At 38.5% G+C, this 57,671-nt stretch carries 58 protein-coding genes and 1 tRNA gene (2 of these 59 only partly in view); 44 read left to right on the top strand and 15 right to left on the bottom strand.

The features are described 5' to 3' along the window. The 14 genes from araA to EFY79_RS04635 form a co-directional block, all read left to right on the top strand. A protein-coding gene (gene araA / locus EFY79_RS04700) for an L-arabinose isomerase (protein ID WP_123119526.1) crosses the window boundary here: on the top strand, positions 1-60 show its 3' portion. The gene continues 1,431 nt to the left of window position 1, outside the view; 60 of the gene's 1,491 nt are visible here — the last part of the coding sequence; its start codon lies off the left edge, out of view; the stop codon is at positions 58-60. Positions 61-121: 61 nt separating this feature from the next. After that, positions 122-1,840: a sodium:solute symporter family protein gene (locus tag EFY79_RS04695; protein WP_123119525.1), complete on the top strand. Its 1,719-nt coding sequence runs from the start codon at positions 122-124 to the stop codon at positions 1,838-1,840. Between the two features lie 13 nt (positions 1,841-1,853). Continuing rightward, positions 1,854-2,129: a hypothetical protein gene (locus EFY79_RS04690; protein ID WP_123119524.1), complete on the top strand. Its 276-nt coding sequence runs from the start codon at positions 1,854-1,856 to the stop codon at positions 2,127-2,129. A gap of 94 nt (positions 2,130-2,223) precedes the next feature. Then, positions 2,224-2,310, top strand: a tRNA-Ser gene (locus EFY79_RS04685). A gap of 258 nt (positions 2,311-2,568) precedes the next feature. Further along, the gene (locus EFY79_RS04680) at positions 2,569-3,105 is read left to right on the top strand and encodes a phage integrase SAM-like domain-containing protein (RefSeq protein WP_123119523.1); all 537 of its coding nucleotides are present in this window, start codon (positions 2,569-2,571) and stop codon (positions 3,103-3,105) included. Between the two features lie 179 nt (positions 3,106-3,284). Continuing rightward, the gene (locus tag EFY79_RS04675) at positions 3,285-3,590 is read left to right on the top strand and encodes a helix-turn-helix domain-containing protein (RefSeq protein WP_123119522.1); all 306 of its coding nucleotides are present in this window, start codon (positions 3,285-3,287) and stop codon (positions 3,588-3,590) included. A gap of 37 nt (positions 3,591-3,627) precedes the next feature. After that, entirely contained in the window at positions 3,628-4,467 is an 840-nt protein-coding gene (locus EFY79_RS04670; protein WP_123119521.1) for a CHC2 zinc finger domain-containing protein, read from the top strand. Positions 4,468-4,657: 190 nt separating this feature from the next. After that, positions 4,658-4,951, top strand: coding sequence for a plasmid mobilization protein (locus EFY79_RS04665; RefSeq protein WP_123119520.1), 294 nt, complete (start codon positions 4,658-4,660; stop codon positions 4,949-4,951). A gap of 61 nt (positions 4,952-5,012) precedes the next feature. Beyond that, the gene (locus EFY79_RS04660; protein WP_123119519.1) at positions 5,013-5,321 is read left to right on the top strand and encodes a relaxase/mobilization nuclease domain-containing protein; all 309 of its coding nucleotides are present in this window, start codon (positions 5,013-5,015) and stop codon (positions 5,319-5,321) included. Next, the gene (locus EFY79_RS04655) at positions 5,318-5,446 is read left to right on the top strand and encodes a relaxase/mobilization nuclease domain-containing protein (RefSeq protein WP_158605154.1); all 129 of its coding nucleotides are present in this window, start codon (positions 5,318-5,320) and stop codon (positions 5,444-5,446) included. Before EFY79_RS04660 ends, EFY79_RS04655 begins: the two co-directional genes overlap by 4 nt. Positions 5,447-5,460: 14 nt before the next feature. Continuing rightward, on the top strand, positions 5,461-5,967 hold the full coding sequence (locus EFY79_RS04650) for a hypothetical protein (RefSeq protein WP_123119517.1): 507 nt from the start codon (positions 5,461-5,463) through the stop codon (positions 5,965-5,967). Positions 5,968-5,978: 11 nt separating this feature from the next. Then, positions 5,979-6,524, top strand: a complete 546-nt coding sequence (locus EFY79_RS04645; RefSeq protein WP_123119516.1) for a hypothetical protein — start codon at positions 5,979-5,981, stop codon at positions 6,522-6,524. 122 nt (positions 6,525-6,646) lie between these two features. Then, the gene (locus EFY79_RS04640) at positions 6,647-7,747 is read left to right on the top strand and encodes a Fic family protein (RefSeq protein WP_123119515.1); all 1,101 of its coding nucleotides are present in this window, start codon (positions 6,647-6,649) and stop codon (positions 7,745-7,747) included. A 697-nt stretch (positions 7,748-8,444) separates the two neighbouring features. Then, the gene (locus EFY79_RS04635) at positions 8,445-10,325 is read left to right on the top strand and encodes a sensor histidine kinase (protein ID WP_148041854.1); all 1,881 of its coding nucleotides are present in this window, start codon (positions 8,445-8,447) and stop codon (positions 10,323-10,325) included. On the opposite strand, the gene EFY79_RS04630 is transcribed toward EFY79_RS04635, so the two are convergent. After that, a complete protein-coding gene (locus EFY79_RS04630) occupies positions 10,320-10,961 on the bottom strand; it encodes a response regulator transcription factor (RefSeq protein ID WP_123119513.1) in 642 nt (213 codons plus the stop codon). The genes EFY79_RS04635 and EFY79_RS04630 overlap by 6 nt on opposite strands. A gap of 347 nt (positions 10,962-11,308) precedes the next feature. Between EFY79_RS04630 and EFY79_RS04625 the strand changes: the two genes are divergently transcribed. From EFY79_RS04625 to EFY79_RS21375, 13 genes are all read left to right on the top strand, one after another. Beyond that, positions 11,309-12,778, top strand: coding sequence for a hypothetical protein (locus EFY79_RS04625; protein ID WP_148041853.1), 1,470 nt, complete (start codon positions 11,309-11,311; stop codon positions 12,776-12,778). Between the two features lie 64 nt (positions 12,779-12,842). Then, entirely contained in the window at positions 12,843-14,735 is a 1,893-nt protein-coding gene (locus tag EFY79_RS21380) for a hypothetical protein (protein ID WP_158605153.1), read from the top strand. 87 nt (positions 14,736-14,822) lie between these two features. Beyond that, positions 14,823-16,400: an amidohydrolase family protein gene (locus tag EFY79_RS04615; protein WP_123119511.1), complete on the top strand. Its 1,578-nt coding sequence runs from the start codon at positions 14,823-14,825 to the stop codon at positions 16,398-16,400. A gap of 236 nt (positions 16,401-16,636) precedes the next feature. Further along, entirely contained in the window at positions 16,637-17,245 is a 609-nt protein-coding gene (locus EFY79_RS04610; protein WP_123119510.1) for a toll/interleukin-1 receptor domain-containing protein, read from the top strand. Positions 17,246-17,247: 2 nt separating this feature from the next. Next, positions 17,248-19,194, top strand: coding sequence for a KGGVGR-motif variant AAA ATPase (locus EFY79_RS04605; protein ID WP_123119509.1), 1,947 nt, complete (start codon positions 17,248-17,250; stop codon positions 19,192-19,194). Between the two features lie 426 nt (positions 19,195-19,620). Continuing rightward, positions 19,621-19,806 carry a hypothetical protein gene (locus EFY79_RS21275; RefSeq protein ID WP_148041852.1) on the top strand — a complete coding sequence of 62 codons (186 nt, stop codon included), beginning with the start codon at positions 19,621-19,623 and terminating at the stop codon, positions 19,804-19,806. 454 nt (positions 19,807-20,260) lie between these two features. Then, positions 20,261-20,722 (top strand): hypothetical protein, encoded by a 462-nt coding sequence (locus EFY79_RS04590; RefSeq protein ID WP_148041851.1) that lies wholly within the window; start codon positions 20,261-20,263, stop codon positions 20,720-20,722. A 30-nt stretch (positions 20,723-20,752) separates the two neighbouring features. After that, positions 20,753-21,085: a hypothetical protein gene (locus EFY79_RS04585; RefSeq protein ID WP_123119505.1), complete on the top strand. Its 333-nt coding sequence runs from the start codon at positions 20,753-20,755 to the stop codon at positions 21,083-21,085. A gap of 491 nt (positions 21,086-21,576) precedes the next feature. Continuing rightward, positions 21,577-22,953, top strand: a complete 1,377-nt coding sequence (locus tag EFY79_RS04580) for a Gfo/Idh/MocA family protein (RefSeq protein WP_123119504.1) — start codon at positions 21,577-21,579, stop codon at positions 22,951-22,953. Positions 22,954-22,998: 45 nt separating this feature from the next. Beyond that, a complete protein-coding gene (locus EFY79_RS04575) occupies positions 22,999-24,075 on the top strand; it encodes a DUF6807 domain-containing protein (protein WP_123119503.1) in 1,077 nt (358 codons plus the stop codon). A gap of 83 nt (positions 24,076-24,158) precedes the next feature. Then, the gene (locus tag EFY79_RS04570) at positions 24,159-26,999 is read left to right on the top strand and encodes a family 16 glycoside hydrolase (RefSeq protein WP_158605152.1); all 2,841 of its coding nucleotides are present in this window, start codon (positions 24,159-24,161) and stop codon (positions 26,997-26,999) included. A gap of 77 nt (positions 27,000-27,076) precedes the next feature. Beyond that, a complete protein-coding gene (locus tag EFY79_RS04565) occupies positions 27,077-27,955 on the top strand; it encodes an alpha/beta hydrolase (protein ID WP_123119501.1) in 879 nt (292 codons plus the stop codon). Between the two features lie 63 nt (positions 27,956-28,018). Further along, positions 28,019-28,183 carry a hypothetical protein gene (locus tag EFY79_RS21375; protein WP_158605151.1) on the top strand — a complete coding sequence of 55 codons (165 nt, stop codon included), beginning with the start codon at positions 28,019-28,021 and terminating at the stop codon, positions 28,181-28,183. A gap of 158 nt (positions 28,184-28,341) precedes the next feature. Here the strand turns inward: EFY79_RS21375 and menA are convergent, their stop codons facing one another. The 5 genes from menA to kbl form a co-directional block, all read right to left on the bottom strand. Further along, positions 28,342-29,871 carry a 1,4-dihydroxy-2-naphthoate octaprenyltransferase gene (gene menA / locus EFY79_RS04555; RefSeq protein ID WP_158605150.1) on the bottom strand — a complete coding sequence of 510 codons (1,530 nt, stop codon included), beginning with the start codon at positions 29,869-29,871 and terminating at the stop codon, positions 28,342-28,344. A 201-nt stretch (positions 29,872-30,072) separates the two neighbouring features. Next, entirely contained in the window at positions 30,073-31,452 is a 1,380-nt protein-coding gene (locus EFY79_RS04550) for a LutB/LldF family L-lactate oxidation iron-sulfur protein (protein WP_123119498.1), read from the bottom strand. A 118-nt stretch (positions 31,453-31,570) separates the two neighbouring features. Continuing rightward, on the bottom strand, positions 31,571-31,816 hold the full coding sequence (locus tag EFY79_RS04545) for a DUF5615 family PIN-like protein (RefSeq protein ID WP_123119497.1): 246 nt from the start codon (positions 31,814-31,816) through the stop codon (positions 31,571-31,573). Beyond that, positions 31,813-32,040 (bottom strand): DUF433 domain-containing protein, encoded by a 228-nt coding sequence (locus EFY79_RS04540; protein ID WP_123119496.1) that lies wholly within the window; start codon positions 32,038-32,040, stop codon positions 31,813-31,815. Before EFY79_RS04540 ends, EFY79_RS04545 begins: the two co-directional genes overlap by 4 nt. Positions 32,041-32,121: 81 nt before the next feature. Next, entirely contained in the window at positions 32,122-33,309 is a 1,188-nt protein-coding gene (kbl, locus tag EFY79_RS04535) for a glycine C-acetyltransferase (protein ID WP_123119495.1), read from the bottom strand. A 145-nt stretch (positions 33,310-33,454) separates the two neighbouring features. Here kbl and EFY79_RS04530 point away from each other — a divergent pair, with 145 nt between their 5' ends. From EFY79_RS04530 to EFY79_RS04520, 3 genes are read left to right on the top strand one after another with little or no spacing between them, the layout of a single operon-like run. Beyond that, positions 33,455-33,940 carry an RNA polymerase sigma factor gene (locus EFY79_RS04530; RefSeq protein ID WP_123119494.1) on the top strand — a complete coding sequence of 162 codons (486 nt, stop codon included), beginning with the start codon at positions 33,455-33,457 and terminating at the stop codon, positions 33,938-33,940. 1 nt (position 33,941) lies between these two features. After that, on the top strand, positions 33,942-35,060 hold the full coding sequence (locus EFY79_RS04525; protein ID WP_123119493.1) for an anti-sigma factor family protein: 1,119 nt from the start codon (positions 33,942-33,944) through the stop codon (positions 35,058-35,060). A gap of 28 nt (positions 35,061-35,088) precedes the next feature. Further along, positions 35,089-35,958, top strand: a complete 870-nt coding sequence (locus EFY79_RS04520) for an outer membrane beta-barrel protein (RefSeq protein ID WP_158605149.1) — start codon at positions 35,089-35,091, stop codon at positions 35,956-35,958. Between the two features lie 118 nt (positions 35,959-36,076). Here the strand turns inward: EFY79_RS04520 and EFY79_RS04515 are convergent, their stop codons facing one another. The 6 genes from EFY79_RS04515 to EFY79_RS04490 all read right to left on the bottom strand — a co-directional run bounded on the left by EFY79_RS04515 (position 36,077) and on the right by EFY79_RS04490 (position 40,738). Beyond that, the gene (locus EFY79_RS04515; RefSeq protein ID WP_199727435.1) at positions 36,077-36,676 is read right to left on the bottom strand and encodes a Uma2 family endonuclease; all 600 of its coding nucleotides are present in this window, start codon (positions 36,674-36,676) and stop codon (positions 36,077-36,079) included. 17 nt (positions 36,677-36,693) lie between these two features. Then, positions 36,694-37,887 carry a carbamoyl phosphate synthase preATP-grasp domain-containing protein gene (locus EFY79_RS04510; RefSeq protein WP_123119491.1) on the bottom strand — a complete coding sequence of 398 codons (1,194 nt, stop codon included), beginning with the start codon at positions 37,885-37,887 and terminating at the stop codon, positions 36,694-36,696. Continuing rightward, positions 37,877-38,296 (bottom strand): DUF3368 domain-containing protein, encoded by a 420-nt coding sequence (locus EFY79_RS04505; protein WP_158605148.1) that lies wholly within the window; start codon positions 38,294-38,296, stop codon positions 37,877-37,879. Before EFY79_RS04505 ends, EFY79_RS04510 begins: the two co-directional genes overlap by 11 nt. Positions 38,297-38,363: 67 nt before the next feature. Continuing rightward, on the bottom strand, positions 38,364-38,591 hold the full coding sequence (locus EFY79_RS04500) for a UPF0175 family protein (protein ID WP_123119489.1): 228 nt from the start codon (positions 38,589-38,591) through the stop codon (positions 38,364-38,366). Positions 38,592-38,608: 17 nt separating this feature from the next. Next, positions 38,609-40,267, bottom strand: coding sequence for a carbamoyl-phosphate synthase large subunit (gene carB, locus EFY79_RS04495; protein WP_123119768.1), 1,659 nt, complete (start codon positions 40,265-40,267; stop codon positions 38,609-38,611). 186 nt (positions 40,268-40,453) lie between these two features. After that, a complete protein-coding gene (locus EFY79_RS04490) occupies positions 40,454-40,738 on the bottom strand; it encodes a hypothetical protein (protein ID WP_123119488.1) in 285 nt (94 codons plus the stop codon). A gap of 34 nt (positions 40,739-40,772) precedes the next feature. Between EFY79_RS04490 and EFY79_RS04485 the strand changes: the two genes are divergently transcribed. The 3 genes from EFY79_RS04485 to EFY79_RS04475 are packed head-to-tail and all read left to right on the top strand — an operon-like array spanning position 40,773 to position 43,285. Continuing rightward, positions 40,773-42,518: a M23 family metallopeptidase gene (locus tag EFY79_RS04485; protein ID WP_123119487.1), complete on the top strand. Its 1,746-nt coding sequence runs from the start codon at positions 40,773-40,775 to the stop codon at positions 42,516-42,518. A 9-nt stretch (positions 42,519-42,527) separates the two neighbouring features. Beyond that, positions 42,528-43,001, top strand: a complete 474-nt coding sequence (bcp, locus tag EFY79_RS04480; protein ID WP_199727434.1) for a thioredoxin-dependent thiol peroxidase — start codon at positions 42,528-42,530, stop codon at positions 42,999-43,001. Beyond that, entirely contained in the window at positions 42,998-43,285 is a 288-nt protein-coding gene (locus tag EFY79_RS04475; protein WP_123119485.1) for a DUF4157 domain-containing protein, read from the top strand. Before bcp ends, EFY79_RS04475 begins: the two co-directional genes overlap by 4 nt. A gap of 42 nt (positions 43,286-43,327) precedes the next feature. Here the strand turns inward: EFY79_RS04475 and EFY79_RS04470 are convergent, their stop codons facing one another. Beyond that, positions 43,328-44,071 (bottom strand): biotin--[acetyl-CoA-carboxylase] ligase, encoded by a 744-nt coding sequence (locus tag EFY79_RS04470; protein ID WP_123119484.1) that lies wholly within the window; start codon positions 44,069-44,071, stop codon positions 43,328-43,330. Between the two features lie 130 nt (positions 44,072-44,201). Between EFY79_RS04470 and rsfS the strand changes: the two genes are divergently transcribed. The 9 genes from rsfS to EFY79_RS04420 all read left to right on the top strand — a co-directional run bounded on the left by rsfS (position 44,202) and on the right by EFY79_RS04420 (position 52,445). After that, the gene (rsfS, locus tag EFY79_RS04465) at positions 44,202-44,600 is read left to right on the top strand and encodes a ribosome silencing factor (RefSeq protein WP_123119483.1); all 399 of its coding nucleotides are present in this window, start codon (positions 44,202-44,204) and stop codon (positions 44,598-44,600) included. 68 nt (positions 44,601-44,668) lie between these two features. After that, the gene (gene ftsH, locus EFY79_RS04460; protein WP_233577917.1) at positions 44,669-46,756 is read left to right on the top strand and encodes an ATP-dependent zinc metalloprotease FtsH; all 2,088 of its coding nucleotides are present in this window, start codon (positions 44,669-44,671) and stop codon (positions 46,754-46,756) included. A 2-nt stretch (positions 46,757-46,758) separates the two neighbouring features. After that, a complete protein-coding gene (locus tag EFY79_RS04455; protein WP_123119482.1) occupies positions 46,759-47,403 on the top strand; it encodes a LutC/YkgG family protein in 645 nt (214 codons plus the stop codon). Positions 47,404-47,517: 114 nt separating this feature from the next. Further along, positions 47,518-48,981: an iron-sulfur cluster repair di-iron protein gene (gene ric / locus EFY79_RS04445; RefSeq protein WP_158605147.1), complete on the top strand. Its 1,464-nt coding sequence runs from the start codon at positions 47,518-47,520 to the stop codon at positions 48,979-48,981. A 158-nt stretch (positions 48,982-49,139) separates the two neighbouring features. Further along, positions 49,140-49,589: a hypothetical protein gene (locus EFY79_RS04440; protein ID WP_123119481.1), complete on the top strand. Its 450-nt coding sequence runs from the start codon at positions 49,140-49,142 to the stop codon at positions 49,587-49,589. A 2-nt stretch (positions 49,590-49,591) separates the two neighbouring features. Further along, positions 49,592-50,398 carry a DUF2249 domain-containing protein gene (locus EFY79_RS04435; RefSeq protein WP_123119480.1) on the top strand — a complete coding sequence of 269 codons (807 nt, stop codon included), beginning with the start codon at positions 49,592-49,594 and terminating at the stop codon, positions 50,396-50,398. A gap of 1 nt (position 50,399) precedes the next feature. Beyond that, the gene (locus EFY79_RS04430) at positions 50,400-51,689 is read left to right on the top strand and encodes a cytochrome C oxidase subunit I (protein WP_123119479.1); all 1,290 of its coding nucleotides are present in this window, start codon (positions 50,400-50,402) and stop codon (positions 51,687-51,689) included. Continuing rightward, positions 51,686-52,009 carry a metal-sulfur cluster assembly factor gene (locus EFY79_RS04425; protein WP_123119478.1) on the top strand — a complete coding sequence of 108 codons (324 nt, stop codon included), beginning with the start codon at positions 51,686-51,688 and terminating at the stop codon, positions 52,007-52,009. The genes EFY79_RS04430 and EFY79_RS04425 overlap by 4 nt, the downstream gene beginning before the upstream one ends. A 4-nt stretch (positions 52,010-52,013) precedes the next feature. After that, entirely contained in the window at positions 52,014-52,445 is a 432-nt protein-coding gene (locus EFY79_RS04420; RefSeq protein ID WP_123119477.1) for an RrF2 family transcriptional regulator, read from the top strand. A 146-nt stretch (positions 52,446-52,591) separates the two neighbouring features. Here EFY79_RS04420 and EFY79_RS04415 read toward each other — a convergent pair whose 3' ends face one another. Both EFY79_RS04415 and uvrB read right to left on the bottom strand, forming a co-directional pair. Continuing rightward, positions 52,592-52,981: a hypothetical protein gene (locus EFY79_RS04415; RefSeq protein ID WP_123119476.1), complete on the bottom strand. Its 390-nt coding sequence runs from the start codon at positions 52,979-52,981 to the stop codon at positions 52,592-52,594. A gap of 295 nt (positions 52,982-53,276) precedes the next feature. Next, positions 53,277-55,313, bottom strand: a complete 2,037-nt coding sequence (gene uvrB / locus EFY79_RS04410) for an excinuclease ABC subunit UvrB (protein WP_123119475.1) — start codon at positions 55,311-55,313, stop codon at positions 53,277-53,279. Positions 55,314-55,709: 396 nt separating this feature from the next. On the opposite strand from uvrB, the gene EFY79_RS04405 reads away from it, so the two are divergent. Both EFY79_RS04405 and EFY79_RS04400 read left to right on the top strand, forming a co-directional pair. After that, a complete protein-coding gene (locus EFY79_RS04405) occupies positions 55,710-56,441 on the top strand; it encodes a GntR family transcriptional regulator (RefSeq protein WP_123119765.1) in 732 nt (243 codons plus the stop codon). A gap of 232 nt (positions 56,442-56,673) precedes the next feature. After that, positions 56,674-57,671 carry the 5' end (the start) of a GH92 family glycosyl hydrolase gene (locus tag EFY79_RS04400; protein ID WP_123119474.1) on the top strand. The gene runs 1,351 nt beyond the window's last position, so the window shows 998 of its 2,349 coding nt (coding positions 1-998); the start codon lies at positions 56,674-56,676; its stop codon lies beyond the right edge, outside the window.

The raw sequence follows: 57,671 nt of genomic DNA, 5'->3' as shown, positions 1-57,671 counted from the left end.
CAAACAAATATCCGTGATTTTAAAAATGAATTAAGATGGAATGACCTGGCAACAAGATAAAAATGAATAACAACTTCTAATCAGAATTCTCCAATTAGTAACAATAGATAAAATAATTACCATGGCTCATCTCTTCAAAGGATTTTTGCTTTCCGGCGGATTAATCTCGCTAAACTGGGCAGATTTGCTCATCATCATTATTTATTTCCTCATCGTTTTAGGAATCGGGTATTACCTGGTAAGATTCACCAAAACGGGAGATGATTTTTTTCTTGCAGGAAGAAAGATGACCATGTGGATTGCAGGACTTGCTTTTATTTCGGCTAACCTCGGTTCGCTGGAACTGATGGGCTGGGCCGCAGCGGCTTATCAATATGGAATTTTAGCGGCGCATTGGTATTGGATTGGCGCCATACCCGCGATGCTTTTCCTGGGCATCGTTATGATGCCGTTTTACTACATATCGAAAACACATTCCGTACCCGGATATTTAAAATTGCGTTTCGGTAAGAGTACTAGTATGTTATCTGCCATTTCTTTTGGTTTTATGACGGTGCTCATGAGTGGTGTAAATATGTTTGCGATGGCATTGGTAATGAAAGTGATTCTCGGCTGGGATTTAAACTTCAGCATTTGGGTATCTTCTATCACCGTAATGGTTTATGTGCTGTTGGGTGGTTTGCTTTCTGCCATCTTCAATGAAGTGTTGCAGTTTGTGCTCATCTGGGCAGGCGCCTTACTGGTGCCGATTCTTGGGTTGGTGGAAGTGGGCGGCTGGAAAGGCATGGTGAGCAGAATTCAGCATAATCTTCCCGGTGGCGATTACACGCACATGTGGAGCACTTTGGGGCATTTTAATGATAATCCGATGGGCATTCAATGGATCGGAATTGTGTTTGGTTTAGGGTTTATTATTTCATTTGGATATTGGACTACTGATTTTCTGGTTGTTCAACGCGTACTTTCTGCGAAGGATTTGCGGTCAGCAAAAATGGCTCCTATCATTGGTTCAGGATTTAAAATGCTGGTTCCGTTAATTGTGATTTTACCTGGCCTGATTGGTTTGGCTGTAATGCCTGGTTTGGTAGGACAGGCACAGGCGGCGGTAACAGGTGGAGCAAGCTATAATGAAATTTTGCCTTTGATGATGGCGCGATATTTAGGTCCGGGATTATTAGGGTTGGGAGTAACAGCGCTTATTGCCGGCTTTATGTCGGGCATGGCGGGCAATGTCACGGCCTTCTCAACGGTATGGACGTATGATATTTACAGGCCGCTTCATTTTAAGATTACTAAGAAAGAAGCTACTGACAAACATTATGTAAAAATGGGCCGGTGGGCTACTTTTGTTGGTGTTCTTATCAGCATTGGCACCGCATATTTGGTGGAAAATGCCGCCAGCATTATGGATTATGTGCAGGCTCTATTCAGCTTTTTCATTGCGCCGTTATTTGGTACGGTTATTTTGGGCATGTTGTGGAAAAGAACTACATCAGCAGGAGGCTTTTGGGGATTACTTGCGGGCACAGTTGCCTCAGTTGGCATGTGGGCGTGGGTAAGAATAGACCCACGAGCACTCGCCATCATCACAGGTTCGGCGGATGCAAAAGCGATGGCCGAAGATATGTATCGTGCGCTTTGGTCATGGATAATATGCGTACTGGTAACGGTATTTGTTAGCTTTGCTACGAAACCCAAGCCTGTCGGGGAATTAGTTGGATTAGTCAGAGGTTGTACCGACCTGCCCTCAGACGCGCATCTTCCTTTGATAAAACGCCCGATTTTCTGGGCAGGAGTCGTACTGGTGGCTTTTATTATTTTACAAATTATTTTCTGGTAAAAAATTATATTTTATGCATGAAGAAGAAGGTTTTTCAATATGGTTTTTTGTAGGGATAATGCTCGCCATTTATGGCCCTATTGTTTTAGTTGCCAACATCCCGGGGTTTTCTACAAGTCAAAACCCGCATGTGGTGCTGGAAGAATTGCACGCCGGCGTATGGTGGGGCATTTTATTGACAATACTTGGAGCACTCTTTCTTTATCTTCATTGGCCGGGGAAGGCACCTTCCGTCCTTGATGAGAAAGACAATAACATTCTTTCTGATGAAATGAAGGATAAAAATTAATGTGGTTTAGATTCCGGTCTGTCATAAGAGATGTATGGCGATGCGCGATTAAATCCTCATATTAATTTGTAGATTTGCACTCCTTTTTAAAAATGGAGACTTGTCCGAGTGGTTGAAGGAGCACGCCTGGAAAGTGTGTATACCTGCAAGGGTATCAAGGGTTCGAATCCCTTAGTCTCCGCTGAAATCAATAATTTAAGGTAAACAGAATTAAAGAACTCCCGTGAAACTCACTATTTATGGGGGTTTTTAATTTTAGGTGTACCTACTTTTACTCCATTTTACAGAATAGTTTGTGGAGTAATTCGTGGAGTAATACTTCTCTTAACTATTTACTCCACAGACTTTACATAAGCCTTTATCTATTAACATTTTATAAGGAAGCAACTCCTTTTTAGCAGTAAGCTAAAGGGTAATTTTATAACTATAAAAGTGCTTTATGGATAAGACTTTTGGGTTACTTTTCCACTTAAAAAAAGAAAACAAAAATTACGACGGTCAATTGACAGTTTACATGCGCATAACCGTTGATGGCACCTATTGCGAAATTAGTACCAAACGGAAATGTAGCTCGAATCACTGGAATGCAACTGCAGGAAGAATGAATGTTAAAAGCGATGACGCAAAGGCATTCAATTCTTATCTCGATACGCTTCAACAAAAGGTATTTGAATCGAAACGTAAGCTAATTGAAACAGACAAAGAACTTACTGCCGAAAATATTAAAAACGTGCTCCTCGGCAGGAATAAACAAAGCCCGCAGATGCTGCTTGAAGTGTTTAAATATCACAATGATCAGATAGCCGCGTTAGTCGGACAGGAATATGCACCCGGGACTTTAGACCGGTATCAAACTTCGCTAAGACACACGAAATCTTTTTTAGAATGGAGGTATAAATTGGAGGATATTGATATTTCTAAATTAAATTATGAATTCATTTCTGAATATGAGTTTTGGTTATTAAGGATTAACTAAATATTATCTAACTTAATACTATTTTACTTCGTTTAACAGTAAGCATTATGATTTAATATTTCATTTGTTAAAGGCGCCTTACCAACACCTAACAAGTATTAAGCCATGCAATGGTTTACTAATCAAGCTTACTGAATTCGTTTTTGGAATTTCAATTGTGAACAAGAAAATGTAGAAGTATGAATGAAACACCAATGCTGTTTCCAATAGCTCCATCTGAGTTTTGGAAGCAAATCAGAACTGTCATCGACGAAGTAGTTACTGAAAAACTAAGCCAACAAAATCTCTCCCCAACAAAATATCATCTCCCGGACAAAGCTTTACTAAAAGCATCCGATGTTTGTGAGATCTTCCAGGTTTCCAAGCCCACACTTTATGAATGGCTGAAGCAAAACAAACTCAAAAGTTTTAAGGTCAAATCAAGGCAATACTTTAATCGTGCAGATATTGATCATTTAATCAATCAAACCGATACTAACCGTTAAGGCTATCCGAAATTATTCTCTCCTAAAAACGTGTGTTATGAATTGTGCAGAAGCTAATCAAATAGATATGGTGGATTACCTGAATTCTATCGGGCATTCACCACAAAAAATGAACAGAAATGATTATTGGTATTTGTCTCCACTTCGTGATGAAAAACATCCGTCATTTAAAGTCAATAGAATTAAAAATGTATGGTATGATCACGGGATTGGTAAAGGCGGAAGTCTGCTAGATTTTGTGATGCAAATGCATCAATGTGATGTGGCAGAAGTTCTGCAAAAACTATCTTTTTTTCACCCGCAGAATATTGTCAAAAATAATCCTGAGAGATCCCGGTTTCACTTGCATGAAAACTCTTTACTTCGTCATGAGGATGCAAGACAAACCGGGATAAGGATCATAGCCGCAAAGCAGCCCATTGAAGACCCGCTTCTTTGCCGCTATTTAAGACAAAGAAATATCTCAAAAAGCATCGCTGATAAATGGTGTTATGAAGTGCATTTTATTGCGGGTGAAAAAGAAAAAATTTACCGGGCTGTGGGTCTTAAAAATAACGCCGGTGGTAATGAATTATGCAACGAATATTTTAAAGGAAGCAGTGCTCTAAAATATGTTTCTTACATAGATAATAACGCCAATAATATTTCAGTTTTTGAAGGCTTTTTTGACTTCCTTAGTTACCAGTTTATTCATCAAAACCAGAAAGATGTTCTGACAAATTTTCTGGTGCTCAACTCGCTTTCTCTTTTCGAAAGAAGTGTTTTGTTAATGCAAAAACATGAGCCAATTAACCTTTACTTAGATAATCATCATGCTGGAAGAAAGTGGATGAGAGTTTGCTCAAAGCAGGTCCCTGAAATATATGAACGAGAGTAAATTGTATCATGGTTACAAAGACCTAAATGAATGGCATATCAGCTTTGGTAAAATACAGCATCAACAAAATATAACACATTCAACGCGGAGATATCTTTAAAAAATCTTTCTAAGCAAGCGGTGTTTTTGTTGCACAAAAACTTAGGCTTGCTTTTTCTCCCGTTGGTCGCAAAAGAAATTACTGAGGATTATGATAATTGAAGAGAGACATGTTAAGCATACTGGCGGAAGGCTCAGGAAAGCGGTTAGAAAAGAAGTTGTCAAAGGAATTCGCTTTACCAAAGCGGAGTATTTTATCATTAAACAGAAAGCTTCAAAGACAGGTACGAACGTTTGCAATTACATCCGCCAGGTGTCTATTCATGGAAAAATAATTTCTCAATTAAGCGAAGACGAAAGAAATTATGTCAGGCAGTTAACAGGCATGGCAAACAACTTAAATCAGCTCACCAAAAAGGCACACCAGGAAGGCTGTTTAGTGTGATTTTTTTACTCGAAAAATATAAAAATTTAGCCGATGAAATCTTACAAAAAATGAATGGAAATTGATTAGTAAAGTAGTGGTAGGAAAAACATTTTATGGAGCCTGCAGATATGTTTGCACTGACCAAAAAAGAGCGTTTGTTTTAGAAGCCGAAGGAGTTCGTGATTATGACTATAAATTAATGGCAAAAGATTTTGAATTACAACAGGCAATGAGGCCCTCACTTTCCAAAGCAGTTTTTCATGGAATTATTAGCTTTTATCCGGGAGAGAAAATAGAAGATAAAATGATGGTCCAAATTGCTAAAGAATACCTACAGGAAATTAAAATTAGAGACACGCAATTTGTGATCACAAAACACATCTTGTGATCACAAAACACATCGATAAAAATCATCAGCACCTGCACATTCTTGCCAACCTGGTCAATAATAATGGCGAAACTATTAAAGATAATTGGATTGGTTTTAGGGTAAGAAAGTCGCTCAACAACTAACGCTTAAATATCGATTGAAAGAAGCTGTCTCAAAAAAACTATCTCTCATTAACCTGGAAGCATTAAATGAAAAGGAGGCAAATAAGTATGTGGTTTATCAAGCTATTTTGGAATCACTTCCAGGCTGCAGAGATCTTGATGACCTAAAAGAAAGATTGATGAATAAAAATATTGAGACCTTATACAAATACAAAGGGCAAACAAATGAGTTGCAGGGTATTGGTTTTAAGATCGGAAACTTTAAATACAAGGGCAGTGAAATTGACAGGAAGTTTTCGGTATTAAATCTTCAAAAGGGAATAGTGAAACAACGAATAAATCAAGATGGAGAATTTTTTAAAGAGATTCATTTGTCGCAGTCGCTTTCACAAAATAAATCCTCTGAAAAGTATAAAGACTTTAAAAATCAAAGAACACTGTTGAATGAGTTGCTTACACCTGAAAAGCAGCCAATGAATGCAGATGAAGACTTCAGTCCGGACAAACCGAAAAAGAAAAAATCAAAATGCCTGCACTTATAAAATAATAAGCCATGAATGAATTATTGTTACAAACAATTATAGAGAAGCTGGAGGCTTTGGAGATTGCTTTGTTGAAAAAAAATGATACTCCTAAAGAGGATGTTGAACAAAAAAATTTAGTTCATCAGATAAAATCTTTTCAATCAGAGTTTGAGGGATTTAAATCACAGTTGACAGACAACAACGGCAATATTAATAAGCTAGCTCAAAATATATCAGCCCGGGATGATGCTAAGCAAAATAAGGTAATGCATATCCATCATTTTCATAATAGAGTATGGCTGACCGTTAGTATGTATTTGGTATCATTATTTCTAGCTTATGGATGGCTTAATTGCCATAATGAGAAAAAAGCTTTTGAAGCAAATCACTTTAAGCATCGGTATTGGAAAGCGAACGGGAATAAAATCTTATTAAAAATCACTTACGAGACAGACAGCTTATATCAGGTCGATAAAGATAAGTTTGAAAAAGAAGTTCTTAATCGCGAAAAGAAAATCGCTGAACGGGAGAAAATGCTTCGGCTTGCTGATGAAAGAAAGAAGAAACTAAAATAGTTACTACTGGTTCGAATAAAGGTCATATTTCTCAAGTATACTCTTGATACATGAGAACATTGTCATGTATAAAAAATTAAATTATTTTTACATAATAAATGTTTCGGGTATAATCTTAATACATGAATAGGAAAATAGATAAATCGACATTTGATCAACCTTTTAATACTTTACCTTTTCTGCCCCCTGACAAGGAAAAGACAGAAACAAAGAAAGTTTTGCGACAGACAATTGAATCTTCAATTGCATTGGCAGAATTAAAGGGACTGGTTCATACATTACCCAATCCTGATATACTGTTGAACGCGGTTATTTTAAAGGAAGCAAAGGCAAGTTCTGAAATAGAAAATGTAATAACGACACAAGACAAATTATATCAGGCTTTATCAGCGAAAGGCATTCAGGCAGACACATCGACAAAAGAAGTATTGCGTTATAGAGAGGCAGTACTGGAGGGATATCAATTAATCAAAAACAAAAGCTTTTTAAATTCCAACATTATAATCAAAATCCAAAAAGTACTTGAGGAAAACAACGCCGGGATCAGAAGACTGCCCGGAACTGCATTAAAAAATGCAAGAACCGGTAAAACTATTTACACACCACCAGACGATTATGAAACCATTTTAAGGTTAATGAAAAACCTGGATGATTATTTAAATGAATCAGATGAATTCTCCCCCTTAATTAAATTGGCTATTCAGCATTATCAATTTGAAAGCATTCACCCTTTTTATGATGGCAATGGAAGAACCGGAAGAATTATTAATGTGCTTTACCTTATTGTTCATGGCTTATTAGAAAGCCCCATTTTATACCTTAGCGATTTTATTATTGAAAACAAATCAGATTATTATAGACTCTTGCAAGAGGTTAGGACAAACGATAATTGGGAAGAATGGATATTATTTATATTACGCGGGATTGAACAAACTGCAAAGGAAACAATTCAACAAATCCGGGAGATAAATAAACTTTTTCAAAAAACAAGTCAACAAATCAAACTGCAAGTGCCGAGGCCTTTCAATAAAGAACTACTGGAACTTTTATTTGAACAACCCTACTGCAAAATCGACTATGTAGTAGAGAGATTGAAGATTTCAAGAATTACCGCGTCCAAATATCTCAAAGAGCTAAAAGCAATTGGTGTGTTAGAAGCAAAACAGGTTTGGAAGGAAACACTTTATATCAACACCAAACTTTTTGATTTGCTGAAAACTTAACACGCTCCTTAAAATATCAATGTCAATAAAAACTTTCATTTTATTTATCTTTACGCAACAATGTTATTGTTAATAATAAAGGCCATTTGAGTAATTCGTGGAGTAGTAATATTCGAAGTTTTCAAATTATTGATTTTAAACGATTAGCGAGGATAGTTCATATCCCTAGGTCTCCGATGTTGAACCGTTATTGTTTACCATTTTGCAAAGTATAGAAAGGTGATTTTATGACTTGGAGAATATGATGATGATTCAGACAAGAGGATGTCTAAATACTTTCACGTAATGAGTAAATCCGCAAGCAAAAAACCAGTTTGATGTGACAATTTTTGAAGTTCTACTTATGAGAGCCGCTAAATAAAAATTGTTCTAATTTCTTCTTCCACTGTAAGAGAAGAATAACAAAATATAAGCCTCGTATATTTATTGCTTTGCTGTTTATTAACCTAAAACATATAAGGCTATACTCCCTTTTAACTACTTTTCGAAAAATTTTCTGCCCATATTTTATAAACCGGGTTAATATTGAAAAATTTATAATTGTGACACTTATATTATAATTTTTGATTATCTTGTTGCCACAATTCTTATAAAGACCCCCAGAGCTTTCCCTTGATTTTCACTTAAAATACAGTATCCATTTTTGATCTTAAAAGATAAGCGGCTGATTTATTGGCTTTCTCCGCTAAAAAACAAAATGGAACAGATATCAAAACCCCCGCCCCTTAGCAAAAAAGCAAATATTTGTAAAAGCATTTGCCTACTGCTGGTTGCCATCTTTCTTTCTTTCAAAAATAATGGCCAGAAGATTTTAATAAATGATAGTGCATTTGTTTTTTCAAATCATTTGAATCCGGATCAGGAAATTCAGCATATTTCACCAGCCATGCTGGATTTTAAAAAATACCAGGATGGCAATATCAATTTGGGGTTGACCGGTTCTGAATTTTATTTCATCATTCTTAAAATCAGCGCCCCGCACACATTACCAAATCAATATCTGACGATTGACAATACAAGCGTCGATACGATTAGCATTTACCGGGTGAACGAAAGTAATGTTGATTCTCTTTTATACCGGGGAGGACAATTGATTCCATTTAGTGACAACAAAAAATATGTATGGCACACGGTTCCACTTGAAGTCAGTAAAAATCCTTCATTCTATTGTATTGCCATAAAATCTTCTCAAAAAAATATCAACATTCACTATAAAATCGGCAGTCAAAATGATTTGATGCAGGATTACCTGGCTAATGAAAGAATTATTTTCTTTTACGTTGGTATTGCATTTATGATTTCTGCAGTAATTCTGCTGGCATTTCTCTTTTTTAAAAAACCTGTTTTTGCCGCATACCTCGCATATATAGCCTGCATTTCAACATGGATTCTTTCTCATTATGGCAGAATTTATCCATACATGTATGCGAACACGCCCATTTTGAATAACGTTGTCAAACCTATGGCCAGCCTTGGAGCGGGGCTTTTTCTTTTGATTGTATTGCAATTATCTTTTGCTCAACATCTAAAAAAGAAAAGTTTTCTCAGCGAGTCCATACAGTGGGTAAAATTTGCTTTATTAGCCACCATTTCGGCCATGCTGCTGCTGCTAATTCCTCATTTAAATGAACGGTTCATGGCTTCGCTCTACATGCTTTGGCACATTGAACTGATATTTTTAATGGCAATAGTTGTTTTTATTCCATTCCATTTTTTTAAAGAAACCAATATTGCCAAAATATTTTCCACTGCTATGCTGGTGATTTGTATGATGACTTTGTTTCAGCTATGTTCAAACGCCGGCATTTTACACAACTACTTTTTAAATGAACATGGAATGTCACTGGCCATTTTGATTGAAAATTCAATAATGGCTTTCGGTTTGTTTTATGGATTACTGGAAGAAAGAAAGATGAAGGAATTGCAGGTGCTTGCTCTTGAATCAGAACAAATGAGCACTTTAAAAAAATTAATTACGCTACAGGAACAGGAGCGTAAAAGAATAGCCGGTGACCTTCATGATAATATCGGGCCGTTGCTTGCCGCACTCAAAATAAATTTCAGGCGGCTTATATCCGCCAAAGAAGAACAAAAGCAAATGGAGCTGGTGGAAAAAACAGAAACTATTATTGATGACTCCATTACGGAAATCAGGAACATTGCCCATAACCTGATGCCAAAGAGCCTTTCGGCAAAAGGCCTGATAAATACTTTGTCTGATTATTTTGAAAACATGGAGCAATTGTATTGCAAGAAAATCTTTTTCGAACACGATGTACAATCGCTGTTTGAACCTGAATTGCAAATGAATGTTTACAGGATTACCAGTGAACTGGTATTGAACGCCGCCAAACACAGTGAAGGAAAAGAAATTTCGGTTTCTATTCAATCAAAAAAGGAAATCCTGTCTGTAAACATCATGGACAACGGCCAGGGATTTAACCCGAAGCATAATGGGAATAAAAACTCATTGGGCATACAAAGCGCCGAAAGCAGGGTAAATTACTTGAAAGGAAAGTTCAGGCTGCAATCCCAGCCCGGTAACGGATCAACTGTGAATATTGAAATCCCTTTATAAAGTAACAATGCCCATATGTGCAGCCTTCAATACAAGGCCGATTCTGTTTTTCACTTCAAATTTTTCGAAAAGCCTTGCGCGGTAAGTGTCAATAGTTGATTCGCTTAAAAAAATCTTTTTTGATATTTCAGCATAGCTCATATCTGTGCATAAATAATGTAGCAATTGATTTTCGCGCTCACTCATTTCCGGCGTATCCTTCCTGGCGATTTTTTTCTCAATATGTTTGTGAATATTTCCTGTAATGATGGGCGTATAATAATATCCGAATTTTACTACCTGATTCAGGGCTGTATTTAGCTCCTCTGAGCTGATATTTTTTAACAGGTATCCTTTTATTCCATATTGAAGCATTTGAATTACGGTGTTATCATCTTCTTCCATGCTAAGCGCCAGCACCTTTATGCTTTTGTTATTTTGGTAAATCCATTTAGCCACCTCCAGTCCGCTCAGGGCGGGCATCACAATATCCAGCAAAATAATATCAGGTAGATTTTTATCATGCTGCAATAAATCAATGGCTTTCAGGCCATCCTGGGCAGACCATTTCACAGTGAAGCCTTCGAAATCATTTATAAGTCCTGCTAAAGAATCGCAGAAGATCTTATGATCATCTATCAAAGCGATGGTAGTCATTTATCAAATATAGATTATTTGATCGCACGATTTTTATTGAAATTATGGAGGAAATCCCTGAACAAAATCATGGATTTTCCCTGCTCAATCCGGAAGAATAAAAATAAGTTTGAAAGGTAGAGCCAGGGAAAACGAATGGGAAAAGAAAGGTGAAACCCGGTAACAAACGTATGGGTTTAGAGTTAATCTTCTTTTTGAAGGATATCTGAATAATGCATTTGGAAGGACGGTGGCATTATCCAAAATTTATTTTATAGCCCATATTTCACAAGCAGCCCTGCAATCAATTTTTGTTAGAGATAGCCAATGATCAACCTGGAATAATCAATACTGAAATATTTACTCCTATGTTTAATAATGTTGCATTAGATGTTTTTATCGGTTTGATTTTCGTGTTTTTGCTGTATAGCCTTATGGCCACCATTATACAGGAAATAATTGCAACCCGCTTTGCTATCAGGGCAAAAGTTTTAGAAAAAGCTATCCTTCGAATGCTTGAAGATGGAAAAACTACCGGAGATATTCCCTACCTGGACCGGATAAACGGAATTCTCCACATTTTCAATCTTAAAAATTTGATGAAAGGTAAAAAAGTAGCTCCCTGGTTTTATGCGCATCCGCTTATTAAATACCTGGCCGAAGATAATTGGTACAGTAAACCCGCTTATATATCATCAGCAAATTTTTCCAAGGTAATAATGGATCTTCTCAAAGGATTCGACCAGGCGGGCAATCAAAACCCGCAGGCTCTTCACGATTCTATCATTGCAGGCGTGATTCACAAGCTGCCCATCAATTTAAATGATATTGCTAACCCTGCTATAAAAAGCATAATAAACTCAGGCAATGGAACAAACGGCAATACCATTCCAATTAATCAAAATACAGCCCTGTTCATTAAATCGCTTTGGGAAGACTCGGGCGCCGATATTGCATTGTTTCAGCAAAAGTTAGAACAATGGTTTAATGATACCATGGAGCGGGCTACAGGCTGGTTCAAAAAATACACAAGAATTTTACTTTTCTGCATCGGACTGGCAGTTGCTTATTTCTTTAATGTAGATACTTTAGCCATCCGGCGAATACTTACCAATAACCGCACTGCGCGCGACCAGATGGTATCGATGGCTATAGCCAGCCAGGAACATTTAAATCCTGATAAATTGTTGCCGGGAGACAGCACCCGCCTCGATTCTACTTTTAACCTGGTGGCGGCTGATGCAGAAAAATCAAATAATGTTTTGGGATTAGGAAGGCCATGGAAAGATACTTTGAAGATGTGGAAAGACAGTATGAAACGTGCTGACTTTGAAACCAGGCTTAACGCCTTAGCGAAGGTCATTCCTTCAACACAGGATAGTATAGAGCGTCTGAAAAATAAAATCAGCAATGCAACTGATTTGGAAACGAGCCTTTCTTTCAAAAAAGATAGTTTAAAAACTGCCGTAGACAGTACCCGCTTATCAATCATTATTGACTCCCTTAACAAGTCTATGCAAACTGATAAAACCAATTTGGCAAAATATGTTGCTTCACTGCAGCAATATAACAGAACACAACATTTTAAAGATAGACATGACTATATCAAACAAACAGTAGGTGATAAGTGGAATTATTATAGCCCGAATCAATCTGGTGGATGGGAAACCTTTTTCGGCTGGATTATAACTGCAATGGCCATTATGCTTGGAGCGCCTTTCTGGTTTGATATGTTGAGTAAGATAGTCAACCTGCGGGGCACAGGGTCAAAAGTGGAAGTAACCGACCAATCTAAGATTGGTGTCGTAACCCCTAATCCAGGCCAGAAGCCTGAATGAATATTGTTCAACTGATTACGATTTCACTCTAAGAAAACAAAAGACTTATCAAACAAAATAAATTATGGAATTAACCCCCAACCCCACTTTCCACATCGGCCTCACCATGGCCGGCGCCGGCTCCGCTGGATGCTATACCGGCGGCGCTATGGATTATCTTTTTGAAATCCTGGATCTGTGGGAAAAAGCAAAAAATAAAAATCTGCCAGGTTACGAACAATGGTATGAGGCAGTGCCACAACACAATGTGATGATTGATGCCATGGGCGGCGCTTCCGCCGGCGGCATGACAACTATTATGTCTGCTATTTATGGGTTAGATGGCAGGATAAACCCGGTAACAGATCCTTCCCTTATTGGCGGCAAAAAAGATAATATTTTTTATGATAGCTGGGTAAACCTGGATGATGATCCTGATGGAAAAGGAGCAAAAACATTAGCCAAAGCATTTAAAAATGATGATCTGAATGACAACAAATTTGTGTCGTTGCTCAATTCTAAAATAATAGATGATATAGCTGACAAGGCGCTTACGGTTGAGGGAAACCTTATAGAGCAGGTAGATAAACTTCCAACCTATTTTTCAAAAGATATGGATTTATTATTGTCCCATACAATGCTCCGTGGCATTCCGCTGAGCATTAATTTTTCCACCGATAGCGATATTGCGAAGGGCGTTCAGGGAATTGAGTATAACACTTTCGAGCACTTCATTGTCTCCCAATATAAACTCAACAATGGCGTCAAACCTAACGCCAATTTCTTATGGCTCAATCCGTACGAAAAGCCATTCTGTGATATCATGTCGCTGACTACCAAGGCCACGGGCGCTTTTCCCGTCGGATTAAAATTCAGGGAAGTGGACCAGACGATTTTTACAGATGACTATATAAAAGCGGTCACGGAAAGAATCATCTATAACCGCTTCGGGCAAGTTGAAAATATTACACCGCCAAACTGGGACAACTTTCCTTCGCCATTTGATTTCGTTACTGTTGACGGAGGCGCTATCAACAACGAGCCTTTTGGCGAAGTGATGGGAATTTTAAAACACCGCTATAACGAGTGTTACGAAAACGGATATCCAAAATATGGAGTAGTAATGATCGATCCTTTTCCGGATACAGTAAATAAGGATGATATATACAAATCACCCTCGGATCTATTTTCGGTGGTGCCTTCTATCATCAACACTTTGTATGAACAATCTAAAGTGAAGAAAGCAGATCTTGTAGAAGCTTCTCTGAATCCGTATTACAGGTCAGAGATTTATCCAACAAAATCTATTTCAGAAACCGAAGTGGAAGCTCATCCTATTGCGTGTGGTACTGTTTCTGCTTTTGGAGGCTTTCTCGATATCGAATTCAGGCATCATGATTTTTTCCTGGGCCGCGACAATTCAAGAAATTTTTTCAGGTATTATTTCGCTTTTGAATATAAAAAAGACAGCGCTAATCCATCTGCCAATATTATACATCCTATTCATCAATCGTGGACGGATGAAATGGTTGAGGCCTTTAAGCAAACCGGGCCGGATGGCAAAACCTACTTACCCATCATTCCAGATATGAATTTATTAAAAGAAAGAAAGACCGGTACTGAAAAAAATAGATGGGATTATTCTGTAAAAACCCGGCCCATGTATGATCCAACTGCATTGTTTGATCAGAGAAAAGCTATGGAAGACCGGTTTGAAAAAATACTCGACATCATTAAAGCAACGCTAGTTAGCAAGAATGCCTCCACCAAAAATACAGAGACGGGAAAATGGATGGATAAGTACTATCACAGCACCTGGTTTGACAAGGTTAAAGGGTATCTTTTCAACAGGGCATTAACGGGCGGATTTAATGCGTCAAAGCCTGGCCTCGCACGTAACGTAGCAGAGTTGGCCGTGAAATGGGTTTTGACAGATCTGGATGAAAAAGGATTTTTGAAAAGAGTTGAAGATGTATAAAAATTTTTAGCCTATATCCAATGCACTATCATTTTAAAACAGTATCAAAAAAATAAATAAAATTATTTCACCCCAAAGCCATTCAACATGCCATTTTTCGATTTTCATATTCACCCAACCTTAAAGTCCCTATTTTCTGAAAATGATGCCAAAAGTCAATGTAAAAAACACAGTCCGTGGACGCCGCTTGACAAAAGTAAAATTCCATTCCTGCTTAAATGCTGTACTGAATTTCCTTACATACTTCAATCGCAGGGCGACCTTGCGCAATTGGCCGCTTCAGATTGCAACCTTGTTTGCGTAGCCTTATACATGCCTGAAAAAGATATGCTGGCTGCTGACCTTTTACAAAAAAGTACTGAAGGTCCTTTAGGAATTTATTTGCAAAAACAGAAAATAGATACGTTACTGAATGGTAACCCATACGAGCTTTTGCGATCAGATGACTGGGCCACACTAACGGACGCCGTGCAATTTGGCATCAACAATAAAAAAGTGAAGCTCATCAGGAAAAGAAGCGATTATGATGAAAATGATTTGTCCACCATCCATGTGGTTTTTTCGGTAGAAGGCTGCCACTCGCTTTCTTCGGGAATACAAAATTTTGATGTAGACGCTATCATAAACAATATAGATGACCTCCGGAAAAGTGCGGCGCTGCTTTCAATTAACCTGACACACATGGAGCAATCGCCGCTTTGCAACATGGCTTTTGGGATGCAATTTTTAAGTGATGAAGGTTTTCGGCCTACAGGATTTAAAATTGAAGATAAGGGCATAGCGGTGCTGAAACATTGCTATGAAAACAACATAATGATAGACGTAAAGCACCTGAGCCTTGGCTCCAGGCAGCATTTGTATGAACTGCGCCGTACGCCCGAATTTGCCACCATTAACCAACCGATAGTATGCACCCACGCAGGCTTTACGGGCATTTCATTTAAGGAAATTCCGGATTACCTTTTTGCGGTCAGGGATTTCGCCAAAAAGGGATACACCGTTTTCTGGCAGGGAAAGCCGGTAAAATACGGTGACAGTCCGCGCCCCTGCTTCAATGCATCAAGCATCAATTTATACGATGAGGACATTATGGAAATCCTTCAATCCGGAGGGATGATAGGGCTGAGTATGGACAAACGCATTTTAGGGTTCCAGCAATTTGAAAAAGAAAGCAATGGCCGGGATGATTTTCCTTTGGAAACAGAATACATTTCCAATAAGGAAAAAACTTTGTTTTTGGGGAAAGGAAAGGTGACTATCAGCAAAGCCTTTGCTGATGCGGAAAAGATAATGAGCTGGGATGAGATTGAAGAAGGAGGCGAGGTGAACCCTATGTTGAGCGACTATCATCTTAAGCACTTTATGGCACATATCATTCACGTGATAGCGCTGGCACAAAAAAATAGTTATGATGTGATGACGGCGCTTAACCAACTTTGTATCGGTAGTGATTATGATGGGCTCATTAACCCAATCTGGGTTTGTGAAACTGCCAACAGCCTTGAACACTTTAAATCTGAACTGGAAGACAACTTTGTTTCGTTTGCTAAAAAATCGGGCATCAAATTGCCCGAAGAGTTTGACGTAAAATCGTTTTCAAAAAAGCTTTTCTTCGAAAACGGAAGAGATTTTGTGATGAAACGACTGGATATTATCAATGGATAGAATTGTGTGGAAGAATGAATAATTTTAAAATAAAAATTGAAATTATTTGTCCATTTACTGGATTTAAAATGAAGTTCAATAGAGGCGCAATAAGCCTTACTCATCTTTGGGTGGACGGGTCAATTTCCATAACCTATGCAAGTAGAGCAAGGATGGAGAGAGAGATTTGACGAAAGGACTTCTATTTGATATTTGATAAATCGCTTAATTTAGTTAATCAGATATTCCTTATAAATATGAACTATGCGTATGACATTTTTATAAGCTACAGGCGTGATGATTTAACAAAAGCCTGGATTGAAAAACATTTCGTTCCATTACTGGATAGTCATGTCTTTTATGAATTAGGAAGGCATCCCGTTTTTTATATTGACCTTCAGCTTGAAAGCGGAACAACCTGGCCCATCGCCCTGGGGAATGCTCTAGGCACATGCAAAACAATTATTCCTCTTTGGTCAAAAACATACCTCAACAGTGTGTGGTGTGCGTGTGAAATAAGCCACATGCTCGAAAGAGAAATAAAAACCGGTTTTAGAACTTTGCAACAGCCCGAGGGCCTTGTGTTTCCCACTATTATACACGATGGTGAAACTATGCCAATCAACCTATCTTCTATTCAAAAAGTGGAAATACAGGATTGTTTTAATGTAAAAATGTCGCCTGATAGTCCAAAAGCTGAGTTATTATCTGATAAACTAAAACCGTTGGGAAAGGCAATTGCAAGTGTATTAGATAAAGCTCCCGATTGCCAGGCAGACTGGAAGATTGACACGGCAAATACATTTTTCAAACAGTTCTATATTAACACGCAGGCGCAGCAAACGCAAACACCCAAATTCATTTAACAATGAGCAGCATTATAACTTTTTATTCGTATAAGGGGGGAGTGGGCAGAAGCATGTCACTTGCGAATATTGCTTTTGAACTGTCAAAACGTAATAAAAAGATTCTGATTGTAGATTGGGATCTTGAAGCCCCAGGCCTGGAAAGATATTTTAATGCGTTCCAAATAAATAATGAAGGCGAGGGTTTATTATCTTTATTATCAGAATTTAAAAAAAATAACACGGTTGATTATACAAATTATCTCTGGACAATTTCTACCGATTTCAAACATCCCATTTACCTTTTACCGAGTGGCAGGGAAAAGGATCCAATAAAATATACAACCGAACTTGAAAGGTTTAACTGGGAAGATTTTTTTAAGCCCGAAGGCGGCGGTATGCATTTGGAAAATTTGCGAAATCAATGGTTGCAGGACTTTGATTTTGTTTTAATTGACAGCCGGACTGGCCTCAGTGATGCAAGTGGCGTTTGCACAATTATGTTACCAGATGTGGTGATACCTATGTTCACTGCAAACTACCAAAGCCTGTTTGGTATCAGAGACATTATGAATTTCATTCAGTCTTCACGCCAACGGCTGGCAGTGGATAGAATGACGTTAACTATATTGCCCCTTCCTTCGCGCTTTGGAACCCGCGTAGAATTTAAAGAATCCCAGGAATGGCTTGACCGCATTGCGGATATTTTAAAGAACTGCTTTAGCGACTGGCTGCCTAAGTGGATTGAACCAAGGTATATGCTTGAACAAATAAAAATTCCCCAAGTTGACTATTTCAGTTTTGGAGAAAAACTTGCAGTAGTGGAACAGGGAACCAATGATCCGGAAGGTATGGGATTTATTTATTCTAAGATAGCAGATTTTATTTCAAGTGATTTTACAGATATTGAAAATTTTGTCGGGAAGAATTATTTTGAAGAAAAAAAATCTTATTACCATTATACGAAAGAATTAAAAGCCACAGAAGAAAAAAAAGAAAAGAAATATAACTATGATTTGTTCATTAGCTATCCCCGTTCAGTATATCAGTGGGTTCGTGAGGTAATGCTGCCAACCCTAACGGAATACCTGGGTGATGAATTAGGTTATAAGCCACAGATATATTTTGATGCAGGTGAAATGGTTCCTGGCAATGATTGGAACGATACTTTTAAAGCTGCTCTTGAAGGATCTAAAGTTTTCATTTTTGTGTTTTCTGATTCAGAATTAAGCAGCAACTTCTTAAATAGTGACTTACTGGTTGCTGAAGCCATTCAAAAAACTTTAAAAACAAATATACTTTTTCCGGTTCTTTTTAGAAAAGGGTATGGCGAACTAAACTTGCCGCCGTCAATATTTAAGATTCAACCTGTTGATCTAAGTTCTTTTTCAAAAGAAGCAATTACCGGTAGCACAAAATTAAACGCCCAATTTGGAAATGTTATTGAACAATTTGTTCAGACTTTGGCTTCCAGTATTCGGGAAATTGATAAAAAGGATCAAAATGTGATACCAACCGAAAAAGATATCCATGTTGAAATTGAATCCCTGGCCTATGCGTATGAAAATCTTCGGAAACAAATGCCTTCGGGTAATACCAGAACCCGTTTAATGCAGGATATAGTCGAAAAAATGAAAAGCAAAGCTTCAGAAGCTGAATTAATTCTGCCTTCTTTAACCAATAGTTCTTCCCCTGGAAAAAGGCTTGCCGCTATAGCTATTTTACAGGAAAAACCTAAAATTGAATATGTTGACTGGCTTGCTGATCACACAGGAGATAATGAAAAACCATTTGTTGGCTATCAGGCATCAGTAGGTATTTATCTTGCGTCAAGAAATTTGATTGATAAAAAGGCATTATCAGGGGCAATTGATAGAGCCTTCGAAAACGTTGACAAATACCCCTATAAAGACCCAAATCAAATATCTGTTCTGGAATCAGCAAAAGCTCAGTTAAGTTTTAAATCTTAAAATGCGTGTCATAATATCTCCAGTATGGCCTTACAAATCTATGGAGAGCTGAAAATCTTTTCATCAGTTCATCCCATTTTATGAAAAGGTTTCTGTTTATTTTCCTAAACTTTTTATTCTGAGGATAGCTTTCAAATGCGGAACCTGTTTACCAAAATCTTGCTGGGAATCCTAAAACAAACTTTGCTAACGAATTGGATAGTAACTACTTACAATAAAAATAATAGTGTTGGCCATGCATTGACTGCTCTTAAATTGTTTTCAGAAGTAAAACGCTTGAATATAGCTTTGCATCGCAAAAGTCTGGGGAAGTAAGATAAACTCCAAATTGAGTGAAGGATAACTTCAGGAAATCATTATTAACAACTGCTGATCTACCCTCCTCTTCTTCCCGAAAGACATATTTATTAATTAAAAGGATTTATAATGAACAACATTATTAAGCAGCCAACTGTGCAGTTGGACAATTATGAACAACAGGAAAGATTGGTACGGGAAGTCAACGTTAATGAAAATAGTCAAAAAAGAAATTTTACTACTATAGACATGTGGAACCGGAACCGAAAAGTGCGCTCTGCAACGGCAATGCTAAGGAGATGGCATCTTAACTAAAACTCTTTTGAAAATTGAACAAGCCCCGGGGACAAGCCGGGGTTTTTTTATTTAAAGACTTTTCAGCGGCAAATTTGTGTGCAGACAAGTAAATACTGCTCATTTTACGTATCTCATTTCAGCTTGAAATTGCAATAGAGTATTTCAGAAAAAATTGGAAAGGAAAAGACAGTAAAGCAAACTATAAAACTCTTTTTTATTTTAGTGATAACATTTGCTATGAATGCCGGTATCTGCCTGATGCAAAAATGAATGTAAGGCCAGCGCTTTTCCATGAAAAATTTTGTGCTTTTCCATGAACACAAGTAAGGTTTTACTTTTTAAGAAAATAAATGATTCAAATAAATTTGACGCTGAAGCATTATGATACTTGCATGATACTTCATAACCATTGATTACAAAATATGTTCTTCCTTTTGCCGGGATGGTATTATAGACGATTAAATTTTCCTTTATGAAAGCAAACCACGTATTGAAATCATGGATTATCATCCTGGCGTTTATCAGCACGATAGTAAGCTGCCGCGTAATGCTGATTGGTGCTTACGACCAGGTAACCGACGAAAGCATTCAGCAAATACAAACAGAAGTGTCGACATTATTGGTAAAAATTGAAAAAAACATTACCAATAATACACCTGACGGAAACAAATATGAAAACCTGAAAAGCGATTACGACAAGATAGAAGGAGAAATAAAAAGCCTGCAGATAAGAACCAACTCATTACCAAAATATAAAATTATCAGCCAGGAAATAACCACTTTGGAAAATAATATTAAAACCATGGAAGAGTTTAATAAAACAGGTTTCACAAGCATGGAACCCGTGCAGGTAATTGATTCAACTTTCCAGGTACAATTTTCTGCAATGATTGCCTTACAAAATGGACTGAAACGGCAAAAAGTTTCTAAATAATCCGAATTACATACGTTTAAAATTATTATTATGGCTCAAATAGATTTTAAATCCCTTACAGATACCTTACTTGGCACACTAAAAAATAGCCTGGGCGATAAATGGCAGGCAATCAGCAGCCTTGCCACCACCTCTGCCAAAACCCTTGCACACAACCTGGTGGAAATAGAAAAAATGATGGTAAACAAAAAAATTACTCCAGAGCAGGCGAAGCTATTATTTAGCATGCAAAAGAATGCACTCACTACGGTTTTGTTGTCGGAAGAAGGATTGGGCTTGCTCGCAGCAGAAGCGGCTATAAACGACGTTTTAGACGCCATAAAAGGAATAACCAATAAGGCTTTGGGATTTGCATTAATTTGATCGCATACAGTTATTATCCACAAAAATATTTTACGCATTTGTTGAAATTAGAAAATACTTTCTAATTCAGCAGTATACCTCAATTCATCAAATAAAAGATAAGTTCACTTCTCTTCCGGCAAATACTCGCCACTCGAAACCTATACCGCACGCATCCTGTAAAATTGTTCCTTTTCATTCTCTTCAGCAGATAATACACTGGCTTACAGTAAAGCAAGTTTTAGCCCCATTTTTATTTTTTGTAAATCAAACTCAAATATCTGGGAGACGTTTTATAAAAAAACAATAGTTTTGATTATTGTATTCTTCAATCATGTAAGACGTTTTGCTGAGCTTATCGTTAAAATGTAAATTTTGCTCATAAATTGATCCGCAGGTAACGCAGAATCACGTTGCCTTCAGGTGGTATTTGGTGCGTTTGTGAAAAGAACCGTTGTGTACGGCTTGACATTTTTAAATCTGTTCATTTTTAATTTAAATAAAACAAATCCATGGAAAAAAGAAGAGAATTTATCAAAAAAAGTTTGATGGGCACTGCCGGTATTGCAATCGGAGGTTTTGGTTTTAGCGCAAAATCGTATGCATCCATTATCGGAGCGAACGATCGTATCAACCTTGCCGTGATTGGCATTCATGGCAGGGGCGTGGCGCATATCGATGCATGGTGCAAATTAAAAGATAGCCAGAATGTAAGACTGACTACGTTGTGTGATGTTCATGAGGAATTTTTTCCTTCGCGTTCAAAAATGGTAATGGACCAAAGCGGTGTCAACCCCAGGACAGAATATGATATGCGAAAGGTTTTCGATAACAAAGATATTCATGCGGTATCCATTGCTATGCCTAACTTCTGGCATGCATTGGGAACCATCTGGGCATGCCAGGCGGGCAAGCATGTATATTGTGAAAAGCCTGCGATGCACAATGTATGGGAAGGCAGAAAGATGGTAGAAGCTGCGCGCAAATACAACCGGATAGTGCAGGTAGGATTTCAGAATCGTTCAATCGCGAATGTAATAGAAGCCATTCAATTTCTTCACGACGGAGGCATTGGCAAAGTGTTTATGGCGCGTGGCCTTTGCATAAAGCCGCGAAATTCTTTTGGCATAGCGCCCGACAGCAAACCACCGGCTTCACTTCATTATGATATGTGGCTTGGGCCCGTTACATGGCGTCCTTATAATGAAAAGCGTGATATTTATAACTGGCACTGGTTCTGGGATACCGGCAACGGCGACACAGGCAACCAGGGTCCACACCAGTTTGATATTGCGCGATGGGGGCTTAATAAAAATGAACATCCTGTGTCTGTGCACTCCACCGGCGGAATCTACGGATGGTCTCCCGACGAATGCGCCCAGGAAACGCCCGACATGCAAACATCCGTTTTTAAATACAAGGACGGCTCTATACTTGAATTTGCAACACGCGGGCGGCAATCAAATGGCGAGGGTAGCCTTGGAATAAAAATCGGGAATATTTTTTATGGAACGAAAGGCTACCTGGAAATTGATGGCTCTACATGGAAGGCATTTCATAACGGAGAGAATAAACCTTTTGCCGGCTCAAAAAGTGAAGGCACCAGCAATGAGGCTATCTCGCTTGCAGGTCCTTCCGAAACAGAGCATTTTTCTAACTTTTTGGATGCGGTACGTTCGGGCAATTATCACGATTTGCATTGCGATGTTAACGAAGGATTTTTTTCAACCGTGCTGCCCTTGACGGCCAACATTTCTTATCGCCTTAAGCGTGACCTTGAATTTATGGGAGGTGATATGGATCGTGAAAAGTTTGTGAATGATGCCGAGGCGAACGAACTATTGACACGAGCCTACCGGCCGCCTTATGTAGTTCCAAACGAAGTTTAATTCATTTCCGGTTCACATTTATCGCCACCATTCATTTTAATGACTATGAATCTCCGAACATTGCCTTCTTTTTTTGCTACGATAGCTTTTTTCTTTTTATCCGCGCTAACGGCAACAAGCCAGGCTATTAAACATCAGAATAAAACAAAGACTGAAGTAGAATTGGTAAATATAAAATCTGCGCAAAAAGTCGATGTGATAATTGGAGGTAAATTTTTTACTTCTTACTGTTATTCGGATTCTTTAATGAAACAAATTCTCTACCCCATACTCACAGATGGAGGGAAGCCGGTAACGCGTGGATGGCCTATCAAACCGCGACCTGGTGAAAGTACAGACCATCCTCATCAGCGGGGTTTATGGCTGAATTATGGCGATGTAAATGGCTATGATTTCTGGGGCAATTCGTACGCGATTGAGCCGGAAATAAGAAAAGTTCAAAAGGGAAGAATTAAGCATATTAAAGTTGAACAACTGTCTTCCGGTGCAGAAGGAATATTGGTCGCGGATGAAAGTTGGCTCAGCCCTTCTGGCAACCAATTATTGGCAGAAAAAACAACCTACCATTTTTCGGCACAAGGCGCAACGCGCATTATTGATCGGATCACAACCCTTACCGCCACAGACAGTGTAGTAACTTTTAAGGATACGAAGGAAGGAATGTTTGGCATCAGGTATAACCGGTTTTTAAAACTACCCACACAAAAATCAGAATCTTTTGTAGATGCTTTAGGAGATACAACCACTATTGCGCCAACTTCCGGGGAAACCACCGGAAATTATCTTAGCAGTGAAGGAATTACCGGTGATAGCGTATGGGGCACACGCGCCAAATGGATAGACCTTTACGGAAATATCAACGGTGAAAAAGTATCGCTGATAATTTGTGATCATCCAAAAAATTTTGATTATCCTACATACTGGCATGCGCGGGGATATGGCTTGTTTGCTGCTAATCCGTTTGGCGCGCATGATTTTACTGATGGCAAATTAACCATCAATTTTACGCTTTATAAAGGCCAGTCAGTCACGTTCAGGTATCGCGTAATTATCAGTTCGGGGGAACATCTTTCCGAGGCCGAAATAAGCAGGCTGGCTAAAGACTTTTATAAAAAATACTGATAAAGTCATGTCATTCTTAATAATAAATTACTATCCGGAGAACCCGGATGATGATTGAAAAGGTAGTATACAAATTGTTTCTAATGAAAAAATATGCTGTAATTTATCTGCTTGCTTTTGTGGTCATTGGTACATTTCAAAAAGCGGATGCTCAAAATACTTTTGATTTTAGCTTTCCCCAAAAATTGGTAACATCGCTTCCGCCAGCTAACTATACCGAGTTATCACAGGTTTACGATGAACATGATTTAGAAAACCGGATTGTTACTTTCCGGGATGAAAGATTATTGACAAGCCGTGGTATCAATACGGTATACGATGATATGCCCTTTTATAAGAACAAAACCGATTGGGAAAAAAGAAAAAATTTTTTGAGAAAGCAAGTCCTGGTTTCCGCCGGTCTGTGGCCAATGCCTCCATCCAACCCTTTACATCCGCGCTACTATCATAAAATCGAACATGAGAAGTATTCAGTAGAAACCGTATCTATTGAAACCTATCCCGGTTATTTTTTGGTTGGGGATATCTATAAGCCAAAAGGAAAGGGACCATTTCCTGCTATTTTAACGCCACACGGCCATTTTGAGTTTGGCCGTTTTAACAACGATAGTATCAACTCCATCCCTGGCCGCTGCATCAATTTTGCACGCCAGGGTTATATCGTTTTCAGTTATGATATGGTGGGTTATGATGAAACAAAGCAGGTATCTCACCTTTTTGCTAATGACAGCATCTCTCGTTTATATGGCATCAATTTATTGGGACTACAATTGAGAAATAGCATCCGGGCATTAGATTTTTTGCTTGGTCTTCCTGGTGTAGACACAAGCCGGATCGGCATTACGGGTGCTTCAGGAGGCGGCACCCAGACTTTTTTGTTAACCGCCGTGGATAGCCGGTTCAAAGCTACTGCACCGGTAAATATGGTAAGCAATAATATGCAGGGCGGCGACCTATGCGAAGGAGCCCCCGGGTTGAGAATCCATACATTTAACGTAGAAATCGGCGCAATGGCTGCGCCTAAGCCATTTCTCATGGTTTCAGATACTTACGACTGGACATACAACACAAGGAATACCATCCTGCCTATGGTAAAGTCCATTTATAAATTGTATGGTGCAGAAGACAAATTATCGAATGCGCATTTTGATTACCGGCATAATTATAATAAAGCCAGCCGTGAGGCAGTTTATGAGTTTTTTGGGAAATGGATTTTACGCGACAGCAACGCAAATCATTTTAGAGAAAAACCTTTTACAGCAGACGATCCAAAAAACTTGCTTGCGTTTATGAATTATCTGGATCCTGACAGAACAAAAACATTTAAAGATTTACCCTCTTCAGCATATCATGATGTGCCCAACAACCTATATGAGGATGGTTTAAAAGCATTGCTGAAAGATATTTTTTCAAAGCAGTTGGAAGATTATTGGCCAAAAGATCGTAAGAGCCTTACCGCATTTCACTCAATATACGGAACGGCTTTCCGCCATTTAACAGGCTTTACCGAACCCGAAGCCACAGAGTTTAAAATTGTGGGAAGCACAAAAGGAAAAAATTTTATTGCCACCCGTTTTTTAATTTCAATAAAAGATAAAAATAACTGGATTCCCTGCATTCTTTACAGCCCATTGTCCAAATCAAAATCAACCGTGATTGTAACTACAGATGAAGGGAAAAATTATTGGGTTGAAAAAAACAGTTCTATCCCCAAAAATTTCATACAAAAGCTTTTGGCTATGGATTGTAGCGTATTGGCGCCGGACCTGTTTAAACAGGGAGAGCATATTTTACAACCGGGAACAAAAACACATAGAGATGAAAATGAAAAATACTTTACTGTTTATAACCTCACCGACAGGCAGGAACAAATCCAGGATTTGATCACTATCCTTCATTTTATAAAAAATTCCAAAGCGCTTTCTCAAAACATCAATGTATACTCCACCGGCAACTCCGGACTCACTGCTTTATTATTAGCGACAGTAACCAATGAGGTAAACAAATTCATTCTTGATGGTAACCACATTAATCCCTTATCAGACCAGCAAATGCTGTCATTGGAAATTCCGGGAATTATGAGGGTAGGAGGCTTAAAAACTGCGCTCGGCCTGTGCGCCAACAAAAAATTGATTTTGTACAATGCCGATCCGTCACTGGTGTCTTCGGGAGCCATTGAATTGAGTTCATTAGAAAATAACAACAGAAACTTTTCCATCATTACCGGAAGCCCCGATGAAAATAAGGTTATAGATTTATTAAAGGCAGGTTCCGATTTCGCTGTGGCTCAAAAAGAAAATAAAAATGGTTGGGAGATTTTATTTGATGGAAAAAATACGGATAAATGGCGGTCAAAAAATAGCGATACTTTTCCTTCGGATGGGTGGCTGATACAAGATGGAGCGTTATTCTTAAACAAAAAAGGAGCGGGCGATATTATCACCCGTGAAAAGTTCAGCGACTTCGAGCTTCAGCTTGATTTTAATCTGACCTACGGTTCCAACAGCGGTGTAAAATATTTTGTGGGTGAATTAAAAAATTCCAAAACCGGTGATGAAACCATTAACGGACCTGAATACCAGATTATAGATGATTACAATCATCCCGAGGTAAAAAACCATAAGCATGATATAGCGGCAACGGCTTCATGCTATTTATTGTATAAACCTGAAAACGTTCATCTTCGTCCTGCCGGCCAATGGAATCACATCAGGATTGTTGCTAAAGGAACTCATGTTGAGCATTGGCTAAACGGAGTGAAGGTATTGAGCTACGAAAGAGGCAGCCCTGATTTTCTTAAAAGAAAATCGCTGACAAAATTTAAAGATTATGACAACTATGGCGAGTTAAAAAGCGGGCATATTTTGCTGACTGATCATAGTGATAAAGTCTATTTTAGAAACATTAAAATAAAACGTTTATAAGATTAATTTTGAGAAATGATCATCATAAAATGATGAAGCGTGCATATTAAAATCTCTTATTTTCAATTAAAATATTTATGAAAAAAATTACTGTAATAGCTTTTTTTCTTTTTTCAGCCACCGGCATATTGGCGCAACAAAAAGTAATTCAATTGTATAACGGAGCGGCGCCTGGCTCTGAAAGGTGGACGTATAATGAGCAGGTATATAAGCCCGGTACTCAAGAGGCATTGGTTTATAACGTGTCACATCCTACGCTTACGGTTTACCCCGCTGATCCGGCAAAGGCTACAGGCACTGCAGTAATTGTTTGCCCAGGTGGCGGCTTTTATATTTTAGCAATTAATCATGAAGGCGTAGATGTAGCCCGTTGGCTTAATGAAAAAGGAATTACTGCTTTTGTTTTAAAATACAGGCTTGGACAAAGCATGACAGATAATCCCGGGCAGGAACTGGGTGAAAATATGAAAAAGGCGGATTTTGGTAAAAAGATTTCTCCGATCATCTCGCTAAGTGTCGCAGATGGAAAGGCCGCTATTGAATATGTTCGGAAGCATGCTTCGGAATATAAAATCGATTCGCAAAAAATTGGCATCATGGGATTTTCAGCAGGAGGAACGGTGGCCGCTTCTGCAGCTTTTAATTTTACTCCTGAGAATCGTCCTGACTTTGTGGCTCCGGTTTATGCGTTTATGCCTCCCTCAATGCAGGGAACAGTGGCAGATGATGCACCTCCGTTATTTATTGCGGCAGCCACTGATGATGGACTCAATCTGACTTCTCACAGTGTAGCCTTGTATTCAAAATGGCTTGAAGCAAAAAAGCCGGCAGAAATACATATTTATGAAAAAGGAGGCCATGGATTTGGAATGAAAAAGCAGGGAATAGCTACTGATACCTGGATAGACAGATTTGGCGACTGGCTTGCACTTCATGGATTTATAAAAGAGCATTGACAGAAAAAGTCATTGAATAATTATGCTTATTAAATTCTTTTAATCACCCGGGCCGGCAAAAAAATGATAGCTTTTAGCAAACTCAAGACGCCGTCAACAGCAATTCCAATGAGCCTGAACGGCAACAGAAGCAACCACATAACCGGGAATAATATCAACGCTAAAAGGGCCAGCGGCCAGCACAAAATTAAGAGCAATATCCACAAGAGGAATGTAAGCATTGACTAAAGTTATTTATTGTTCCATTCAGAATAAAAATAAATACATAAATGGCCATTATTGACTTTGAGCGAATGCAGTAACGCAAGTATTTCAAAAAAATATTTGATGGTGAAATAAAAATCTTAACCGTTTGTCCGTTTACTGGAATTTTGTTTGAATCGCGACTATTTTTTTCCTATCGCCATCCTAAAATTCGTCATCGTTTTTCTTTGGCGCTCTATATAATGCCAAACCCAAAAAACCAGTAACAGCGAAGCAACCATATAAAGAGATGGAAAAACAAACCCCAGGCCGGTTAACAGAAAAGCGAATACCAGTAGCAGGCCGGTAAATAAATGAGTAATAGCCGTATGTGCATTGCTGGGAACCAGGTCTGCAGAATTTTTATCATAATTTCTCTGCGCGTAACGAATGGCCTGTACAGCAAAAGGAACAGAAAGAAAAGCTACATAAAAAGTATACGGCGCATAACCCAGCAGCGGCAATATGGCGATAATGGCGTAGGCCACAATGAAGCAGCCGATTAAAATATTTTTTGCTTTCCTTTTTCCCAGGCGCACTACGAGCGTGTTCTTATCGGATTTCATATCTGAAGCTGCATCCTGAAACTGGTTAATTAACAACACATTTGAAATGAAAATGGCCACCGGCAATGAAATCAAGAAAGCCTGCAAAGAATAAAAACCCGTTTGTACATAAAAAGCGCCCATTGTCATCATTACGCCAAAAGTGGTTGCAATCAGAAATTCGGCAATACCCGGCGCTAAGTTGATAAACGAAAATTTACCTTTTTCACCCGTATAAAATAAGCCTGCAAACAACCCGTAGAATATCAGTGGAACCAACCCCCATCCGGTAACAGCCACCAGGTAGGCCCCGATTAAAAAAGATACAATACACAAAACGAATCCAAAAAATCCCATATCAGAGCGGGATACAAGGCCAAGTTGAATCATTCGCGAACCACCCGTGAACGGGCGGATGCCTTCTACATTTTCATTATCTCTTTCTGCATCCTTCCAATCGTTTATCATGTTAGTGCCCGCCTGAATCATAACGCCACCAATAAGCGTTAGCAAAAACAAAATGATATTAAATGTGTGAATGGTGTAAAAGGCAATGGCGCCGCCAAGCAAAAGAGGGATTAATGAAGCAGTTAGAGATAAAGGCCTTACCGCCTCTTTCCATGCCCGCGCCTTGGCTTTAAGATCGTCCCATGTACTAAAAGATTCCCTGTTTTCAGGAAACTCAAATATCGTTGGTTTTTCTCCCTGTAAAATTTCAGGAACAAAGCGGTATTTAACCACGAACGGTTTTATACGGATAAATTCCAAACGGTCGGTGGCATTAATTTTTGCAAAATTAGCTACGATAGGCGAACGCACTGTCATGAGCCTGAGGGCCTTTTCGCGATCTTGTTTATCCCTGATGATTTCTGCCCGGCCGATGATTTCGCATTCTTCCATTTCCAAAAAAGTTTTTCCCTGGTGAATCAACAAAGCTGTCTCGGGAATATTGCTCCATTGAATCACCTTAGGGTCGCCTTTCATGCTGCTGACATAAATATTGAAATCATCATCCGCACCAAAATGCATCATTCTTTGTCGAGGAGTACCCATATTTGAAGTGCCTACTGCGGCCACTTCTGCGCGCGATAAATAATCCAGGACTTCTTGTTTGGTTCGTTGTGCCATAGGTTGAAAAATTTTTGTATTTACAAAACCAGCGCAATCAGAATGCCTGATTTTTGCAAAATTACCCATTTCATCGACCACAAGCTTCCTTTATCAGGAAATTTAAGATAATGAGTTAGCAATTCTTGCAGTAAAAGAATAAATAAGCTGTTTTTTATTTTGCTCATTGGCAAAATAAACAACGAAAGGCAAACAGCCACATTATTTGAATTCTCTTTGTTCTTTCCACAGTTGGTTAAAAGTCTTGTCACTGAATTTTAAGGGAGCGTGGTGTTTTTCCCAATCTTTAAATAAAGAGTTCACCAATTTTGATTTCATAGAATGGCCGCCCTTATTCATCAGGCTTCTTTTCAAAGAAATGGTTTTCCAGATTTTCCAGGCCATCTTTTCAGAGAAGGAAGTGAGGCCCGATTCTACACTTTGTCTGCGGTTATCTAATAATAAACCGTGAATATTAATTTTAACAGGGCAAGCTTCGGTGCATGCGCCGCAAATAGAAGATGCAAAACTTAAATGCTTATACTCTTCCATGCCCTGCAAATGAGGAGTGATGACACTTCCAATAGGTCCGGTATAAGTAGTTCCATAAGCGTGGCCGCCGATATTTTTATAAACTGGGCAGGCATTTAAACAAGCGCCACACCTGATGCAATAAAGGCTTTCTCTTTGCATAATATCGGCCAAAATATTAGTGCGGTTATTATCTAAAAAAATCACATACATTTCCTCCGGTCCATCCATCTCGCCAGTTTGTTTCGGGCCACAAATAATGCTATTGTAAACCGATACTTTCTGGCCTGAACCGTAGGTAGACAGCAGTGGCCAAAGCAAAGACAAATCCGTAATGGAAGGAATCATTTTTTCAATTCCTGCAATTACGATATGAGTTTGTGGGAAAGATGAACTTAACCTCGCATTTCCTTCATTTTCGGTGAGCGCAATGCCTCCGATATCCGCAATGATAAAATTAGCACCTGTAATTCCTATTTCTGCCTGTACAAATTTTTCTCTCAAATTTTTACGAGCTACCTGTGTCATTTCGGCAATAGAAAGTTTGGAAGGTGCCCCGAGTTTTTCTTCGAAAATCCTGGCCACATCTTCTTTGCTTTTGTGAAGGGCGGGTGTAAGAATATGATAAGGAGGTTCTCCATCCAACTGCTGAATGTATTCGCCCAAATCCGTTTCCACACTTTCGATTCCGTTCTTTTCCAAAAAAGCATTTAGATGAATCTCTTCGGTGACCATGCTTTTGCTCTTCACAATCGTCTTGCAATTTTTTTCTTTACAAATAGCAAGAATTTCGTCTAAGGCTTCCTGTGAATTTTGCGCCCAAATCACTTTGCCACCGCGTTTGGAAAATTGCATTTCAAACTCTTCCAATTGCTGGTCCAGCGTTTCAAGAGCGCGCCATTTAATATTTTTTGCCCTTTCCTTTGCAAGATTGAGATCTGCAAACTGTAATTCGCCGTTGGGTACTGCTTTGTTGTATTTGCCAATATTGAAATTTATTTTTTGCCGGTGCTCAATATCCGCGGATTTAATGGTGGCTTTTGCTTTGAAAATGGCTTCGTTTTCTGTCATGCTATCGCGTTCTTAATTTCCCATTTTGATAAACAGAAAAGTTGTTTTTTAATTTATTTAAATATTCGGGAATTATGTTTTGAATAGCCGCTAATTTTTCTTCACTCTTTGCGTCTTCTCATCTTAACAAGAGAATCCCTTTATGTGTATTTTTTTCTCTAAAAACCAATTCGCCAAAATCTTTATCCATGGTTATAATAATCGCATCTTTCATATTAGCGAGTTGAATAATATCCGAATCCTTCATTTCAGGGTTTATGGAACCAATAGCAACAACAGTAAATTCTTGCGATTTAAGCCACTCTTCAACACTGCGTCCAACTCCTACGTCTATAATGAATTTGAACGTGGAGTTTGCGTTCATGCCGGGATTTCTTCATTTGAAATTTTGGATGCGGCAAACAGTAAACAAGCTCTGATGTCATCCTCTTCCAACAATGGATATTCATTTAGTATGTCCCGGTGCGAAATCCCCCGGGACAACATTTTTAAAATTTGTTCTACAGAAATCCGCATACCTCTAATAACTGGCTTGCCTGTTAATATTGACGGATTGGTGGTGATTCGATTTAATAATGTAGTATCCATAAAACATTTTTTAATACTTTAAATTCTTAACGACTTAAATCTCTATGCTTTTATTTTAGTCTGTACCCAAATTTAATCATTCTACTTCAGCACGCCCAATTCCCTGCCCACTTTTGTAAAGGCTTCAATCGCTTTATCCAGGTGCTTTTGCTCATGTGCAGCGCTTAATTGAACGCGAATTCTCGCCTGACCTTTAGGAACTACCGGAAAGAAAAATCCAATTACATAAATCCCTTCATTCAGCAGTTTTGCTGCAAAATTTTGCGACAGCACTGCATCGTAGAGCATAATCGGTACAATCGGATGTTCGCCGGGTTTGATATCAAATCCGGCTTCGGTCATTTTTTTCCTGAAATATTTTGTGTTGCCTTCTAATTTATCGCGCAAATCAGTGGTTTCATTTAATAAATCAAAAACTGCGATGGAAGCGCCTACAATATTTGGCGCCAATGTATTACTAAACAAATAAGGCCGGCTGCGCTGGCGAAGCATTTCTATCGTTTCCTTTTTGCCGGAAGTGAATCCGCCATTAGCGCCTCCGAGGGCCTTTCCCAAAGTTGAGGTAATAATATCAACCCTTCCTTTTACACCACGATATTCAGGTGTGCCTCTTCCGGTTTTGCCAATAAACCCGGTAGAATGTGAATCATCAACCAAAACAATCGCGTCATATTTATCAGCTAAATCACAAATTTTATCCAACTGCGCAATCGTTCCGTCCATGCTGAAAGTGCCGTCTGTAACGATTATCCTGCTTCTTGCTTCCTCAGCTTCTTTAAGCTTGCTTTCTAAATCGGCCATGTCATTATGCTCAAAACGAAAGCGTTTTGACTTGCACAAGCGAACGCCGTCAATAATGCTTGCATGATTCAACGCATCCGAAATAATTGCATCTTCTTCACCAAACAAGGGCTCAAAAACGCCGCCGTTCGCATCGAAACAAGCGGCGTATAAAATCGTGTCTTCTGTTCCCAAAAATTCAGATATTTTTTTCTCAAGCTCTTTATGAATGTCCTGCGTTCCGCAAATAAAACGCACACTACTTAAACCATAGCCATGCTTGTCTGAGGTGGCTTTGGAAGCTTCAATTACTTTTGGATGAGCCGCCAGTCCAAGATAATTATTGGAACAAAAATTCAATACCATTTTGCCGCCTACTTCTATTTCGGCGCCTTGCGCGCTGGTGATAATTCTTTCATTTTTAAAAAGCCCGCTCTTTTTTATTTCTTCTAACTCGGCTTTTAACCTCTCAGAAAAATTTGTATTCATACCCGGTGTTTTTTGAGAATACAAACCTACAATGAAAGCTTTAGAATCCGTTTGGTCAAAAAACTTTTAAAGAAATGTAACTTTATTTTTATTTGCGCGTATAATAGAAAACAACGGCTGGTGAAATTTAAAAATTGCCTGATTTATGACCGAGAAAGAATTTAATGATTGTGTAAACCTTTATGCGGATAATGTTTACCGGTTTATTTTGAAAAACCTGAAGCATGAAGAAGATGCACGCGATGTGGTGCAGGCGTCGTTTGAGAAATTGTGGATTAACAGGGAAAAAGTGGATAATGACCGAAGTAAATCGTATTTATTCACCGTGGCGTACCACCAAATGATTGACCTTATAAGAAAAAATAAAAGAGTAAAGCTGGAGGAAGACTTTTCCTCTTCTTTGCAAACAACAAGAGAGCCACAAAGCGAAATAAAAAAATTACTGAATGAGGCTTTATACCGGTTGAGCGAAACACAAAGAAGCCTTGTTTTGTTAAAGGACTATGAGGGATATTCCTACGACGAAATTGCAGAAATAACCTCACTAAGCATCAGCCAGGTTAAAGTGTACTTGCACAGAGCAAGGATACAACTGAAAAATTATTTGGTAAAACCTGAAAATGTAATTTGAAATGAATATCAACAAAAATAATTACGAAGAATATTTTTTATTGTACGCCGACAATGAATTGTCCAACGCAGAAAGAAAAATGGTCGAGATTTTCGTAAAAGAAAACCCGGAGTTCAGGGAAGAATTTTGCATGCTCAAACTCACCATAAATATTCCTGACGATGAGATAAGGCTTGCGGATAAATCTTTTTTATTTAAAAATGAAAATTCCTTTATCAGTAAAAATAATTACGAAGAAGCCTTTATTGATTATCACGATAAGGAACTTTCAGAAAAAGAAAAACTGGAAACTGAAAGTTTTTTAGCACAGCATCCGGAATTAAAAAGTGAATTTGAATTAATTAGCAAAGCAAAATTATCGCCTGATACTTCTATCGTTTATCCGGCAAAACAAGAATTATATCGGAAAGAAAAATTCGGAAAGGTGGTTACGATGGGGTGGTGGAGATATGCCGCAGCAGCCGCTTTGATTGGATTTGGCATTTGGATAGCAGCTCCTTATTTTAATAGTTCGGCAAGCGACCACCCTGTAGTGGCCGGAATTAATAAAACAAACAACCCCAAACCTGCAACAGAAGTTATATTGCCGAAAGATGCTGAACCTATAACTCATCAGGTAGCTGCTACATCTGTAAATGAAAAGGTCGCCGATAAAGCAACAAACGAGTCTCATTTACAAAGGATAGTTATGCATGCGAATCCGAAAGATAAGCCTGCAAAAAATGAAATTGCGAAAAATACAGTGAATATCACTACTCCTTCTTTGACAAAAAATATACAGGAATTAAAGAAGGAACCGGTGGAAGTGATAGCCCTTAAAGCATCAGATGAAAAAAATGATCAGGGAAAGGATGGTTTTGAAAAAGCAATTGCTATGCAAGCCAAATCTCCGGTTGAAAAAACAGAACCCGAAGTGAAGCATAATTATGCACAAACTGTGGCTTATAATGAAACCTCTTCCAATAATAATTATGTTTTTTATGATATTCCTGCGGAGGAATTTAAAAAATCCAAAGTGGGCGGTTTTCTTAAAAAGGTGAAACGAATCGTTGAAAGAACGAATCCAATCACGCGCCTGCTGGAAGGCAATGACGAGCCTGTTGTTGCTAACAAGTTTTAAAAAAATTAATCACACATATAAGTTAAAAATGAAAAAGTCAATTTTAATACTAACAATAGTATGCACAGCGCTGAGCAGTTTTGCGCAAACAGATTCAACGCAACAGAATGATAAGAATGATACGGTTCGTATCGGCGGCATGATTATTCTAAAAAAAGGAAATCCTGATGAGAAAAATCGTGTAACCGTCACCGTTGGAAACCATAAGCGCCCTGACCATTCAAATATCAGTACTTCATCGTTTGTATTTGACATCGGCTTCGCAAACTGGACAGATAAAACCAATTATGCAAACGCAATCGCCAGTAATGACCTTGTGGGTACACCTGAATTAGGCGCCAATGATTTTAAGTTAAGAACCGGAAAATCAGTAAATATCAACTTATGGTTCTTTATGCAAAGGATGAACCTGATTAAACATGTGGTAAATCTGAAATATGGTCTCGGACTTGAATTAAATAATTACCGCTTTAAAAACAATATCAGTTTTAACGAAGGAGGAATGAATCCTTATCATCCGGCTCAGAATATCCCTCACGCTTTTGTATTCCGTGATTCAATTGATTTTTCCAAAAATAAGCTGGCAGCGGATTATATAACCGTCCCATTGATGTTGAATTTCAGAACCAATCCAAATTACAACAACAAAGGGCTCAGCATAAGCGCCGGTGTGAGCATGGGTTATTTATACAGCAGCCGTAATAAGCAAAAAAGCAGCGAGCGTGGCAAAGAAAAAAATCGGGGAGATTATGATTTAGATAAATGGAAATTCTCTTATGTAGGCGAACTTGGACTTGGGCCCGTCCATCTATATGGTTCCTACAGCCCCAAATCAATTTTCAAAAATGATTTGAATTTTACTCCTTATAATATTGGATTACGTTTTAGTAATTGGTAAGAATTTCTCATGCGTTAGTTTAATCAAAAGCTGCCCATTTTCGTGGGCAGTTTTTTTATGAGATAAAATAAGAATTCGAAATATTTGTTGGCTTACTCTAAAAATGATTTTTAAAAAATCACCTATTTAAGATTGAAAGGTTCAGCTCAAATCCTGGCAAAATATCTTCGCCGGAAACGATATTTTCAAAGCCGGTTATTTTATCAACTGTTCCATCTTTTCTATAAATAAAAGCTATTTTGTCTTCCGGATTGATAAGCCATGCAAGAGAGCATCCGTTTTCAATCCATTTATTCATTTTATTTTTAAGATATTTTAGATTGTCTGATGGGCTTTTCAACTCAATTACAAAATCCGGACAAACATGGGCAAATTTTTTTTTGTCTTCGGCAGAAACTCTTTCCCATTTTTCTTTGTGCATCCATGAAGCGTCAGGAGAGAAAACAGAATCATCAGGTAACGTAAATCCCGCGGACGAATCAAAAGTAATTCCTGACTTTTCTTTTTGATTCCACAATTCTAACTGTGCAGCAAGCCTGATATTAAAGCTTGCTGTTAAGGCTCCGGCTGGTGGCATAAGAATTATTTGACGATTGTTATCTCTTTCAATTCGGGATTGAGTATTATTTAAACAAAACTCAAAAAATTCATCGTCGCTTAAGCCATCATAATTCAATCCATGCAGTGGTAGAATAATATCTGGGAATACTGTTTGCATAAACCAAATTTACTGAATTATTTGCTCAAATGCATGCTTCTTTCGCGATACAACTGCCTGAAATAAGGATCACGCAAATCTTTAATAAAACGAATAGCTTCGCCGGTGCTCTTCATTTCCGGACCTAATTCTTTGTTGACTCCCGGAAATTTATTGAATGAAAATACAGGTTCCTTTATAGCAAAACCTTTAAGCTTTTTTTCGAAAGTGAAATCTTTCAGTTTTGCTTCGCCCAGCATCACCTTGGTAGCAACATTCAGGTAAGGAATCTGGTAAGCTTTTGCAATAAAAGGCGTTGTACGTGAGGCCCTGGGATTAGCTTCAATCACGTATACTTCGCCATTCTTTATAGCGAATTGTATATTTATCAGACCTTTGATTTGTAACGCACGGGCAATTTTTTCTGCATATTCTTCCATAGTTTGAACAATCAATGGCGACAAATTAAACTGTGGTAAAACAGCGTTGCTGTCGCCGCTATGAATTCCGGCAGGTTCGATATGCTCCATCACGCCCATCACATGAAAAGTATTTCCATCGAATATCGCATCAATCTCCGCTTCCTGGCAACGGTCGAGGAACTGGTCAATCAAAATTTTATTCCCTGGCAGATGTTTCAATAAACTCAATACTCCATTTTCTAATTCTTCATCATTTAAAACAATACGCATCCTTTGCCCTCCCAAAACATAACTCGGGCGAACGAGCACAGGATAGCCGACATGATGAGCAATTTCAATCGCTTCATCTGCATCGTGGGCCGTTCCATACCTGGGATAAGGAATTCCTAACTCTTTCAGCATATCGCTAAACCGGCCTCGATCTTCAGCGATATCCATATTATCATAAGAAGTGCCGATAATTCGTATACCTTTTTCATGCAGTTTTTTGGCAAGCTTTAAGGCTGTTTGGCCACCAAGCTGCACAATAACGCCATAGGGTTTCTCCAATTCAATTATTTCCCAGATGTGTTCCCAAAAAACAGGCTCAAAATAAAGTTTGTCGGCAATGTCAAAATCGGTGGATACCGTTTCGGGATTGCAATTAATCATGATGGCTTCCATGCCGCATTCTTTGATGGCCATCAAGCCATGCACACAGCAATAATCAAATTCAATTCCCTGGCCGATACGATTTGGGCCACTGCCTAACACAATAATTTTTTTCTTTTTAGAAGGTACGGATTCGTTGTAAGTGATGTTATTGTTCATTTGCTTGTTGTAATACCAGTTGTAAAAGTGAAGGTTTAATTCTAAAATTTATTTCGTTCTGTAAAATAAAAATCAAGGGTTTGATTTCTGATAAGTATTTTCTTTGTTTTCCCAATAACAGTATGCCTAAAGTGCCTTTTATTGAAAGATTGTATTGCAAGGCTATTTCTCTTCCTAAAGATTCATCAATCAAAAGAAATTCAGGCTTTTCTTCTATTGATAAAGCAATTGCTTCAGATTCTCCAATGTCTAATTGTTTTCCTAACTTTTTAACTATAGCTGTATTTACGGGATTTTTAATTTTGAAGAAAGGATTTTGGTGAAGAAAATAATTATCAATAATATCAGATTGCAACAATTCTTTGTAAACTGAATGTGGGATTAGGACTTGTGCGAATAATTTTTCCAATAAATTTGTTTGCTTTAAATGAATGAGGCAAACAACAGGAGAAGTATCACTGACTACAACCATCGGTTTATAAGATTAACTCACCTGATTTGTTAACATAAGTTTCATCAGTGATTAAATCAATTCCGCGATTTGATAATTCCTGCCAAAATTTTAGAAAAGGCATACCCGCCAGGCCTGCGGCCTTTCTTGAACTAACCTTTCTTTTTTGAAAAAGCAAAATAGCAAGTTCAAGTTTGATTTCGGGCTCAGAAAGACCAAATGCTTTTACAAAATCATCTTCCAGTAGTAACATCGTAGTTTTATCTTAATTTATTCAAAGGTACTATAAAAGTAAGGTGTCTTCGCTTCAAATTCGGCACTGCAGGTGTCCACCATTTTGTAAACCCTTGTAATTCCCAGGGCCTTCCTTTTTTCATATACGTCATCTTCCGTACTTCCATCTTTCATGATTTTGGCGATTTGTTCATCCCCAAAACCAAGGTGCTTGGCTTCTTTTAATAGTTCCGGGGAAATATTTTCCAGCGTGGATTGTGCAATGGCTTTTTCACAATTCACTATTTTTTGAATCTGGTAGATAAACCAGCGATCGATGCCGGTAGATTCGCAAATTCTTTTTACACTTACGCCAATCATCAAGGCATCTTTGATGCGGAATATCCTGTCCCACTTCGGAACTTTTAAATACTCGACAATATCTTCAGCATGCATCAAACTTTTGCCATAATAACCCAATCCCACTGCATTATTTTCAAGGCTTTGACAAGCTTTTTGAATGGCTTCGGCAAAACTTCTCCCAATTGCCATTACTTCGCCAACTGATTTCATTTGAAAACCAAGGGTATCATCGGCGCCTTTGAATTTGTCGAAATTCCAGCGTGGAATTTTCACAATTACATAATCTAAAGCAGGTTCAAAATAAGCAGAGGTCGTTTGGGTAATTTGATTTTTCAATTCATCCAAAGTAAATCCTACTGCCAGTTTTGCGGCAATTTTTGCGATAGGATAACCGGTAGCCTTGCTCGCCAGCGCAGAAGAACGGCTTACACGCGGATTGATTTCAATAGCAATCAATTCTTCGGTATGTGGATTCAGCGCAAATTGTACATTACATCCTCCTGCAAAATTTCCCAGGTTTCTCATCATGGAAATAGCAGTATTTCTCATTTTTTGATAAGCCGTATCACTCAATGTCATTGCCGGAGCGACGGTAATGGAATCGCCGGTATGAACACCCATAGGATCAAAGTTTTCTACCGTACAAATGATAACCACATTATCATTGTCATCGCGCAAAAGTTCTAGTTCAAATTCTTTCCAACCCATCATGCCTTTTTCTACCAGCACTTCATGCACAGGGGAAGTGGTCAAAGCCCGGTTAAGCGCCTCATCCAAACGTGATTTTTCAAACACAATGCTTCCACCGGTTCCACCCAGCGTATAAGATGGACGCAAAACCAGTGGGAACCCGATTTGCTGTGCAATCTCTTTCCCTTCCAAAAACGAATTGGCAATTTTGGCGGGCGCCACGGGGATATTCATTTCCACCATCCATTCGCGGAATTTTTCCCGATCTTCAGCTTTATCAATTGCTTTTATGTCCACTCCGATTAAGCGGACGTTATTTTTTTCCCAGATTCCCATTTCGTCAGCCTCTTTTGCCAAATTGAGCGCCGTTTGTCCGCCCATAGTGGCAAGCACGGCATCTACCTTATATTCCGTGTCTTTATTTTCATCAATTATTTGCTCAATGCTTTCAGGAGTTAAAGGAAGCAGGTAAACTTTATCCGCCATCATAGGGTCAGTCATGATAGTGGCGGGGTTGCTGTTAATCAGCAGCACTTTTACGCCTTCTTCTCTTAAACTTCTGGCTGCTTGTGTTCCTGAATAATCAAATTCGCAGGCCTGGCCTATAACGATTGGGCCCGAGCCTATAATTAAAACCGTTTTAATTGATTGATCTAATGGCATGGAATTATAATGTGTGGGCGCCAAAATTAAAGCAAACAAATTAAATGCACAGGAGAATCCCTAAAATTAAAAGAGAATTAAGCTTTTCTAGCTTTCTAAATAAAATACAAAACCGTTATATTTATTGGTTTACTGAGCCTGGTGTGGTATTGTGAAGAGCATCTATTCTAAAAATTCCCCGAATGATTATAAAAGATAATGCCTGTCTGTACCATAAAGTTTTTTGAACATTTTTTTGAGTATATAAATTTTATCAATCCACTCATCCTCGCCTTTTTCCTTAAAGCTATCCATGTAATGTTCCACTTTTTCCACAGTTTCTTCCGCATTGTCCAGCAGTTCGTGGGTTCTATCAATAAGATACTCATAAAATTCATTTCTCTTTTCTTTCGGCATGCTCAAAAATTTTATCAATGCAAAGCCCCCTGCGGCTCCCAGTATTATCGCGGCTATCTTGTTTGATTTTGCCATTTCATTAAAGTTTTAAGTTGGTAATTTTGTAAATATGAGTTATTCGTTTAATAAAATTTGTAATCTACACAAACCGTTCCTGTTTTTAATTTTCCTTTTTTTCACTTTATCTGCTAGTGCCCAATATTTTAAGGAAAAAAATTATCCTAAAAATTATTTTATTTATCCTGTAAAGGCAAGAATAAGCCTTGCTGCCAATTTTGGAGAACTTCGAACTAATCATTACCACATGGGGCTTGATTGCAGAACCGACCAGGTAGTGAACCGCCATGTAGTAGCTGCCGCCGATGGATACGTTTCAAGAGTTTCCGTGGCTCCCTTTGGATTTGGCCAGGCAATTTACATACGTCATCCCAACGGCCTTACCACAGTGTACGGCCATCTCAATCGTTTTTTTAATGATTTGGAAAAATATGTGAAGGAGCAACAATATTCGCAGGAAAGATGGAATATTGATCTTCCGTTGCCACCTGGTTTGTTTCCTGTAAAGCAAGGCCAGTTCATTGCTTATAGCGGAAGCACAGGCGGATCCCAGGGGCCGCACGTCCATTTCGAAATCCGCGATACCAAAACCGATAAAGTCTTAAATGAGCTTTTGTTCGGATTGCCCATCCCTGACAACGTTCCGCCAACTATTGTGAGGCTTGCTATGTATGACCGCACAAAAAGCACTTACAGTCAATCGCCACGTATTTTCGGGCTAAGAAAGGCGGGAACAGAATACACTACCAACGACGCCATAATTCCTGTTGAGTCTGATAAAATTAGCTTCGGAATTTCAGCAAATGATAAGCAATCCGGATCTCAAAATCCAAATGGAATCTATGAGGCGATTATATTTTTGGATAACATGCCGCTCAGCGGTTTTCAGCTCGACAGCATTGGGTATGATGAAACACGCTATGTAAACGCAAATGTGGATTATAAAACCCATGCAGCAGGCGGCCCATATATTCAACATTTGTCAAGGCTTCCCGGGTATCCCGTCGGAGTTTATCAGGATATCAATGGCGATGGCGTAATTCAACTGGCTGACGCAGCAATCCATGAAGTAAAAATCGTAGTGAAAGACGCTAATGATAACACTTCGGTGCTTCGTTTCAAAATAAGAAAAAACTCGACTGCACCATCGCCGGATGCGCCAGCCGCTAATTCTCCGGGTGAATTTCAACCTAATGAGGTAAATGTTTTTGAATCAGAAAATCTACAGCTTTATTTGCCGGTTTCCACCTTGTACGATTCAGTTGAATTTTCGCATTCTCAAAAAATTTCACCCGCACCAGATATTTACTCCCCTGTGCATTCGATTTTTTCAGGATTAATTCCATCACAGGATTTTTTTACCGTTCGCATTAAAACAAATAAACCGGTTCCTGAAAATTTGCAGGATAAAATGCTCGTACGCCAAAAATGGAAGAGCAAAGAGGAAGTGGTAAAAGCCTCCAGAACGGGAGATTGGTATTCAGGCAAATTCAACAAATTTGGAGATTTTGAATTGATAGCTGATGACGCGCCTCCTGCAATCCATGTCGATTTTCATGATAATGCCAACATTTCACGCTACCATACTATCGTGGTCACTCCAACTGATAATAACGATGTGATCAAAAATTTTCGTGCAGAACTGGATGGAAAATGGCTGATGTTTAGCAACGATAAAGGCAAAAAATATATATACCATTTTGATGAGCATTGCGGCCCCGGGAAACATGAATTAAAGATTTCTGTTCAGGATGAAGCCGGAAACACTACCCAAAAAATATATCATTTCACCCGATAAATAAAAATTATGACTACATTATCAGAAGGACAAAAAGCGCCGGACTTTACAGCAAAGGATCAAAACGGAAACCCCGTTTCATTAAAAGATTTTCGTGGGAAAAAAGTAGTACTCTATTTCTATCCTGAAGATGATACGCCTACCTGTACCATTGAAGCCTGCAACCTGAGAGACAATTATTCAAATTTAAAAGAAGCTGGCCTGGTAATTATCGGCGTAAGCCCGGACGACAAAGATAGCCACAAAAAATTTGAGAAAAAGTATGAGCTGCCATTCATCCTCCTTGAAGATTCTTCCAAAAAAATTATTGATAAATATGAAGTTTGGGGAGAAAAAAATATGTATGGCAAAAAATACATGGGGCTTATAAGAACGACATTCTTAATTGATGAGAAAGGGATAATTATAAAAGTTTTTAAAAAACCAAAATCAAAAATCCACAGCGAAGAAATTTTAAAGGTGGTAAATGGCTTAACACAATGAAATACCGGATAAAGGAAAATTCTTTAATTGCAAAAATTGCTGCGGCTAAATTAACATCGGGCAGCGTCGCTATTGTGATAGGCAGCACCATCCATCTTCACCACGTATCTGAAAAAGATTTTTTGAAGAACGAAAAATGGGTGAAACATGAAATGTGTCATATTCAGCAATTTAAAAAATTTGGCTTTTTCAAATTCATTTACCAATACCTGAGGGAAAGCGCCAGGGTTGGATATTACAATAATAGGTTTGAAGCGGAGGCAAGAAAAGCCGAAAGCGAATAGAGCTAAAAATAAAAATCCATCCGAATTATTCGTTTACTGCACTTACACCAATCCCTTAAAAATAATTTCATCAAAAACAAACCTTCTTTCAAAAGCATCCTGAGTTATTAATTCGCCGGAGGCAGAAACACCTGTTATTTTAGTTTGAAATTGGATATTTTGCTTTTGTAACGCCACCATTTTACCCTGGGCATATAAATAGTCATTATATTCCTGCAGCATTTTGCTGAAGTTATGTTGTTTCAATTCCTCCACTCTTTTTAAAACAAATTCATACAATTTTTCCGCAAGCGGTTTCACGTCAAAATTTTTGCCTGTAATATTTCTCAGCGAAATGGCCGAATTTTCAAGTCCAAATTCTTCCTGGTTAATATTAAGTCCAATGCCTATCACTGTCCACTGCCAAATTTTACCCTGAATTACATTTTCTATTAAAATACCACCTGCCTTACTGTCATTTATAAAAATATCATTTGGCCATTTTATAAAAAGATTTGCTAAAATAATCTCTTTGAGAAGATCGCAACATCCCAGTGCTGCAGCCACGCTAATTTCGAACTGCCGCGATATACTCAGCCATTGCACTGGGATAGCTATTGAAAGAATTATATTTTCGTCTTTTTTGCTTGTCCACTCTTTGCCGCGCCTTCCTTTTCCTGCCGTTTGTTCCCTGGCAAAGATGGCAATTTCACGCTCAATTTGGCGTTTCTGGATCAATGCCATGGCATAGTTGTTGGTACTATCCACGGTTTCAAGAGTTAACCAGCTTTTATGCAAAATTGACATTGAAAACGTATTATGAAAGAATTAGTATTTTTGATAAAATAGATACAAATTTTGTATTGAAAAGTGCAATCTAAGAGAATAAATTTATTTTTGCTGATTGCTGAATCAGCATTTAGTTAAACGAACACATTTGAATAATTTAACATTACTGGAAAAAAGAAAAAAATCTACCATAGCAAGGATTACGCGGAACAGTAAGCTGTTTAAGACCATAATCCATGCCATTCAGGAAAAAAAAGGTGAAAGAATTGTAAGCCTCGACCTTAAAAAAATCCCCGAAGCAGTAACAGATTTTTTTATAATATGTGAAGCTACTAACCCAATCCAATTGAAGGCTATTGGTGATTTTATAGAGGAAGAAGTCAAAAATAAGTGCGGCGAAAAGCCTTATAAGCACGAAGGGAGGCAGGGCGAACAATGGATACTGATTGATTATGTAAATATCGTTGTTCATGTCATGCTACCCGAAACAAGAAAGTTTTATAAGCTGGAAGAAATGTGGAGTGATGCAACGGTAGCTGAGCATTAAAAAAACTAAAAAATTATAATAACCTATTCTTATTCCCCGAAGGACGAATCAAGACAAAAATATTGCTGATGCAATTAAATATGGCAACTGAAGAACAGAAGAAAAAACCATTACAAAGAAGGCTTAATTCAAATCTGACGCCGGGCACGCCGGAAGAAGATCCCAAGAAGAAACCAAAATTGAGCATTTATTGGGTGTATGGGATCATTTTTGCCGTTATCATTGGTTACAATCTTTTCCGTACTACGACCAGCACGGGAGTTCAAATAAATGATACCGATTTTTATGCGATGTTGAGTAAGGGGGATGTAGACCAGATAAAAACTGTGGGTAATAAAAAACTGGTGCGGGTGTTTATCGATCCTCAAAAAATGCAGGAAGATGCCGGATATTTTCAAAACGTGTTTGGACAAAATTACGATGAAGTAAAGAGAATAAAAGATGCGCCCCAGGCCTATTTTACAATTATCAAAGATGAGGTGTTTGCCACGCAACTTAACCAGTTTTATAAAGATCATCCTGATGTGAAGCGCGTGCCTGATAAACCTGGCGATGAAGGAGAACTTTTTGGTCAGATCGTAAGCACCTTATTACCTATTCTTTTAATAGCGCTTGTTTTTATAATGATGATGAGAAAAGTGGGCGGCGGAGCCGGAGCCGGCGGGCCAGGCGGAATCTTTAATATCGGCAAATCAAAAGCGACTCTTTTTGAAAAAGGTACTAAGGTAAATATCAATTTTAGTGATGTTGCCGGGCTTGATGAAGCTAAAGTGGAAGTAATGGAAATTGTGGATTTTCTGAAAAATCCAAAAAAATATACCAACCTTGGTGGGAAAATCCCAAAGGGAGCGCTGCTAATAGGCCCTCCGGGAACGGGCAAAACTTTATTGGCCAAGGCAGTGGCAGGAGAAGCCCAGGTACCTTTTTTCAGCCTCAGCGGCAGTGATTTTGTAGAAATGTTCGTGGGTGTGGGCGCCAGCAGGGTAAGGGATTTATTCAAGCAGGCAAGGGAAAAAGCACCGTGCATCATCTTTATTGATGAAATCGATGCGATAGGGCGTGCGCGCGGAAAGAACATGATGATGAGCAATGATGAAAGAGAAAATACACTTAATCAATTGCTGGTTGAAATGGATGGTTTTGGTACCGACCTTGGAATTATCATACTTGCGGCTACTAACAGGCCAGATGTATTGGATAGTGCTTTGTTACGTCCCGGAAGGTTTGACAGGCAAATATCTATTGACAGGCCCGACCTTGTTGGAAGAGAGGCTATTTTTAAGGTTCACCTTATTCCTATTAAAGTTTCACAAACTCTTGATACACATAAGCTGGCCGAACAAACTCCTGGTTTTGCAGGGGCAGATATTGCGAATGTGTGCAACGAAGCCGCTTTGATAGCTGCCAGAAACGGCAAAGAAGCGGTAGATATGAGCGATTTCCAGGATGCGATTGACAGGGTGATTGGAGGATTGGAGAAGAAAAACAAAATTATTCTTCCTGAAGAAAAAGAAATTATTGCGTATCATGAAGCCGGCCACGCTATTTGTGGATGGTTTTTAGAACATGCATATCCTTTATTGAAAGTTACGATTGTTCCGCGCGGCACTGCGGCGTTGGGCTATGCGCAATACACACCCAAAGAGCAATATCTTTATAATACAGACCAATTGCTCGACCAGATTTGCATGACGCTGGGCGGAAGGGCTTCTGAATCAATTTTTTTTAATAAAATTTCTACCGGCGCCAGCAATGACCTTCAACAGGTGACTAAAATGGCTTACTCGATGATTACGGTTTACGGTATGAATGAAAAATTGGGTAACGTAAGCTATTACGATCCCCAGCAGGAAAATACCTTCCAAAAGCCCTACAGCGAAGAAACCGGGAAAATGATCGACGAAGAAGTGAGGAAGCTAATTGAAACGGCTTTCGAAAGAACAAAAAAATTATTGACTGAAAGAAAGCAGGAAGTGGAAACGATAGCGCAGGCATTATTGAAACGGGAAGTATTGTTTAAAAGCGATGTAGAGGCATTGATTGGAAAGCGACCTTATGACAATAAAAAAGCGCTTGACTTCGTGGACAATCCAAAAGAAGCAGTAATAGATTCTCCCATTCATGTAGATACGAATGACATGAATGTTAATTCATAACAATGAAAGTTTCTTCTTCGAAAGAAAAAATATTAAAAAAAATAAGAGAGGCACTGAGTAATCCGGTGCCTTTGCCTTTTCCAAAAAGCGAAGGAAGCTCTGCTATCTTCCCCCCCGCAAATGACGATCTGGAGATTCTGTTTGCTAAAGAATTTACAGCGCTTTCAGGAAAATTTGCATTTTGTATCGACGAAAAAGATGCACAAAACCAGTTGAAACAATTAATTGCTTCCCAAAAATGGAAAAACATTTTTTGCATCGAGAAGCAACTGTCATCCCTGTTTTCACCAAAGCTATTTCCTGAAATTAACGACGCATCCCTGGCAAATTGTGATGCAGCTATTACTTCCTGCCAATATCTTATAGCCCGAACGGGCGCCATTGTGATGAGCAGCGCAGGAGAAAGCGGCCGCACTGTGAGCGCGTATTCACCCGTCCATATCTGTCTTGCATATATTGATCAATTGGTGTTTGACAGCCGCGACGCACTTAAAGATTTAAAAACTCAAACATCCACCCTCCCATCTTTTATCACCTTCGCCGCCGGCCCCAGCCGCACTGCGGATATTGAAAAAACGCTCGTCATTGGTGTTCACGGGCCCAAAGAAGTGTATGTCTTTTTGATAGATCACCGCTCCAAAAAGTGAAATTTTTAATTCATTAGTAACCGAATAAAAATTTTTCTTAATAAAAGTAATTTAATACTTTTATTATTCATTTACCCCTATCTTTGCATTCAATCAAATTAAAAGAAAAATATTATGGCAGCTTCTTTAGAACCCGAAAATATACTGAACGTCACACTTTTGGAACCGCGGTTAAAACATTCCACCATCTTTTTGAGGTTTGATGAATTAATTTCCGGCGAAAGTCTTATTCTTCACAACGATCACGATCCAAAACCTCTCTATTATGAGTTATCTGCTGAAAGAGGTGATATTTTTGACTGGGAATATCTGGAACGCGGGCCAGAAACCTGGAAAATAAAAATCACCAAAAAAGGAGACAATACAACCGAAGAAGGAGATATCTTAAATGCAACTTTGCTGCATCCAAGCGTAAAGCACCAAACCATTTTCCAAAAATTTGATTCTTTACAGCCGGGTGAAAGTTTTGTGCTTCACAATGATCATGACCCACGCCCCCTGCGGTTCCAATTAGAAAATCTAAGAGGCAATATCTTTAGCTGGGACTACCTGGAGCAAGGCCCCGAATGGTTTAGAATAAAAATTACTAAAAACGGGCCGGCAAAAGGTAAAAATAAAGATCAACAACCGGAAACCACAAAAGAAAATATTCTAGACGTAACCGCTATCGAGCCGAAACTGAAGCATCCAACTATCTTTGCAAAGTTTGATGAGTTGAAACCCGGAGCCAGCCTCACTATTCATAATGATCATGACCCCAAACCTTTATACTACCAGCTTTTAGGTGAAAGAGGTGATATATTTACCTGGGAATATCTGAAACAAGGCCCCCAGCTGTGGGAAATAAAAATTACAAAACGCTCCGAAGGCGAAGCCGATGAAACACTCGGCGAGATTGCTGCAAAAGATTTGCGCAAAGCCGAAGTGTTTAAAAAATACGGCCTTGACTTTTGTTGCGGCGGAAAGAAAACGGTGAGAGAGGCCTGTGAAGAAAAAGGTTTGGACGTTACCAAAATAGAGCAGGAATTACAAAATAGCGATAAAAGTTCCTTTACTGCACGGCCGTTGCCCTATAACGATTGGAATCTTGATTTTTTAGCAGATTATATCGTTAACACCCATCACAGTTATGTGAAGAAAACCATTCCTGATATTCGTACCTATTCCGAAAAAGTAGCTAGAGTTCATGGTTCACGACATCCAGAATTACTAGAAATTAATAAATTAGCACAGGAAGTGTGTGATGAAATGTCTGAACATATGGTGAAAGAGGAAGTTGTTTTGTTCCCTTATGTGAAACATATCGTAAGCTCCAAAAACCAGGCTCACCAGAAATTTGACAGCCTCGACACTGTAAAGGAGCCTATCGACATTGCAGTAACTGAACACGAACTGGTAGGAGGCAATATGGACAAAATCAGGGATATCAGCCACAACTACCAGTTGCCTGAAGATGCCTGCGCCAGCTATTCTTATTTATTTAAAACCCTGGATGAATTTGAAAATGACCTGCATATTCATGTTCACCTGGAAAACAATATTCTTTTTCCAAAAGCGATAGCACTGGAAAAGAACTGATGAACTACTAATTGCTTAACACATGAGCCGGCTAACAGCTTTCATCTGAATAATGAAGTGATATTGGATTACATTTTTGAGCGTTATTCAGATGAGGCTGTTTCGCCGTTTTAATATAATTCGAAAGCTGAGATGTCACTAACTCAAAATAAAAAGCAATGAAGAAAGTTTTGGTCCTTATTTGCATTACGGTTTTCCTTTTTGCCTGCAATCAATCTTCCGTATCAAACAACGCGGAAGAAGTGCATCATCACGATGCCTCTGAATCCACTGAATTAACACTGAATAATGGCGCAAAATGGCAGGCAGATAGCAACACGAACCGGCATTTGGCTGGCATCAAAACCATGGCCAATATGTTCAGGGTAGCGCCATCTCCTACTGCTGACCGGTACCAGATTTTCGGCTCAGATATACAGATGAAACTGGATACGCTGGTTCGCGATTGTACTTTAAAGGGCGCGCCGGATGAGGCATTGCATAAATGGATGATGCCCATCCTACGCCAATCACGTGATTTAAAAAAGGTTTCTGACACAGCAAAAGCAAGATTGATTTTTGATTCCCTGGACAATCGGATCAATATTTACTACGATTATTTTGAATAAGTATGACCATAAATGCAAATACAAAAATTTCTAAAATTTTAAAACAAAACCCGGATGCCCTTGAAGTAATCATCAGCATCAATCCTAAGTTTGAAAAACTGAGAAACCCATTGTTACGAAAATTAATGGCAGCCCGTACCAGCATAGGCATGGCTTCAAAAATTGGCGGGTTTGGCATAGAAAAATTTTTTGAAAAATTAGAGCCATTGGGCTTTCAGCCAGATAGAGAGGCCGCGGAGGAAAACCATTCGCAAAAACCAAAACTACCTGCTTTTTTTAGTTCTGTAAAACCGGGCGAAATTGTTGACTTTGATGTAAGACCAATTATTGAGGCCGGAAATGATCCTCTGTCCACTATAGTTGCAAAGGTAAAAAGCATTCCCAAAGGGGGCGTATTAAAAATCATCAACAGCTTTGAACCCACGCCGTTGATTGTTTTATTACAAAAACAGGGTTTTGAGTCGTTTGTGGATAATGTGGATGATCAGGTGGTGGAAACTTATTTTTATAAAAAGAGTAATGAAACGCCAAAATTTGAACAAACAGAAGGCAATCCAGAAGGCTGGAATGAATTGATAAAAAAGTTTGATGGCAAAATGCAATCGGTGGATGTGCGGCATTTAGAAATGCCGCAACCAATGATGACTATCCTGGAATCCATTGAAAAACTTCCTGCTGACCATGCTTTATTTGTTTACCATAAAAGAATTCCTGTTTTTTTATTGCCTGAATTAAAAGAAAGAAAATTTGATTACAGGATAAAAGAAGAAGCACCAAATGAAGTAAGGCTTCTTATTTTTAAAGATTAAAATGTTTCCTGGTTCTCCAAATACCGGATTAGCAAAAAATACTTCCTACAAGGTAGTGTTGCCTTTTTATCTTTACGCAGGATTATCTTTTTTTACAGCAACATTGCTGTTGATTTTTTCTTCACCTGCTTTTTTGCAACATTATTTCCATCCTCATACACTTGCTATTACGCACCTTATGGCCTTAGGCTGGGGCACTATGATGATACTGGGCGCAAGTCATCAATTAGTACCGGTTCTGATTGAAGGCAAATTATACAGCAATACTTTAGCCTATTTATCTTTTGCTTTTGCAGGAGTGGGAATCCCACTTTTGGCAATTGGTTTTTACACATTTGATTTCAGTTGGCCGGCCCAGTACGGCGCTATTCTGATAAATATTGCCCTCCTTTTTTACCTGGCGAATATGGCTATCAGCATGGCAAAAAGTAAAAATGAGAATGTACATGCTGTTTTTGTTTTCACGGGCACACTCTGGCTGATCATCACTACCATAGTCGGTTTGTTCCTGGTTTATAATTTCACGTATCCTATTTTATCCCGCGATTCATTATCCTACCTTCCGTTGCACGCGCATCTTGGAATAGTGGGCTGGTTTTTATTGCTGGTAATAGGAGTGGGCTCCCGACTGATTCCTTTATTCCTGATTTCAAAATATGAGAACCGCAAAATTCTTTGGTGGATTTACGGGTTGATAAATTTCGCGTTAGTTAGTTTTATTGTTTTGTTTTTATTTGTCCGGGTTACCATATTGAATCTTATACCTTTTGTTGCTGCTGCTTTGGCGATTTTTCTGTTTGGCTATTATTGCTATCATGCTTATCATCAAAGGCTTCGCAAAAAAGTGGATAACCAGGTAAAGATTTCTCTGCTTTCTGTATGCATGATGGCACTGCCATTGCTCTTATTATTGAGTGTGATATTATTACTATTATTCTCCACCGAAAATTTTCACTTAGTTCTTGTGTATGGATTTTGTATTTTTTTTGGATGGATTACAGCCATTATTTTCGGAATGACCTTTAAAACATTGCCTTTTATCGTTTGGAATAAAGTGTATCATAACAAAGCCGGGCTGGGAAAAACGCCCAATCCGAAAGAATTATTTAACGATAAAGTATTTTTGATAATGGCTGTCTGTTATCTTGCCGGTTTCGTGCTTTTTATCACCGGCGTATTATTGACAAGCGAAACAGTTGTAAAAGTTGCGTCTATTTTATTATTGATTGCAGCGATTTTATTCAACGGAAACGTTTGGAAAGCGATTACCCATAAACCCGTAACACCATGAATGAAATTACCAATGACGAAAAAAAATGTGAGCTTGCTTTGGGCGCGCTCAAATTTGTAATAGACCCTGAGATTGGGCTGAATGTGGTAGACCTCGGACTAATTTATCAAATTGATTTTGATGAAAATAAAAAAGAAATTTTCTGCTCTCATTCACTTACCACGCAGTTTTGCCCTATGGGCGAATCTATTAATGAAGGCATCCTCAACGCGCTTCAACATACATTTCCGGAATATAAAGTGGAAGCAACTATCACGTTTGATCCACCATGGAATTCACACAAGATTTCTGAAGAAGGCCTTGAATTTTTAAACAGCTAAAATCATGTTAAGCAAAACCTGCAAATCAGCAATTAAGGCCGTAGTTTATTTATGTTCCAAATATGGCTCGGGCGAAAATGCGAGCATCAAAGAAGTTGCTGACGTAATCAATGCCAGCGAACACACAGTGGGTAAACTATTGCAGACACTTGTGAAGCAGGATATCATCAAAAGTCTGAAAGGCCCTACGGGTGGATTTTACATTTCAAAAACACAGCAAAACCAGCCCATTATTAATATCGTGGAGGCAATTGATGGAAAGGAAATTTTTAAAGAGTGCGGCCTGGGGCTTAGCCAATGTTCTGCCAAACATCCCTGCCCGATTCATAACGGTTATAAAGAAGTTCGCGAGTCATTGGAAAAGTTATTCAGGGAAAAAAATGTGCTTAGCTTGTGTGAGCCTGTCAATAATGGCCTGGCCTATCTCATAGGATAGCTGGCAGTAAATGAACTTTTAGATAAAATTTTTATTTTGCTTTCACCCAAAAGAATGAATATTTTATTCTTCAAGGAGTTTCCTGATTTTTTCCAATTCAATTACATCTATAATGTCTTTGGGACGATTGGTAGCTTTTTTATTTCTTATAAGTGATTGATATTGACAAAGGGAACCTTTACATCCAATATTTCAGCAACAGTTGCGTCCGCAAGGGCTTCATCAAATGAAATATTTTCCAATCCAACCATCGTAGTTATAATGTCTAACCGGAGGCCAATTCCAATATAGAAATCTGTCCATCCGGGCACGAAATCAATTTTATCAAAAGTGTTTTCATCATATCCAAATTGAGTAAGTGCTTTGCCAAGATTTCTTCGGTTTCTGACCTCATCTTTCAACCAGATATCAATATCGCCTGTGGTTCTGGCGAAGCCGTGAAGGTTTACTGCAAATCCACCTATCATAATGTACGCGACATTACATTTATTCAATGATTTCCAAAAATCTATCAGTTCATTATCGAAATTATCCATAACTAAAAAGCTATTTCTTTATGATTTTGGCATTCCTGAGCATGAAACTAATCTTCATTAATCTTGTAAAAAGAAAAAATTTTTCTGTATCTGTCCGCTTAATGGCTTCTCTTATTCTTTTCATTTCCAACTCCCGTGTATCCTTAGAATTATTTTCTTTCAATATAAATTTATCTTTCGGCATTTAATAAAATTAAGGAGAATTTCTTTTTCCAAATCACCGTCCAAATCCTTGCACACTGTGATAATTTAATGCGGAATTTGCTTCAACAGTAAATCAATCTTTATTCTGAATTTATTTTGTTGCTTTCATTTCCTTTAACTCTCCCTGCATCCGGAACATTTCGTCGCGCAATCTTGCCGCTTCCATAAAATCCATATCCCTCGCAGCTTTTTCCATTGCGCGTTTTATTTGCGCAATGGCTTTTTCCATTTGCGGAATGGTTTTATACTCCACCTGTTCTTCTGCCGCAATAGTGCTAATGGTATCGTCAATCGCATAAGGGGAGCCAGTGGTTCCTTTAATATCAAGAACAGAAGTCTGCCCCATTATCTGTTCAATGGATTTTGTGATTGTCTTTGGCGTTATATTATGTTCAATATTGTAAGCGATTTGCTTTTCCCTCCTCCGGTTAGTTTCATCAATAGTTTTCTGCATGCTTTCAGTCATATTATCGGCATAAAAGATTACCAATCCTTCTACATTTCGGGCAGCCCTGCCGGCAGTCTGGGTAAGCGACCTTTCATTACGCAAAAAGCCTTCTTTATCAGCATCCAGAATCGCTACCAGCGAAACTTCCGGTAGGTCCAATCCCTCACGCAAAAGATTTACACCTACCAAAACATCAATTTCTCCCAAACGTAATTGGCGAAGAATTTCTATTCTGTCAAGCGTGTGCACTTCGCTATGTATGTATTTTGATTTGATATTGATGCGCTGTAAATATTTATCCATTTCTTCCGCCATGCGTTTGGTTAACGTAGTTACTAAAACGCGGTCGCCTTTGGTAACTCTTTTATCAATTTCATCCAGCAAATCATCAATCTGGTTGATGGAAGGGCGAATTTCTATCGGCGGATCTAATAATCCCGTGGGCCTTACAACCTGCTCCACGACTATTCCACCGGTTTTTTCCAATTCAAAATCGCCCGGTGTGGCGCTCACAAAAATGGTTTGATTGAGCATATTTTCAAACTCATTAAAATTAAGCGGCCGATTGTCTAATGCTGAAGGCAAACGAAAGCCATAGTCAACTAAAATTAATTTGCGCGAACGGTCGCCGCCATACATACCACTTACCTGCGGAATGGTTTGATGGCTTTCATCTATGATGCACAAAAAATCGTTGGGAAAATAATCCAGCAAACAAAATGGCCGCGTGCCGGGTTCTCTTCTGTCAAAAAATCTTGAATAATTTTCAACGCCGTTGCAATAGCCCAATTCGCGAATCATCTCCACATCATAATTCACTCTTTCAGAAATTCGTTGCGCTTCAATATATTTCCCGATTTCTTTAAAATATTCTGTTTGCCGTGTCGCTTCATCCTGTATTTCATACAAAATTTGCTGCAATTTATCTTTTGGTGCGATGTATAAATTAGCGGGAAAAATAGCCGCATTTTCAACCTTTGAAATTCTTTTTCCAGAGCTCAATTCCAGCGTTTCAATACTTTCAATTTCATCGCCGAAAAAAGTAATCCGGTAACCATTGTCCATGTAGGGAAGATTGATGTCAACGGTATCACCTTTTACGCGAAAAGTTCCTCTTGCGAAGTCACCCTGAGTTCTTGAATACAAACTATTTACCAACGAGTGCAAAAATCCCTGGCGGCTGATAACCTGTCCTTCCTCAATTCTAACAACACCTTCGGCAAAATCCTTCGGATTGCCAATTCCATAAATGCAACTTACGCTCGCCACAACGATGATATCCCTTCTCCCGGTTAAAAGTTGTGAAGTCGCTGCCAATCTTAATTTATCTAATTCTTCATTGATACTTAAATCCTTTTCAATGTAAGTATCGCTAACAGGCATATACGCTTCCGGCTGGTAGTAATCATAATAAGAAACAAAATAGCCTACGGAATTATCAGGAAAAAATTGTCGGAACTCGCCATACAACTGCGCTACCAGCGTTTTGTTGTGCGTAAGCACCAAAGTTGGTCGTTGCACATTTTGAATGACATTGGCCATCGTAAATGTTTTGCCACTTCCCGTAACTCCCAGCAAAGTTTGATACTTCTCACCTGTAAGCACACCATTAGTAAGCTGCTCGATAGCCTCAGGCTGGTCGCCTGCGGGTTTATATGGTGAATTAAGTTGAAAACGCATAGGATACAAATTTACATCAAGGGCATAACTTATAAATTCAAGTTTCTGTTATTTAACCGAACAAAAAGAATTCTATTATGGCTCTTCTTTTTTATCACAATCCGCAAGATTTTTACTTGTGAGCCCGCAAATGAAAAATATCACCATTTCAAATAATTCAGGCATAAAGAGAACCGTTGATCTGCGTTAAATTTTTGTCCGAAAAAAATAAAAATACGCAGTATATGTTGCTTTACTATCTATCACAGCAAACGAATAAATAGTTTCATTTTTAATTTTAATGATCCTTTATTCTCATCTTTATTTTCTCTTTATCAACTTTTTAAGTAAGATTTAAATTTGATGATAACAAAAAGCAGTAGTGAAAATTTTGTAAGTTTGAATCATAGAACAATTATGAAAATTCAAATCAACCACAAGAGCAAAGTGCCTCTTCATTTCCAGGTAGAAGAATTATTAAGAAAAATGGTAGAATCCCCTGCATTTAAAAACGGCGCATTTTTTCCGAAAGAAGTTGAACTGGCAAATCGCCTCGGCGTTTCAAGAAATACAGTAAGGCAGGCCACAAATAAATTGCAAAACGAAGGCCTGATTGTGCGTAAAAAAGGAGTGGGCACTAAAAAAGCCGGTAAAAAACATTTGGCTACCGGGCTGGATCACTGGTACAGCTTCACACAGGAAATGAAAGAAAAAGGAATTGACGTAATCAATCTTGAATTGAATGCTGAATGGGTGCTGGCTGAAAAAAAGATAACCGATTTTTTTAACATCCCAAGAAACAGGAAAGTGTTGAAATTATCCAAGCTCAAAGGAACGGAAGGCGATTCCATTGTATTTTTTGAAAGTTATTTTCATCCCCGCATTGGCGTAAACGACAAGGATGATTTTGATATTCCGTTGTATACAATGCTTGAGCAAAAATATGGCGTTATCGTGGTGCGTTCTTCAGAAAATATCAGCGCAAGGCTTGCAGGTGATATCGGGAAAAAATTAAAAATTGCCGCTTCAGCGCCCGTACTTTTAAGAGAAAGATTTGTGTATGACGTGGGTGAAAGGCCTATTGAATATAACGTTGGGTATTACCGATCTGATAAGTTTATTTATTCTATCGATATTAAAAAAGCCTGAACACAATACCACTAACTGCGATACTTTTCTTCTTTAATACTTTTTGTGAGATTGTTTGTAAGATTTATTGTTACTCCTTAAGCGCATTCCAGGCTATAGAAAATCTTTTACACATTCAGGCAAAAAAGTTTGATGATGATAATATGTAATGATTTTCCTTAAAAGTACGTATGTTTGAACATTCTGATATTTAAAAAAAACCGGTTTATTTTTTCAGTTTTTAATTGATATTATGCAAACTATATTTAAGGCTGTTGTTGCTTTATTTTCTCTTACATCTGTTCATTCTGCTTCAGCCCAGGATGTGTTGGATTATGTACATCCTAACATAGGGACAGCTCATAGCCGCTGGTTTTTTTATACCCCCGCCGCTTTGCCCCATGGCATGGCTAAACTGGCTCCCTCTACCAATGGCCACTATGGCAACCGGTCAGGTTGGGAAGCGGTCGGATATGATGCCCGGCAAAATTCGATTGAAGGGTTTGTACAATTTCATGAATGGCAGATAGGCGGTGTTTCCATCATGCCCGCGACAGGTGAATTAAAAGTGAAGCCTGGTGATTTGGACCATCCCAACAGCGGCTACCGCTCGCGGTTTAATCGCAAAAATGAAATTGCAAAACCGGGCTATTACAAAGTTTTTTTAGATGATTATCATATCACTGCAGAACTAACGGCAACGAAAAGAGTAGGCTTTCATAAATATACTTTTCCAAAAAGCGACCAGGCAAGAATAATTCTGGATATTGGAAATGTTCAGGGAGAAAGCGGGCCCGTAACCGGCGCATCGGTAAAAATGGTTGATAGCACCCACTTCGAAGGTTTTGTAACTACTTATCCAAAATACGTTCAGAAATATGACAGCGGCGGGCGCGTGTCTATGTATTTTTATGGAGAGGTTAGTCGCAAACCATTATCTACCGGCGGTTTTAATAATAAGGGTATTCAAAAAGATGCAAATTCTTCTGAAGGTTTGGGGGCAGGCCTTTTTCTTGAATACAAAACAAAAGAAAAAGAAGTTATAGAAATCAAAATTGGCCTTTCTTATACATCTGTTCAAAATGCAAAAAAGAATCTTGATACAGAAGCCGCGCATCTTACATTTGATGAAGCCCGTAAGCAGGCATCACAAATATGGCAGCGTGAATTGAGCAAAATAACAGTAGAAGGACAAAAACAGGATAAAATAAAATTCTATACCGGCCTCTTTCATGCATTATTAGGCCGGGG

The organism is Hanamia caeni, from assembly GCF_003721595.1.
Classification (GTDB): domain Bacteria; phylum Bacteroidota; class Bacteroidia; order Chitinophagales; family Chitinophagaceae; genus Ginsengibacter; species Ginsengibacter caeni.
Note: the sequence above shows the minus strand (reverse complement) of the source record. Positions and strands in the feature narration are given on the sequence as shown.

Coding starts and splice junctions, on each gene's coding strand:
- uvrB (WP_123119475.1), bottom strand. CDS start 55,313: ATGCGTTTTCAACTTAATTCACCATATAAACCCGCAGGCGACCAGCCT.
- EFY79_RS04675 (WP_123119522.1), top strand. CDS start 3,285: ATGAATGAAACACCAATGCTGTTTCCAATAGCTCCATCTGAGTTTTGG.
- EFY79_RS04645 (WP_123119516.1), top strand. CDS start 5,979: ATGAATGAATTATTGTTACAAACAATTATAGAGAAGCTGGAGGCTTTG.
- EFY79_RS04485 (WP_123119487.1), top strand. CDS start 40,773: ATGAGTTATTCGTTTAATAAAATTTGTAATCTACACAAACCGTTCCTG.
- menA (WP_158605150.1), bottom strand. CDS start 29,871: ATGGCACAACGAACCAAACAAGAAGTCCTGGATTATTTATCGCGCGCA.
- EFY79_RS04440 (WP_123119481.1), top strand. CDS start 49,140: ATGAAGAAAGTTTTGGTCCTTATTTGCATTACGGTTTTCCTTTTTGCC.
- EFY79_RS04545 (WP_123119497.1), bottom strand. CDS start 31,816: ATGAACGCAAACTCCACGTTCAAATTCATTATAGACGTAGGAGTTGGA.
- EFY79_RS04415 (WP_123119476.1), bottom strand. CDS start 52,981: ATGGATAATTTCGATAATGAACTGATAGATTTTTGGAAATCATTGAAT.
- EFY79_RS04540 (WP_123119496.1), bottom strand. CDS start 32,040: ATGGATACTACATTATTAAATCGAATCACCACCAATCCGTCAATATTA.
- EFY79_RS04435 (WP_123119480.1), top strand. CDS start 49,592: ATGACCATAAATGCAAATACAAAAATTTCTAAAATTTTAAAACAAAAC.
- EFY79_RS04470 (WP_123119484.1), bottom strand. CDS start 44,071: ATGTCAATTTTGCATAAAAGCTGGTTAACTCTTGAAACCGTGGATAGT.
- EFY79_RS04680 (WP_123119523.1), top strand. CDS start 2,569: ATGGATAAGACTTTTGGGTTACTTTTCCACTTAAAAAAAGAAAACAAA.
- EFY79_RS04570 (WP_158605152.1), top strand. CDS start 24,159: ATGAAAAAATATGCTGTAATTTATCTGCTTGCTTTTGTGGTCATTGGT.
- EFY79_RS04665 (WP_123119520.1), top strand. CDS start 4,658: ATGATAATTGAAGAGAGACATGTTAAGCATACTGGCGGAAGGCTCAGG.
- EFY79_RS04585 (WP_123119505.1), top strand. CDS start 20,753: ATGGCTCAAATAGATTTTAAATCCCTTACAGATACCTTACTTGGCACA.
- EFY79_RS04405 (WP_123119765.1), top strand. CDS start 55,710: ATGAAAATTCAAATCAACCACAAGAGCAAAGTGCCTCTTCATTTCCAG.
- EFY79_RS04640 (WP_123119515.1), top strand. CDS start 6,647: ATGAATAGGAAAATAGATAAATCGACATTTGATCAACCTTTTAATACT.
- bcp (WP_199727434.1), top strand. CDS start 42,528: ATGACTACATTATCAGAAGGACAAAAAGCGCCGGACTTTACAGCAAAG.
- EFY79_RS04550 (WP_123119498.1), bottom strand. CDS start 31,452: ATGACAGAAAACGAAGCCATTTTCAAAGCAAAAGCCACCATTAAATCC.
- EFY79_RS04430 (WP_123119479.1), top strand. CDS start 50,400: ATGTTTCCTGGTTCTCCAAATACCGGATTAGCAAAAAATACTTCCTAC.
- EFY79_RS04510 (WP_123119491.1), bottom strand. CDS start 37,887: ATGAACAATAACATCACTTACAACGAATCCGTACCTTCTAAAAAGAAA.
- EFY79_RS04490 (WP_123119488.1), bottom strand. CDS start 40,738: ATGGCAAAATCAAACAAGATAGCCGCGATAATACTGGGAGCCGCAGGG.
- EFY79_RS04515 (WP_199727435.1), bottom strand. CDS start 36,676: ATGCAAACAGTATTCCCAGATATTATTCTACCACTGCATGGATTGAAT.
- EFY79_RS04615 (WP_123119511.1), top strand. CDS start 14,823: ATGCCATTTTTCGATTTTCATATTCACCCAACCTTAAAGTCCCTATTT.
- EFY79_RS04670 (WP_123119521.1), top strand. CDS start 3,628: ATGAATTGTGCAGAAGCTAATCAAATAGATATGGTGGATTACCTGAAT.
- EFY79_RS04530 (WP_123119494.1), top strand. CDS start 33,455: ATGACCGAGAAAGAATTTAATGATTGTGTAAACCTTTATGCGGATAAT.
- carB (WP_123119768.1), bottom strand. CDS start 40,267: ATGCCATTAGATCAATCAATTAAAACGGTTTTAATTATAGGCTCGGGC.
- EFY79_RS04690 (WP_123119524.1), top strand. CDS start 1,854: ATGCATGAAGAAGAAGGTTTTTCAATATGGTTTTTTGTAGGGATAATG.
- EFY79_RS04525 (WP_123119493.1), top strand. CDS start 33,942: ATGAATATCAACAAAAATAATTACGAAGAATATTTTTTATTGTACGCC.
- EFY79_RS04605 (WP_123119509.1), top strand. CDS start 17,248: ATGAGCAGCATTATAACTTTTTATTCGTATAAGGGGGGAGTGGGCAGA.
- ftsH (WP_233577917.1), top strand. CDS start 44,669: ATGCAATTAAATATGGCAACTGAAGAACAGAAGAAAAAACCATTACAA.
- EFY79_RS04420 (WP_123119477.1), top strand. CDS start 52,014: ATGTTAAGCAAAACCTGCAAATCAGCAATTAAGGCCGTAGTTTATTTA.
- EFY79_RS04475 (WP_123119485.1), top strand. CDS start 42,998: ATGAAATACCGGATAAAGGAAAATTCTTTAATTGCAAAAATTGCTGCG.
- EFY79_RS04580 (WP_123119504.1), top strand. CDS start 21,577: ATGGAAAAAAGAAGAGAATTTATCAAAAAAAGTTTGATGGGCACTGCC.
- EFY79_RS04575 (WP_123119503.1), top strand. CDS start 22,999: ATGAATCTCCGAACATTGCCTTCTTTTTTTGCTACGATAGCTTTTTTC.
- kbl (WP_123119495.1), bottom strand. CDS start 33,309: ATGAATACAAATTTTTCTGAGAGGTTAAAAGCCGAGTTAGAAGAAATA.
- EFY79_RS04455 (WP_123119482.1), top strand. CDS start 46,759: ATGAAAGTTTCTTCTTCGAAAGAAAAAATATTAAAAAAAATAAGAGAG.
- EFY79_RS04625 (WP_148041853.1), top strand. CDS start 11,309: ATGTTTAATAATGTTGCATTAGATGTTTTTATCGGTTTGATTTTCGTG.
- EFY79_RS04565 (WP_123119501.1), top strand. CDS start 27,077: ATGAAAAAAATTACTGTAATAGCTTTTTTTCTTTTTTCAGCCACCGGC.
- EFY79_RS04610 (WP_123119510.1), top strand. CDS start 16,637: ATGAACTATGCGTATGACATTTTTATAAGCTACAGGCGTGATGATTTA.
- EFY79_RS21275 (WP_148041852.1), top strand. CDS start 19,621: ATGAACAACATTATTAAGCAGCCAACTGTGCAGTTGGACAATTATGAA.
- EFY79_RS04500 (WP_123119489.1), bottom strand. CDS start 38,591: ATGTTACTACTGGAAGATGATTTTGTAAAAGCATTTGGTCTTTCTGAG.
- EFY79_RS04425 (WP_123119478.1), top strand. CDS start 51,686: ATGAATGAAATTACCAATGACGAAAAAAAATGTGAGCTTGCTTTGGGC.
- EFY79_RS04590 (WP_148041851.1), top strand. CDS start 20,261: ATGAAAGCAAACCACGTATTGAAATCATGGATTATCATCCTGGCGTTT.
- ric (WP_158605147.1), top strand. CDS start 47,518: ATGGCAGCTTCTTTAGAACCCGAAAATATACTGAACGTCACACTTTTG.
- EFY79_RS04635 (WP_148041854.1), top strand. CDS start 8,445: ATGGAACAGATATCAAAACCCCCGCCCCTTAGCAAAAAAGCAAATATT.
- EFY79_RS21380 (WP_158605153.1), top strand. CDS start 12,843: ATGGAATTAACCCCCAACCCCACTTTCCACATCGGCCTCACCATGGCC.
- EFY79_RS21375 (WP_158605151.1), top strand. CDS start 28,019: ATGATAGCTTTTAGCAAACTCAAGACGCCGTCAACAGCAATTCCAATG.
- EFY79_RS04695 (WP_123119525.1), top strand. CDS start 122: ATGGCTCATCTCTTCAAAGGATTTTTGCTTTCCGGCGGATTAATCTCG.
- EFY79_RS04630 (WP_123119513.1), bottom strand. CDS start 10,961: ATGACTACCATCGCTTTGATAGATGATCATAAGATCTTCTGCGATTCT.
- EFY79_RS04520 (WP_158605149.1), top strand. CDS start 35,089: ATGAAAAAGTCAATTTTAATACTAACAATAGTATGCACAGCGCTGAGC.